The sequence below is a fragment of the Photobacterium sp. R1 genome, from assembly GCF_054600795.1.
This window is the reverse complement of sequence record NZ_BAAHZP010000014.1, coordinates 56,011-112,644: the sequence shown is the minus strand read 5'-3', so window position 1 is coordinate 112,644 and position 56,634 is coordinate 56,011. Positions and strand designations below refer to the sequence as shown.

The window sequence follows — 56,634 nt, the reverse complement described above, 5'->3', positions numbered from 1 at the left end:
CTGGTCCGGATCGCGGCAACAATGTCGATGAAGGTGCAGTGCCTGACGAAGATAAAAGTGTTGCCATCGCTTCGGAAATCGTCGAAGAAGTCGCTCCGAAGAAAGAACTGGAAGGTCAGCGTGACAAGATCATGGCAGACGTTCTGGCGGAAACACAGATCAGTGCCCGTGACCTGGGGATTGAAGTGGTCGACTTCCGGATGAAGAAGATCAACCTGCCGGATGAGATCAGTGAATCGATTTATCGCCGGATGCGTGCCGAGCGTGAATCGGTAGCCCGTAAGCACCGTTCTCAGGGCCGTGAGAAAGCTGAAGTTATTCGAGCTCAGTCTGAGCTGGAAGTGGCGAAGATTATCTCTGAAGCCGAACGAGTTGCCCGTATTCAGCGTGGTAACGCCGATGCTCAGGCTGCTGAAATATACGCAACCGCTTTTAATAAGGACCCGGAATTTTATAGCTTCCTGCGTTCTTTGAAAGCCTATGAAACCAGCTTCAGCTCTAAGCAGGATATTCTGGTTGTGGATCCGAACAGTGAATTCTTCAAGTACATGAAGGAATCGAACAGCCTGAACTAAGTCCGTTGGCGCTGACAAAAAGACAAGGCAATTGCCTTGTCTTTTTTTTGCCTGTCTCCCGGGAGACAGGTGTTTGATGCAAAAGGAGATACAGAATGAGCCAAGTATTCTGGCTGGCCGTCGGATTGGTCTTGATTTTAGAGGGACTAGGGCCGTTGCTGGCACCCAGAGGCTGGCGGGAGATGGTCAGTCAGCTCAGTCGTCAGGATGATCCGACTTTACGCCGGATTGGCGGTTGTCTGGTTGTCGCCGGTGCTGTCATTGCATATATCATGTTCACCCGGCTGTAAATCTCAGCCTGAGCTAATCGTGAAGCCCGCCTTAGGAATTTCTGGCTCATGGTCAAAAAATGACTGCAAGCAATTTTGGAAGGTGCTAGAATCCATTTTTAACAACTGATAGATGAAGAAAGATGGCAAACAATGTAGTCGTTCTCGGCACCCAGTGGGGTGACGAAGGTAAGGGCAAGATCGTTGATCTGCTGACTGAAGATGCACAGTATGTGGTTCGCTACCAGGGTGGTCACAACGCGGGTCATACCCTTGTCATTGACGGTGAGAAAACTGTCCTGCACTTAATCCCTTCAGGCATTCTGCGTGAAAACGTGAAATGCATTATCGGTAACGGTGTCGTCCTTTCTCCTGATGCGCTGCTGAAAGAAATGGAACCCCTGGAAGCCCGTGGTATTCCAGTTCGTGAGCGTTTATTCCTGTCAGAAGCTTGTCCGCTAATTCTTCAGTACCATATTGCTCTGGACCAGGCGCGTGAACTGGCGCGTGGCAAGAAAGCTATCGGTACGACGGGTCGTGGTATCGGTCCTGCCTATGAAGATAAAGTCGCTCGCCGTGGTCTGCGTGTTGGCGATCTGTTCGATAAAGAAGCATTTGCCGAGAAGCTTAAGGAAGTGATGGCTTACCATAACTTCCAGCTGGAGCATTACTACAACGCTGAACCTGTCAGCTATGAAGCTGTGCTGGAAAGTGTGATGGCTCAGGCGGATGTCCTGACTTCTATGGTCATTGACGTGACCCAGGAGCTGGATGATGCGCGTCAGCGTGGCGACAAAATCATGTTCGAAGGTGCGCAGGGCACACTGCTGGACATCGACCATGGTACTTACCCGTATGTAACATCTTCAAATACCACTGCTGGTGGTGTTGCTGCTGGTTCTGGTTTCGGTCCTCGTCACCTGGGTTATATCTTGGGTATCGCGAAAGCGTACTGTACTCGTGTGGGTGCAGGTCCGTTCCCGACTGAACTGGATGACGCTGTAGGCGAACACCTGGGCGTGAAAGGTAATGAGTTTGGTGCAACCACTGGCCGTAAACGCCGTTGTGGCTGGTTTGATGCAGTTGCAATGCGTCGTGCTGTACAAATCAACTCAGTGTCTGGTTTCTGTCTGACCAAGCTGGACGTTCTGGATGGTCTGGAAGAAATTAAGATCTGTACCGGCTACAAAATGCCAGACGGTCAGATCCTGAATGTCTCTCCAATGGCTGCAGATGCGTTTGAAAGTGTCGAGCCAATCTACGAAACAATGCCAGGCTGGACAGAGAGCACCTTCGGTGTGAAATCTCTGGAAGAGCTGCCACAGACTGCGCTGAACTACATTGCGCGTCTGGAAGAGCTGACTGGTGTGCCAATTGATTTGATCTCAACTGGACCGGATCGTAACGAAACTATCATCAAGGTTCACCCTTACGCAGGCTAATTGCCCGGTAAACTGAATCGATGATTAAAAGCCAGCCGTCAGGTTGGCTTTTTGTTTTTCGCTTTCTGAAATTTTGGCTAAAGTCTGAGACATGACTGCCGATAGACTTCATACGCTGTGTTTCCGTCTGAACCCGAATCAGGTGAAACCGGCTTAGTTGTATGAAGTGTCGATCAAAAGAGAGAGCGGAATGGTTCTGCGTGCAACCGTATTTTCAGCCCTGCTGGTGTCTTTGCCAGTGAGCGCCATTACAGATGTTGGTGATGCTGTTCCTCTGTATTCAGAGGCGGAGCTGATCCATCTGTTTGACGACAACCAGCAGTTGCAGCGCGTGAAAGCCGATGACTGCCAGTTGGTGCAGGATATTGAAGCCCGTGCGGAGCGAGTGGAGTCACCTGCTTACCAGTTTCTCTACGGTGATATGCTGGCCTGGGGCGTGTGCGTCAAACGCGACGTTGAGCAGGGGCTGTATTATATGGAATCGGCGGCCCGGCAAGGATTACCATCGGCACTTGAACAGCTTGGCCGTTACTATGCCAAAGGCACTCTGGTGCAGCAGGACAGAGAGCGTGCTGTTCCGTATTTGCGTGAAGCCGCGGCCATGGGAAATCTGGCTGCACGTATCGAGCTGGCCGAGTTACTGATCCAGGATTACGGCAGCCCGCTGGATTATGAAGATGCCTATCGCTGGCTGTATCAGTCTGCAACGGCAGATCGCCATACACATCGTAAGATCACCAAATTACGCTACGACTTAGAACAGCGTATGCCGTCCAATGTGGTTGCCCGCGCCAAACGCCGCGAGAACTTCTGGTAATCCCCTTGATCGCGGCGATTTTTGGGCCGCGGTATCTTTTCAGGCAGTGAGCGCTTAGAATGTGATCTGAGCGGCATCTGTTTTGTCGCGTAGCCAACGTTGCCCAGTGTCAGGCAGCTATACAGAAAAAGCGTGCAAGCGACAGATTTACACGCACTGATAGTTTTCATTGATTGGAGCGGAACTTGACCTGCTCCCCACTAATTTTTGATGGCAGTTATATACTTAGGTTCATTAGCTGCCAATACGGATTATTTTATGTCCAAAGGTACAACTGATTTACCTGTCGATCCTTTCCGCGAGCGGGAAGCTCAAAATTACGAAAATCCCATCCCCAGCCGTGAACTGATTTTAGAAGTCATCCGTGGCTTCAGCACCCCGGTCAACCGTGATCAGCTGTTTACAGCACTGCAGCTGGCAGGCGAAGACCAGTATGAAGGGCTGCGCCGGCGTTTACGGGCGATGGAACGCGATGGCCAGCTGGTGTATACCCGCCGTCAGTGTTATGCCCTGCCGGAGCGGCTGGATCTGATCAAAGGCCATGTGATTGGTCACAAAGACGGCTTTGGTTTCCTGCGTCCGGAAGGCAGCGGTACTGCCCGCCAGGATGATCTGCTGTTGCCGGCCCACCAGATGCGTGGCGTGATCCACGGTGACTATGTGCTGGTTCAGGTTGCCGGAGTTGATAAGCGTGGCCGCCGTGAAGGGCGGATTGTACGCGTGCTGCAGGAATACAGCGGTCAGATCGTCGGCCGCTATTTTATTGAAGACGGCATGGGGTTTGTCGTACCGGATGATTCACGTATCGCACAGGATATCGTGATTCCGCAGGATGCCCGTCTGGGTGCCCGGATGGGGAATGTGGTGGTGGTCGAGATCACCCAGCGTGCCACGCGTCAGTACAACGCTGTGGGTAAGGTGGTCGAAGTGCTGGGCGAAAATATGGCGCCGGGCATGGAAATCGAAATTGCACTGCGCACTTATGACATTCCGCATGTGTGGCCAGCAGAGGTCGAGAAACAGGTCGCTCACCTTTCGGAAGAAGTCCCGGAAGAAGCCAAAAAAGGCCGGGTTGATCTGCGAGAACTGCCATTGGTCACGATTGACGGTGAAGATGCCCGCGACTTTGATGACGCCGTTTACTGTGAGAAGAAAAAGTCCGGCGGCTGGCGCCTGTGGGTTGCCATTGCCGACGTCAGTTATTACGTACGTCCGGATTCAGCGTTAGACAAAGAAGCGATCCAGCGCGGTAACTCGGTTTATTTCCCGTCTCAGGTGATTCCGATGCTGCCCGAAGTACTGTCGAACGGACTGTGCTCGCTGAACCCGCAGGTCGATCGTCTGTGCATGGTCTGTGAAATGACCATCTCTGCAGCGGGTAAGCTGTCGGGCTATAAACACTATGAAGCGGTCATGAATTCTCATGCCCGTCTGACGTACACCAAAGTCAGCAAGATGCTGGAAGGGGATGAGCCCCTGCGAGAGCGTTATGCGCCACTGGTTCCGCACCTGGAAGAGCTGTACCAAATGTACAAGGTGCTGAAGCAGGCCCGGGAAGAGCGGGGTGCCATTGAGTTTGAAACGGTGGAAACCCAGTTCATCTTCAATGCTGACCGGAAGATCGACCGCATTGTGCCCGCAGAGCGCAACGACGCCCATAAGATCATCGAAGAATGTATGATCATGGCGAACGTCGCATCAGCCAAGCTGGTGGAAAAAGCCAAAGAGCCGGCCTTGTACCGGGTGCATGACACCCCGGGTGAAGAGCGTCTGACCGGCTTTCGGGATTTCCTGGGTGAGCTGGGTCTGAACCTGACCGGCGGGCTGGAACCTGCGCCGAGCGACTACGCGCATCTGGCTGCGGCGATCCAGAATCGTCCGGATAAAGAACTGATTCAGACCATGCTGCTGCGTTCCATGAAGCAGGCTGTTTATCAGGCGGATAACATTGGTCACTTTGGTCTGGCCCTGAATTCGTACGCGCATTTTACTTCGCCGATCCGCCGTTATCCGGATCTGGCATTGCACCGCGCACTCAAGTATCTGATTGCGAAAGAAAACGGCACGAATACCGATCGCTGGACACCAACGGGTGGCTACCACTATTCCTTCGACGATATGGATGTGCTGGGTGAGCAGTGTTCGATGACTGAGCGCCGTGCTGATGATGCGACCCGTGATGTGGCGGACTGGCTCAAGTGTGAGTACATGCAGGACCACGTCGGAGATGAGTTTGACGGTGTGATTGCCAATGTCACCGGTTTTGGTTTCTTTGTCCGCCTTAATGAGCTGAACATCGACGGGCTGGTACATATCTCGAATCTGGACAACGACTACTACCAGTATGATCCGATCGGCCAGCGGCTGATTGGCGATGCTTCCGGCAAGATTTATCGACTCGGTGATGCTGTGAAGGTCAAAGTCGCGGCAATCAACCTCAATGATCGCCAGATTGATTTTGAACTGGTCGGTGGCGGCCGTAAGGTACGCAGACCCGGGAAAACAGCCCAGACCCGTGATAAGCAACAGCGGATGCGTAAGGCGGAAGGCTTGCAACGTCAGAGTCTGAAAGTGTTCCGGGTCGAGAACGGGGAAGCCCAGCCAGAGCACAAAGCGGAATCGAAAAAAGAGCGTTCATCCGTGCGTCAGCAACTGAAATCAGGTATGGTGCCGCGGCCGGAAGGTGACGACGGTCAGCCAGGCAAAAAAGCCAAGAAAAAAGATAAAGCGAAAAAGAAATCGGTCAAGGCCCGCAAGCAGCGGGCCGGTAAGAAAGAACGGGCGGCGAAGAAGAAAAAATAATGCGTAATGATATGATTTTCGGCATTCATGCCGTAAGCGCAGTGCTGGGTTCCGACCCGGCACGTTTCATTGAAGTCTTTGTGCTGAAAGGGCGTCAGGACGAGCGTTTGCTGCCGCTGTTGAATGAACTGCAACGGTTGGGTGTGACCATTCAGCAAGCGGGTCGTAAGGCACTGGATGACAAATCCGATGGTGGCAGTCATCAGGGCATTGTGGCGCGGGTCAAACCGGGCAAACAGTACAATGAAAATGATCTGGACGACCTTCTGGCCGGGCAGGAAAACCCATTGTTACTGGTGCTGGATGGCGTGACCGATCCGCACAATCTGGGTGCCTGCCTGCGAAATGCTGATGCAGCGGGCGTGGCGGCGGTAATCGTACCGAAAGATCGCGCAGCGCAGCTGAATGCGACAGCATCGAAAGTGGCTTGCGGCGCCGCAGAAGTCGTGCCGCTCATCCGGGTGACGAACCTGGCCCGTACCCTGCGCGCATTGCAGGACAAAGGCGTCTGGGTTGTCGGGACTGCCGGTGAAGCAACACATGACCTGTATCAGAGCAAACTGACCGGACCGCTGGCCATTGTGATGGGGGCTGAAGGGGAAGGCATGCGACGTCTGACCCGTGAGACCTGTGACGATTTGATTAAAATCCCGATGGCCGGTTCTGTGTCCAGTCTGAACGTCTCGGTAGCGACCGGAATTTGCCTGTTTGAGGCGGTGCGTCAGCGTCAGGGATAACAAATCCGCAGCGCAGCGTTTGCCTGGATTTTGACTGAAACGCCACCCATTCGGGTGGCGTTTTTTATGCGATGGAAAAATATCGCTGATTGAGGGTTTGCCGTCACAGTTTTAGTTGCGCTCGCCGGTGTAATTCTGTACTATCTCGCGCCTAAATTCTCGGTTTTATACCCTTAGTTCCTTGCTTCCCCAGGATGACCGAGCCGAACAGGGAAGCTGAATAATCCGTAAGGAGCAACAAATGCGTCATTACGAAATCGTATTTATGGTGCACCCAGATCAAAGCGAGCAAGTTGCTGGCATGGTCGAGCGTTACACTGGTGCTATCAAAGATTCTGGCGGTCAGATCCACCGTCTGGAAGATTGGGGCCGTCGTCAACTGGCTTACCCAATCAACAAACTGCACAAAGCTCACTACGTTCTGATGAACGTTGAAGCAGAGCAGTCTGTTATCGACGAGCTGGAGTCTAACTTCCGCTTCAACGACGCTGTGATCCGTAACATGATCATGCGCACTAAAGGCGCTATCACTGAGCCATCTCCAATGATGAAGGCTAAAGAAGAGCGTGCCCCACGTCGTGACGAGCGTGCAGAAGCACAATCTGAAGACGAAGCTGCAGCTGAGTAATCATTGAATGACCAATCGTCTGGAGTTGTCTGGCACAGTTGCCAAACACCCCAAACGAAGTCAGTCCCCGGCCGGCGTGCCTCATTGTCACTTTGTGCTTGAGCATCGTTCCAGTCAGGTGGAAGCGGGCTTACCCCGTCAGGTGTATTGCTACATCAACGTGGTAGTCAGCGGCAAAGGTCAGCAAATACTCACTCAAGATTTAGCTGTCGGAAGCAACATTACAGCCGGGGGATTTATCTCGTGGCAAACCGGCCGGAATGGCATTGGTAAGTTAGTGTTGCACGCCGATCACATTGAAAAAATTTAGTTCAGGAGATAAGCCCATGGCACGTTTCTTCCGTCGTCGTAAATTCTGCCGTTTTACTGCAGAAGGCGTACAAGAGATTGACTACAAAGACGTAGCAACTCTGAAAAACTACATCACTGAAGCTGGTAAAATCGTACCAAGCCGTATCACTGGTACTCGTGCGAAGTATCAGCGTCAGCTGGCACGCGCTATCAAGCGTTCACGTTACCTGGCTCTGCTGCCATACACTGACAAACATCAGTAATTGGCCGGTTTCATTAAGTTTAAGAGGACAAGATAATGCAAGTTATTCTACTTGATAAAATCGGTAACCTGGGCAGCCTTGGTGATCAGGTAAGCGTTAAAGCTGGTTATGCTCGTAACTTCCTGATCCCTCAGGGTAAAGCAGTTATGGCTACCAAAGCGAACGTTGAAATGTTCGAAGCACGTCGTGCTGAGCTGGAAGCGAAAGTTGCTGAGCAACTGACTGCTGCTCAAGCGCGCGCTGAGAAAGTTAACGCTCTGGAAGCAGTCGTGATTGCTTCTAAAGCGGGTGACGAAGGTAAACTGTTCGGTTCTATCGGTACTCGTGACATCGCTGATGCAGTAACTGCTGCTGGCGTTGAAGTAGCGAAGAGCGAAGTACGTCTGCCAGAAGGTGCACTGCGCACTACTGGCGAATTCGAGATCAGCCTGCAGCTGCACTCTGACGTATTCGCAACAGTAAACGTGAACGTTGTTGCTGCTGAGTAATCAGTTGCCACGCGTCTGCGAAAAAAACCAGCCTCCGGGCTGGTTTTTTTGTCTCTGAAATCTGCCAGATGAAATAATGCGGTAAGTAATTTAGTACTGGAACAGCAGATTGACGGTCATGGTGCCGTCTCGCTTTTGCAGCCCTTCCGGTACCCAGCTGTTGAACTTCTGGGTATTACTGAGTTTGATGGCAATGTGCTCGGAGACCGCACTGGTCATTGAAACCTGCGTTTCCAGCGTGCTGTTGCTGTTTCCGGCAATGCCGGTCAGTTTGAGGCTCAGCTCGACGTCCTTGGACGGTTTCCAGATGATCCGGGTGCTGCCCCGCAGGATCAGTTCATCGACAGTTTCCGGCACGACGATGTCATCATCGTCGATCTCGTCAACATTGGGCTCCTGATGGCGGTAGCCTGGTCCGGCTTCAACTTCCATCATCAGATTTTCCAGCCGGAATACCCGGTAACCCAGACCCGTCGCCAGGGTGAAATCCTTGAAGTAAGGCCCGTATTTGTCATCAATGTAACTGGTGTTGCCCAGCACATAGGCCCGCTCATTGATGATGTAGTCGCTCTGCAGCTCCATCTGGCCTTTGCGCTTCTTTTCTTTGTTATCTTCCTCGGCCAGCAGATACTTTGCTTCGACCTGCTGCCTGAACTGATCTTTCACATAGGTCAGGCCCAGGCGGGAGTTCAGGGATTTCGTATTCGAGTTGCCGGAGAGCGATTGGTACCCCAGTTCCAGTTCACTGTTCCAGGGCGAGGTGATCGGCGGGAGTTCGGGGACATCCTCAGCACGGGCAGGCGTGCCCAGAATCAGTCCTGCTGTCATTGCACAAAGCAGTATGCATTGATTTGCCAAGTGCCCTCCAACGACCGACACAAGAAACGACAAGGGGCACAAAAAAGTGCAGATGAATACAGACGCAAGTTTTTCTGGGAGGACTTGCGTATGAGCGGCGCAGTGTAGCCGAAAAATGTCAGCTGATCGTCAGAATGTCAGCCAATTCGGCATATATTTTGTGGAAGTGCCGTAAGATTGGGCAGGGTGATTATTTGCGGGGCTTTTTTGTCTCAATGGCTGCCTGCGGGCGGGGATGTTCAGGTATACTAACGGGCCGGATTCAGGTTAATCGTGCAAGTGGTTATGGCAGAAAACAGTAAATCCAATCGAGCAAAAGACAGTCAGATGGACGCCATCAAGATGCCGCCTCATTCTCTGGAAGCAGAGCAGTCGGTACTGGGCGGCCTGTTGCTGGATAATGAGCGCTGGGACAGCGTCGCAGAGAAGGTCGTGTCGCGCGATTTCTACAGTCGTCCGCACCGGATGATTTTTGAGGCGGCCGCCGGGCTACTGGAATCCGGTCAGCCACTCGATTTAATCACCCTGTCAGAACGGCTGGAGCAGTTAGACCAGCTGGATGATGTGGGCGGTTTCGCTTATCTGGCCGAGCTGGCCAAAAACACCCCGTCGGCGGCGAACATTGCCGCGTATACCGATATCGTCCGTGAACGGGCGCTGATCCGTGACATGATCGGGGTTGCGAACGAAATTGCCGATGCCGGTTACGATCCGCAGGGTCGCAGCAGTGAAGATCTGCTGGATATGGCTGAGAGTAAGGTTTTCGCCATTGCCGAGCAGCGCACCAATGAGAACGAAGGTCCGCAGAACGTCGATACCATTCTGGAAAAGACGCTGGAACGGATTGAGCTGCTGTATCAGTCGCCGCAGGATGGTGTGACCGGGGTTTCGACCGGGTTTACTGACCTGAACAAAAAAACTGCCGGCCTGCAGGGCTCAGATCTGATCATCGTCGCTGCCCGTCCGTCGATGGGTAAAACCACTTTTGCCATGAACCTTTGTGAAAATGCGGCGATGGAGCAGGAAAAACCGGTGCTGATCTTCTCGCTGGAGATGCCCGCGGAACAAATCATGATGCGTATGCTGGCCTCGTTGTCCCGGGTCGATCAGACCAAAATCCGGACCGGCCAGCTGGATGACGAAGACTGGGCACGGATTTCGTCAACCATGGGCATTCTGATGGAAAAGAAAAACATGTACATCGACGACAGCTCGGGTCTGACACCGACGGAAGTCCGATCCCGTGCCCGCCGGATTGCCCGTGAACACGGCGGTCTGAGCCTCATCATGGTCGACTACCTTCAGCTGATGCGAGTGCCGGGTCTGCAGGATAACCGGACCCTGGAGATTGCAGAAATCTCCCGCTCCCTGAAAGCACTGGCGAAAGAGCTGAATGTGCCGGTGGTGGCACTGTCACAGCTGAACCGATCGCTGGAGCAGCGTGCCGATAAGCGCCCGGTGAACTCGGACTTGCGTGAATCCGGTGCCATCGAGCAGGATGCGGACTTGATCATGTTTATTTACCGTGATGAGGTATATCACGAAGACAGTGCCCTCAAAGGCATTGCAGAAATCATCATCGGTAAACAACGGAACGGTCCGATTGGTTCCGTACGTCTCACCTTCCAGGGCCAGTTCTCCCGTTTCGATAACTATGCCGGCCCGGCTTTTGATGATGAGTATTGAAATCCCCAGCAGTAGGAAAATGAATGAAAGCCGCGACCGCCTATATTGATCTCCAGGCCCTGCGCCAGAACGTCAGTCTGCTCAGACAGCAGACACCGGGTTGTAAGTTACTTGCGATGGTCAAGGCCAATGGATACGGGCACGGGCTGGAGCAGGTGGCGACCGGGCTGCCGGATGCGGACGGTTACGGGGTTGCCCGGATTGAAGAAGCGCTGTCACTGCGTGCCTGTGGTGTGGTGAAGCCGATTCTGTTGATGGAAGGGTTCTATTCGCCGACCGATTTACCGGTGCTGGTGACCAACAACATTCAGACGGTGGTCCATACGCTTGAACAACTGGAAGCCCTGGAGCAGGCGACACTGGATACACCAGTGAAAGTGTGGCTGAAGATTGACAGCGGTATGCACCGGCTGGGTGTCCGGCCGGAAGAGTTTGAAGCATTTGTCGATCGTCTGCACACCAGTCCGAACGTGGCGCAACCGCTGCGTTATATGAGCCATTTCGCTTGTGCGGACGAACTGGACAGCCCGGAAACGAAAGCACAGATCCAAACTTTTATGTCGCTCACGGAAGGGTGTCGCGGCGAACGTTCGCTGGCAAATTCTGCCGGGATTCTGGCCTGGCCTGAGAGCCATCTGGACTGGATTCGTCCGGGGATCATCATGTACGGCATTTCGCCTTTTGCTGAGAAGAGCCATTCTGCGGCAGCCCTTGGCATGCGCCCTGTGATGACACTGACCTCCAGTGTGATTGCCGTGCGTACGGTGAAAAAGGGTGAAGCCGTCGGGTATGGCGGTACTTGGGTCAGCGAACGGGATACGAAAATTGGTGTGGTTGCCATTGGCTATGGTGATGGTTATCCGCGTACGGCGCCAAACGGCACGCCGGTGCTGATCAATGGTCGTCAGGTTCCGATTGCCGGGCGGGTGTCGATGGACATGCTGACGGTTGATCTCGGTCCGGATGCGACAGATAAAGTCGGGGATGAAGCCGTTTTATGGGGGCAGGGGCTGCCTGCCGAAGTGGTGGCAGATTATGTGGGGACCATTGCGTATGAGCTGGTCACCAAACTGACTTCCCGGGTCGCCATGGCTTACCGGTAATGTGCACCGGCATGATGACGGGAAGCGGTATTGTTTCCTGAGAAATCGAAGCCTGATAGTAAACAAGCCGTGGTTTCCGCCACGGCTTGTTTGTTTTCGGCGGACATAGATACCGTCAAAGACGGGATCCCATGAATCCGGGTCAGAAGCCGCGCAGCTGGATCCGGCGAAGGAATTCAGTCATCACCCGGTCGTAGAGCAAATCGCCGAGAAATGCATCTTCAACTTTATGGTCAATACTCGGGTTATCGTTGATTTCAATCACCACCACCTGACCGTTCACTTCTTTCAGATCGACACCATACAGACCAGAACCGATCTGGTTGGCTGCCTTGAGCGCCACATCAATGACGTTCTTTGGCACCTGTTTCAGATCCAGGGTCTCAAAGCCACCGGAACTGACCCGACCGCTGTTGTGGTGCTGATAAATCTGCCAGTGACCACGACTCATATAATATTTGCAGGCAAACAGTGGCTGACGGTTCAGAACACCAATCCGCCAGTCGAAGTCTGTCGGCAGAAACTCCTGAGCCAGAATCAGGGTACTGCGAGCAAACAGGGTGTCCATCTGTGTCAGTAATTCGTCGCGGTTCTTCACTTTGACCACGCCCACCGAGAAAGCACCGTCCGGCACTTTCAGGACCATCGGATAGCCGATGTCGTTCTCAGCCTGCTCCAGCCAGCCGGGGTCGAAACTTTTCAGGACCGCGCTTTTCGGTGTCGGCACTTTGTGTAAGCGCAGCAGCTCGGTCAGGAAGACCTTGTTGGTGCACTTCATGATGGATTCCGGATCATCCATTACCACCAGTCCCAGTTTCTCGGCCGCTTTGGCGAAACGGTAGGTAAAATTGCCGATATTGGTCGTGGCGCGGATAAACAGGCCGTCAAATTCCCCTAACCGTGACAGATCATCCGGGGTGATGGTTTGCAGGCGCATCCCCAGTCGTTTGGCAGCCTTTTTGAAGTTGCTCAGCGCCGTGCTGTCGGATGGCGGCATTTTCTCGCTCGGATCAATCAGCAACGCCAGATCATAGCGGGCGTTTTTGTTTGGCTTTGGCGATCGCCAGACTTTGTTCGAGAAGCGCTCCAGTGCCTCGGCAAATAAATCTTGTTCCGGATCGGTCAGATCCTGAAAGGGAAACGGCAGGATCTGGTCTACCTGCCAGTGCGCATCCGAACGGCGAATCGTCACCTTGATGACAGGCACCATAAAATGCTCGAACAGGCGGCGGGCAATTTTTTCAAAGCCCGGCACCTTCGACTGACCAAAGTAAATTTTCTCTTCCAGCTGTTCTCCGGGTGACAGCAGCTGGTGGGCAAATGCTTTTTCCAGCTGATCAGACGGCACGGATAACAGGAAGGGCTGGGACAGATCATTGATGGTCATGACCCTCGGGATCACCCGGTGTCCGCGGGCTTCCGCCATCAGCGAGCAATAGTAGCCGCTGCTCATATAGCCGTAGTCGCGGCAGAGGTTGATCACCTGTGTTGCCTTGTTTTCACAAAACGCACCCTGCTGCAAATAGGTATCGACAGTGACGACCCTGTCGGAGGGGAAATACTGCCGCCAGTCACTGTCGTTGTCGGTAATAATGAGGACTTTAGTCATCTTTTCATTCACCTATAGCCTTGCGGCTAATTTTGGGATTAAATCGAACTAGTCCACTCAAGCGTGAATCAGTCCATGATAGTCCGTATTGCACAGCTTTATGATCTAGTTAGTTTAAATACTCTCGAGGCTCGGCTTTTCGACGGAGATCGAATTTCTCCCCGTCAGATGCGGCGGTTTATTAAATCACCTCAGAGTGTGCTGTTAGTCGCGGAAGATGAAGGCCAAATTGCCGGCTACGGGCTGGTGTTGTTTCACCGGGGTACCCAGCTGGCACGATTGTATTCCCTTGCCGTCGATCCCGTTTACCGAGGTAGGCACATTGCCCAGCAGTTACTGTCTGCGTGTGAAGCGGCGGCACTGGAAAACGGTTTCAATACATTAAGGCTGGAAGTGCGGAATGACAATGTCGCCGCGCGAAATCTCTATGAAAAATGTGGATATAAACCATTAAAAGTTTTAATCCATTATTACGATGATCTGGCGGATGGAATCCGGATGCAAAAGCGTCTGAGTCCCATTGAGGCAAAGCAGCTGTTGCCGTTACCGTTATATGTCCAGACGACCCCGTTTACCTGCGGGCCATCCTGTCTGATGATGAGTCTGTCTTATCTCGATCCTGATTATCAGCCCAGTCGGCAGGCAGAGATGCAGCTGTGGCGTGAGGCCACCACCATCTTTATGGCATCGGGCCACGGGGGGTGCAGCGGGCATGGTCTGGCACTGGCGGCACACCGCCGCGGATGCCGGGTTGAACTCTGGACTCAGTCCCTCTCCACGCCTTTTATCGACAGTGTTCGGGATCCGAAAAAGAAAGACATCATTGAACTGGTGCACCAGGACTTCTGCCAGCAACTGGATGAAGCCGGAGTCCCTGTGGTCGACGCCATGCCAGCGGTAGAACAAATTGAGGACTGGCTCAAGCAGGGGTGCTGTCTGCTGATGCTGATCAGCACCTATCGCTTCAACGGCAGCAAAGAGCCGCACTGGATTGTGCTGAGCGGGGTCAGTGATCAGTTCTTCTTCTTTCATGACCCCTATGCGGAAGACAAGACCGATATTGGTCATCGGGCCCATATTCCGCTGAACAAAGCCGGTCTGAGCCAGATCCTCGGCTTTGGCCGCCAGAAGCATACGGCCTGCGTGGTGATCCACCCGAATCAGGCCGTTACTCGCCCTGCAGCGTGATAATCACTTTGCGGCTGCCGCCGTGGTTGCGGTGTTCTCCCAGGTAAATGCCCTGCCAGGTCCCCAGCGCCAGACGACCGCTGGCAATCGGCAGGGTTACACTGCTGCCTAAGGTTGAGGCTTTGATGTGGGCCGGCATGTCATCGTCACCTTCGTCAGTGTGGCGGTAATAAGGAGCCCGCTCCGGCACCGACTGGTTGAAGTGGGCTTCCATATCGCTGCGCACCGTCGGATCGGCATTCTCATTGACGGTCAGGCTGGCGGAGGTGTGCTGGATAAACAGGTGCGCCAGTCCGATCTGAAAATTGCTGAGTTCTGGCAATTGCCGTTCAATTTCATCGGTGATGAGGTGAAATCCGCGGGAACGGGGTTTTAACTGAATCGATTTTTGAAACCACATTGTTTCTGCTCGCTGTAAAAGATGATTGGCTGGTGGCGCTTGATGCCACCCGTCTAGCCTGATGGATGAAGACAGGATACCCAAAACGGACGCCGAACGGGGAGCCCCGCTTGTGATTTCTGTGCCGTCGGGTCCGGTTCTTTGTCGCGACGCTCTTTCGTCATCTGACGGGATTGGGCTAGAATCACCGCATATTTTTCACTGTTTCTTCAAGAATATGTCCCGTAGTCAACGTCTGTTTGATCTTCTTCAGCATTTGCGCTGTCATAAATATCCGGTGTCAGCTGCGACGCTGGCTCGTGAGCTGAGTGTCAGTGTGCGGACGGTGTACCGGGATATAGCCACCTTGCAGGCGCAGGGAGCCGAGATTGAAGGTGAAGCGGGGCTGGGGTATATCCTGAAACCCGGCTTTACGCTGCCGCCCCTGATGTTTTCCGTCGATGAACTGGAAGCGTTGCTGATGGGCGCGGAATGGATTTCCAGTCAGGCCAATGGTGAATTTTCGGTGGCGGCCCAAAACGCAATTGCCAAAATCTCGGCAGTGCTGCCGACCGAACTGAAACTCCAGCTGGCGACGGAAACGATGCGGGTCGCACCGGGGCCAGCGGCGCCTGAGTTACAGGTTGAACTGGCCGACATCAGAAAAGCCATCCGACAGGAGTCTGTGGTTTCCATGGGTTATACCGACTTAAACGGTCAGGTCACTCAGCGTGATGTCTGGCCCGTGGTGATCGGCTTTTTTCAGCAATGCTATCTGCTTGTGGCCTGGTGCGAAGCACGGCAGGCATTCAGGCATTTCCGGGTTGAGCGTATTCAGTCTTTCACTGAATCGGGGCGCAAATATCCCGAACCCCGTTACCAGTTGCTGAGGCGATGGCGGGAAGCAGAAAAAATTAAAGAAAGGGCATCTTCCTACTGACAAGAATTGTCACGCGGTGCGATTAGCCTTGCTGTATCAAATCACAGTAAGGAGCGCCACCATTATGTCAGTCCCTTCAATGAACATCTGGTATGTCAGCCAGATCAGTCAAAGTGAAGCGTTCTACCAGCAATTGCTGGGATCTGCCGCCATTGAATCATCCCCTTCATTTGCAATGTTTCAACTCAATTCATCCGCGATGCTGGGATTATGGTCGGCATCGGGTGTTTTGCCGCCGTTATCTGAATCGCAGGCTACGGTCAGGCAGAGCGGTGAACTGTGCCTGCTTCAGTCTCACCGGGCGACCGTTGATCAGGCTTATCAGCACTGTCTGAATCAGGGACTCGCCATTGCTCAGGTGCCGTCTGAGGCTGAGTTCGGATATTCCTTTGTGGTGCTGGACCCGGACCGCAATCGGATCCGATATCTGATGGCGAGCTGACCATGCCCCGGTTCTGGGTGGCGACCGCGTCAGCCGATCACGTCGACCGCGGGAAAGTGTGGGGCATCATGCAGGTTTGCCACGGCAAAGGTACGCCGCTGAAACGGCTGTCAGCGGGGGATAGGGTGGTGTATTACTCACCGTCGCAAACGTACGGGCAAAGAAGTAAGCTGCAAGCGTTTACCGGGATCTGTTGTGTGCAGGACAAAGCCCCATATCAGGTTGATATGGGGCATGGTTTCAAGCCATTCCGGCGTGATGTCAGCTGGCTGGAGACGACACCGGTACAGATTCACTCTCTGCTGGCGCGTCTTGCTTTTCATCAGGGAAGTCGTCACTGGGGAGCCAGATTCCGATACGGTTTATTTGAGATCTCCGCACACGATTTTCACCTGATTGCCGGGGCAATGCAGTGTTCGCCTCCCGAAGCGGCCCAGTTGTCCCTGTTCCCTGAAGTGATCTGAGTGGCAGTGGTCCGGCGGGCGGCTGATATCTTGATCGGTATCGGATCAGGTGTTGTTCAATTTCATCAGGGAGATAGCTGCATTCGTGCAGAGGATATGGTCGGAGACATCAGGTTTTATGCTGCATGTTGTTGTTATCACGGTATTACCTGTCAGCTGCAGCATGATTTTCTGTATTCTTCCCGTTCACAGCCGCTATGATTGATACGCCGAAAGCGTGACCTGGAGCAAAGCAGGGGGGACGCTGCTGGCGGCATAATTAACATTAAGTTGTAAATTTACCAAAATATCGCCATGCTTACGGCTGTGCTTACACCGTTGAATTGGGAAATCATGGCCGTGGCATTGGTCGCGCTGTCGTGAAAAATAACACATCAGGAACGTCATTATGTTGAAAAACATTAACCCCACGCAAACCCCGGCCTGGCAGGCACTGACTGCCCATTTTGAACAGGCGCAGGATCTGCAGCTCAGTGAGCTGTTTGCGCAGGATCCGTCACGGTTTGAAAAGTTTTCCGCTGCGTTCGGCAACGATATCCTGCTGGATTATTCAAAGAACCTTATCACTGAAGACACGCTGGCGAAGCTGTTTGATCTGGCTGAACAGACTGAACTGAAAACAGCGATTGGCGCCATGTTCAGCGGTGAGAAAATTAACCGTACCGAAGACCGTGCTGTGTTGCATGTTGCGCTACGTAACCGCAGCAACACACCCGTGCTGGTGGACGGCGAAGATGTGATGCCAAACGTCAATGCTGTGCTGGCGAAAATGAAGCAGTTCTCTGACCGCATCATCGGCGGTGAGTGGAAAGGGTATACCGGTAAGGAAATCACTGATGTTGTGAATATCGGCATTGGCGGTTCTGATCTGGGACCTTACATGGTGTCTGAAGCGCTGGCCCCTTACAAAACCCGCCTGAATCTGCACTTTGTCTCGAACGTTGACGGCACGCATATCGCGGAAACCCTGAAAGGGCTGAATCCGGAAACGACTCTGTTCCTGATTGCATCAAAAACTTTCACGACACAGGAAACCATGACCAACGCGCATTCTGCCCGTGACTGGTTCCTGGCTGACGCCAAAGATGAATCTCACGTTGCAAAACACTTTGCAGCACTGTCGACCAATGCTGATGCGGTGTCTGCATTCGGGATTGATACAGCTAACATGTTCGAATTCTGGGACTGGGTTGGCGGCCGTTACTCACTGTGGTCTGCGATCGGTCTGTCGATCTGCCTGTCCGTTGGTTACGATAATTTCGAAGCTTTGCTGGCGGGTGCCCATGCGATGGACAAGCACTTTGCCGAAGCACCGCTGACCGAAAACCTGCCGGTGATCCTGGCGCTGATTGGTCTGTGGTACAACAATTTCTTTGGTGCGGAATCGGAAGCAATTCTGCCGTACGACCAGTACATGCACCGCTTTGCGGCTTACTTCCAGCAGGGCAACATGGAGTCGAACGGCAAGTATGTTGACCGTGGCGGCAATCCGGTCGATTACCAGACGGGCCCAATCATTTGGGGTGAGCCGGGCACCAATGGTCAGCACGCGTTCTATCAGCTGATCCACCAGGGGACCAAACTGATCCCGTGTGACTTCATTGCACCGGCGGTCAGCCATAACCCGCTGAGCGATCACCATCCGAAACTGATGGCAAACTTCTTTGCGCAGACTGAAGCGCTGGCATTCGGGAAAACGCGTGCGCAGGTTGAAGCAGAGTTTATTGCTGCAGGGAAGTCGCTGGCGGACGTAGCTGAGCTGGTACCATTCAAAGTCTTTGAGGGGAATCGCCCGACCAACTCCATCCTGGTGAAACAGATCACCCCGCTGTCGCTGGGTGCACTGATTGCCATGTATGAGCACAAGATCTTCACTCAGGGTGTGATCTGGAATATCTACAGCTTTGATCAGTGGGGTGTTGAGCTGGGTAAACAGCTGGCGAATCAGATTCTGCCAGAGCTGGCGGATAATACGCCGGTGAGCAGCCATGACAGTTCAACGAATGGTCTGATTAATGCCTTTAAACAATGGCGTCAGTAAAAACAGACGGATTGTTCACAGATAAAAAAACGCCGCAGTGTTGCGGCGTTTTTTATGAGTTGCGCATGCCTTTCGGTTAAGACAGGGCGACCACTTCGCTGGCTTGCGGGCCTTTCTGGCCGTCAGTAACGATAAACTCAACGTTTTGGCCTTCTTTCAGGGTACGACGCCCCTGAGCCTGAATTGCGCTGAAATGAACGAAAACGTCCTTGCCGTCGGCGCCAGAGATAAAGCCAAAACCCTTTTCATCGTTGAACCATTTTACGGTTCCTGTCAGTTTACTCATTTGACGATCTTTCCTTTGTAATCTCATTTCCTTGCGTTACCCGAAGGCAGGCAACACGAACACTATTGATAAGCATCTTTTTATATGCATTGATACCTCAACAGCATTTCCAGTCTAGATCGTAACCGAATCAAGGAGCAATCTTTTATGCGTCAAATATGCAAAAAGGTGAGGGAAAACAATGCAGCTCGCATCAATAGGTCAGGCCAGTTTGAACTGGCCCGAGAAAAGATGAAATCGGATGGAAATTAGCGGTCGAAACTGATCTCGATGAAGGCTTTGCCGTATTCGGATTCAAACGGCATGATGATAATTGCCCCTTCACTCTTGTGCGTGATCGTGTGACCCCGGCCGGAGACGACAGCGGGGGTGGCCATTTCAAAATCATAGCCTTTTTCTGACAGAATACGCTTGGCGCCGCCGGTGACCATGTTGGTGATTTCACCGACCATGTCAGTGACTTCATCATTAATACCATTCGGACGCTCGCCCAGCATACGCTGCATAATCTCAAGTGCCAGGCCTTCATCAAAAGTGATAGACATGGAGCCCCGGGTTTGCGGTCCCACCATGCCAATCAGGCCAGAGACATCACCCCGGGCGATTTCATCTTTTTTCAGCAGAGGTTTTTGCGGGGCCAGCTCCATTGACGCCATGGTCTTGAGCACATTCAGCAGAGAGGCCAGAAATGGGTTTACAAATTCTGCTCGCATAGGATCTGGATTGCCTTGTTGTTGTACGGAAACGGACTACTTCTTACGTTGGCATGCTTGGCACACGCCGTGGCTTTCTACAACATGATGAGAAATCTGAAAGCCTTGCTGCTGCGCTTTTAGTTTTAGCATTTTTGCCAGTTCATCATCGTGACATTCCTCCACATGACTGCATTCATCGCAAATCAGCAGTTGGGAACAATGGTCAGCATGATCCGGCAGATGACAGGCAATATAGCTGTTTGTGGACTCGACCTTATGAACAAATCCCTGAGCGAGCAGGAAGTCGAGGGCACGATAAACTGTCGGAGGCTTAGCCTGAGGTTCGGACTCCCGCAGCAAATCCAGCAGCTCGTAAGCACTGATCGAACTGCGATGAGACAGAATCAGTTCCAGTACTTTATGACGTTGTGGCGTCAACCGGACTCCCCGTTGTTCACAGAGCAGTTGAGCCTGGTTCAGCAGTTGCATATGATTTGCCATACTTCCTCAAAAAAGCGACTTGCGTCATAGTCTATCATAGCATTTTGAAAACCTATCTCGGTGAGACCCAATCGATCTCATATGGACAAAATTTTCGTGTAACTGATCACATTCGCATCAGTTTCTGAGCTGTTGAAGGGATGAGAAAGACCCCAATTGGTCCGGTTTCAGGCCCACTGGTGCTGCGATTTGCAGACATTTTGCATGGCGGCGGAGGTAAATGCTTCTCATCCGGCATCATGGCAATTCCCGAGTCGTATCCGGAAACGGAAAAAGGTCATCCCCGGGTGTATGCCTGAGTTTACTTTATGTGTGAGGTTGCTTATCTGGTCGGTGTTGACAGTTACGGGTGTTTCGGTTTGGACCGGAACCGGTTTTCCGGTCCCGAATACGGCTTTATTCCAGGCTCTGGAAAGTATCACAGTCCTTGGGATTGCCGGATGCGAAGCCTTTTTTGAACCAACTGACCCGTTGCGCTGACGTGCCGTGGGTGAATGCATCCGGCTGGACGGCCCGTCCGGCCATTTCCTGCAATCTGTCATCCCCGACAGTACTGGCAGCCTGCAATCCTTCCTCAATATCACCCGGCTCCAGTAACTGCATGTCGTGATGGACATAATAGCCCCAGACCCCGGCATAACAGTCGGCCTGAAGTTCGATCATCACACTGAGGCGGTTGGCCTCGGTTTCACTGGCCTGTTGCTGCTGTTGTGCCACCTGTTTATGGGTACCCAGGACATTCTGGACGTGGTGTCCGACTTCATGCGCGATGACATAGGCAAAGGCAAAATCGCCGGGCGCTCCGAGCTTTTTCAGCTCGTCCATGAAGCTGAGATCCAGATAGACCTTGCTGTCGGCCGGGCAGTAAAAAGGGCCGGACTGAGCCTGGCCCATTCCGCAGCCCGTCTGGGTCATGTTCTCGTACAGGACCAGCTGAGGTTCCGGATACTGATCGTTGAGGAGCTGACGCCCTACGGTTTCCGTGGTGCCCAGAATGGCGGCGACGAACTGGGCATCTTCATCACGGGCGGGCAGCTTGCTGCCTGAAGAGGTTTGTTGCTGCAGCGGTCCGGAGCCCTGCTGAACCCCGACCATCCCCGGGCCGCCGGTGAAGTATTGGTAGGCCAGATAGAGCCCGCCGACCACCAGGATCAGCTTACCGACTTTAGTTTTCAGCAGAAACGGAAGAAATCGCAGTAAAGCTGCCGTGGGGAGGCCGGATTGTGCGGGCCCCTGGCCACGCCGGTCATCAACATTGCTGCTTTGCCGGGTATTACGCCAACGCATGAAGCTCTCCTCAGATCGGTGACGGGGAACTCTCTTAGTCTGAACGACAGCAGGGAATTTTGCCTGTTACACACTGAGACATGAAATGACTTCACGGGCAGGACAAAGTGTTCTGCTGGTAGATGAAATATTGTGCTTTACAAACCCGGGTCTGAATTGATTTTTTTCTGATGTAAATTTGCAAAGACTTCACTTTGTTAAAAATATGTGTGGATTTTATCGTAATACGCTGATATTCAGGATAAATATGTTGGTTTAATTCTCTGTCACTATTTTTTTACATCTGAATTCCTGTCAATTTCACTCTGGCTATTTACAACAGCTGCCAATTAAAACAAGACGTTAAGTGATTTTTGTTGTGTCTCGCAACTTGAATGTAATAACTCTTCTCTCTGTTTCAGTCGGAAAATTCAGTATTTCGCACTTATGCATGAGTAATTGATTGCGTATAGCTTTTATTTGTGCCTGCGGTGGTAAGGCATTTCCTCAAAACGGATAAACAGAGAAAGGGAATCATAATGTATAAGACAATGCTAGGTTGCTGTATCACGTCTGCGCTGGCCCTGGCCAGTGTCTCGGTCTGGGCAGCGGACGCTCAGACGGCTGTCAGTGGTGACTATCAGGCGGCGCTGATTCAGGCTGCGCCAGACAAAGCGGTTGCGAATCAGTATATCGTGGTGCTGAAAGAGCCGGCTTTTATCGGCAATGATCAGGTTGCCCGGGCCGAATTCGTCACGCGCACTGTGGAAAGCATGGCTGCAAGTCATGCGGTGAAAGCGGAGCGGGTGTTCGATGCGGCCCTGAGCGGGTTTGTGGCAGCGCTGACGCCGGACCAGCTGGCGGCGCTGCGTCAGGACGGACAGGTTGATTATATTGAACAGGATCAGGTGATCTCACTGGATCCTGTGTACGCGGAAGCCGTTGATGCTCAGCAAAGTAATGCGACTTGGGGACTGGATCGTGTCGATCAGCGCAACCTGCCTCTGAATGGCAGCTATGTCGCCCAGTACAACGGTACCGGCGTGACCGCTTATGTCATTGATACCGGGGTGACGACCACTCACAGTGAGTTTGGCGGCCGTGCCCGTTCGGGTTACGACTTTGTGGACAATGACTCCAATGCGACAGACTGTAACGGTCATGGTACCCATGTTGCCGGGACGATTGGGGGAACCACCTATGGTATTGCTAAAAACGTCAGTATTGTCGGCGTCCGGGTGCTGAGCTGTAGTGGTTCGGGTACCACCTCTGGCGTCATTGCCGGTGTGGACTGGGTGAAACAGAATGCGAACGGTCCGTCTGTGGCAAACATGAGTTTAGGCGGCGGGATTTCAACCGCTCTGGACAGTGCCATCAACAGCGCGATCAGCTCAGGCGTCAGCTTTATGCTGGCTGCGGGCAATGAGAATCAGGATGCCTGTAATGTTTCTCCGGCCCGTGTTGCCGCAGGTGTCACTGTCGGCTCCACCACCAGCTCAGATCAGCGTTCCAGCTTCTCGAACTGGGGCAGCTGTGTGGATCTCTTTGCACCGGGTTCATCCATTACTTCAGCCTGGTATGACGGCAGCTATAAAACCATCAGCGGTACTTCAATGGCAACGCCGCACGTTGCAGGGATCGGCGCCTTGTATCTGGATGAAAATCCGGGTCTGAGCCCGGCTCAGCTCAGTCAGCTGCTGGTCCTGCGCGGTACGAGCGGCAAAGTGAGCGATACCCGTAATACGGTCAACAAACTGGCGTACAGCGGCACCGACAGCGACGGGGGCGATCCAGGCACCCCGACGGACGGCAAGCTGGAAAACGGCAAAGCAGTAACGGGTCTGAACGGAACCTCCGGCAGCGAGCAGCACTTCTACATTGATGTGACGGCCGGCCGTACGCTGACGGTGAAAACCTCAGGCGGCTCCGGTGACGCAGACTTGTACGTCCGCTTCGGTCAGAAAGCGACAAGAAGCAGCTGGGACTGCCGTCCTTACCGTGCGGGTAATGGTGAAACCTGTACCATTACACCATCCAAGTCCGGCCGCTACTACGTCATGTTGCATGGTTACAGCGCCTATAGCGGTCTGACATTACAGGCCAGTTTCTAAGTCCTATCGGTTCATAATGTGTTTCACTGTTTCGCCCCGGATGTTTATCACCGGGGCGTTTTTTATGCCGGATGTGTCATGGCTCCGCAGACATGTCCGTTGTCAGCAAAGCCAGCTGCTGCCCGAGTGCCTGGCGTTTCAGCAGATGCATCTGCATGACCAGTTGCCGGAACGCCTGTGCCTGTTGTGCCGGGCTCAGCTCGGCATCGGTCAGTTGCGCCGCGAGTGTAGCGAGATCTGAAAAGCCGAGCAGTTCCGCCTGTGTCTGCCATTGCCGCGCCAGCTGAATATTATATGGGGCCGGGGCATTCAGCCCCTGGGCCAGATATCGTTCCGCCCAGAATTGCCAGTCCTGAATGAAAGTGTTGAGGGTCAGTTCAGTCATGCGTGTTCTTTCCGGTTCGCCTGTATCAAGTCGTCATCAATCAGAGAGATGAGCTGGAATGCCGGGATGCCCAGCTCAGTCTGCCAGCGGCCGAACAGGACCATTTCAGCTGTTGAATCCCAGCATTTCTGGATACCCGGGGTCAGCTCACGGGCCGGTATTTCGACGGTAACGGCCTGCCCGCACTGGCTCTGGCATTCTGCCCGCCATATTCCCAGCGACGGGAAAGAGACAAAGGGTTTTCTGCTTGTTGCTGCAACCCAGCCCAGATAATCCCGGTGATCCGGGGCCGTGGGAGCCGCAAGCCGTGTTGCCAGTCTTCGCCACTGGACCTGAATTGAAAGGCCGGGAAGCTCACGCAGCCTCTGCAGCGAAACCGGCCGCAACAGGTTCAGGTGTCGGGTTTGTGAGGCATTGATGCTGCCGTCCTCGCTGGTCGCGCCGGCAAATTCAAATTCCCGGAAGCTCAGGGCGCTGAGCGGGTACCGGCTCAGCTGACAGTCGTGGAATCCCTGATGCGGCGACCACGAAGAGTCAAAACCATGTTTACGACTGGAAGACACGGTGTAGAAATCTGCCGTCTGCGGATCATAGCAATAGTACCGGAAACCCCGTCCGCCATGCCGGTCATCCCAGTACACCGCATTCAGACCCACGAGCGTCATCTGTGCCTGCGGCCGGTAGAGCCGGCGATGCTGACCGGCCAGCGCACTCAGTGGCTGCGGCAATGTGGACTGACTGAGGGCATTTAAATGCAACAGGGTTTCCGCGATTTGTTCAAGCAGCCGGGTGTGTGAGGCTTGCTGATGTTTTTGCTGCATCAGGCTGAGCGTTGCGGTCACACCGCGGAGCAGGGCCGCCGGTCTGGGCAGGTCGGCCTGATTGAGCTCGGTGCAGTATCCGTTGCCCTGTTCGATCTGTGAACCCAGAAATTCCATGGTCCCGGTTTGAATCAGGGCCTGAAGCCAGTCGAGCGCAGTGCTGACCAGTTCAGCCTGTTCGGGATTCAGGGTATCGAATGCGGCATCTGATTCCGCCGAAAAGGTCTTGTGCTTTACGGAAAGAACCAGAATCGCCAGTGAACGGTGCACACAGGGTGTCTCTTTACAGCTGCACAGTACGGATGACCATTCACCGGTGGCGGGCAAGAGCAGTTGAAAGGATTTCTGGCTGTGCAGGCTTAGATTCACGACACAGTGATCCGCCTGCGGCTCAATCGTGACCAGTACTCCTTTCTGGTAAAGCTTGATCGCCTGCGTGGCATTGCCGCGGCCATAAGCCTGATCGAGGGCTTCACGGGAAGCAATGCACCAGCGTTCGGGCCGAAATGGTTCAGCGGGCGGTGCGGTTTCATTCTCGTTCAGTTCGCGCAGTTTCAGCAGAAAAGCAAGCTGGTGGACACAACTGCCCAACGTGCCGCACTGGCAGCTGAAATGCGCCAGATCGGTATCCGATAAAGTGACGTCAAAACTGTCGATCGGCAAAGTCAGGGGCAATGTCGGGTCGGCCGGGACGATATCCGGATGTTTTTCCGCGATTTTCACGGCCCGGCGGAACAGCCCTTTGCTGGTCCAGTTGATCAGGTATTCATCAGTGAGCTGGCGGGTCCAGTCAGATAAACGCATGGTGTCTTTCTCTTCTGTGTGTTGTGCACTGGCTACCGGATGACATCGGCGACCCATTGGCTCAGGTTTTCCGGTGTCATCGACGCGATCGGCATGTCCATCTTCAGTAAGCGATCAATCACGGAATGGTCGTAACTGGCAGCGCCGTTTGAATCCATAGCGGTGAGGCCAAGCAGGGTGACTCCGGCTTCCTGCATTTTGGCGACCTGCTGATACAGATTGACCGGGGAGCCGCCTTCGTAGAAATCACTGATCAGCACGACGATGGTGCGGTGCGGCTGGGTGATTTGCTTCCGGGTATATTGCATCGCCTTGCCGATATCCGTGCCGCCGCCCAACTGAACAGACAGCAGATTTCTGATCGGATCATCAATAAATTCCGACATGTCGACCACCCGGGTATCAAAAAGCACCAGCCGGACATTCAGCACCGATAACCGGCAGAAAATGGCGGCAATCACCGTGGCGTGGATCAGGCTGTTGACCATGGAGCCGCTCTGATCCACCACGAGATGGATGTCCCAGCACACCTGACTGACCTGGCTTTGGAAGAAAAACATCCGCTCCGGCAGGAGCACCTGCTCGTCCGGCTGATAGTGTTTCAGGTTGCGCATCAGACTGCTGCGCCAGTCCGTCAGCGCGACCGGCATTTTCCGGCTGCTGCGAAACGGCGTGCGCTGGCTGGCAAATGGCGCCTGAACCGGCTGTGACAGAACTTCTTCCAGTTCCGCGCAGACCTGAGTCACGATGGCTTCAATTTCTTTTTCCAGCGACGCCGGGATCTGGGAACGAAAGGCCAGAATGGTCTGCAACAGCCCGATATCCGGTTTCATGGTGGCCAGAATGTTTTTATCCAGCAGCAACTCCTGAATGCCGTAGCGTTCAATTCCTTCTTTTTGCAGGATTTCGGCTGCAGGCACCGGAAAGGCTTTCCGGACCTGATTGAGCCAGGTGACCGGTCTCGGCATGCCGGAGGCGGTACCGCCCTGCAGGTCGTTCCCTTGCTGGCTGCCACCCCGGCCATGGTATTCATGGGCATACAGGGTCTCCAGACATTCATCCCGAGCTCTGTCTTCGCCGGTTAACTCATACGGATGGACATTCCCCAGGATCAGCCGCCAGCGCCGGGACAGTGCGTTGTGAGTACTCATGCGTTGATCCCCCAATGAGTCTGGCTGGAGCGCAGCAGCTCACGCAGCTGTTGCGCGGCAAGCAGTGTGTCTTGTGAAACCGCCGGGGTCTGTACCGGCAAACCCGAGCCGGTATCCGTCAGGCTCAGCTGACTGAAATCCGCAACTTCTCTGGGTGTCAGCTGAGAAAAGGCGCGCCGCAGGGCCGGAAGACTGGTGAGAAAGGTCGCTTCATCGAGCTGTGAGAGCTGGTGGTTCAGCACCGGCAGCAGAGGTTCGGGTTGCAGGAGCTGACTTTTGTTGGTGGTCAGCAGGCCGAAAAGGAAATCGCCGACGGCTTCCGGATCACTGTGTTGCCGGGCAAAAGCCTGTTCCAGACAGGTTTCCAGCGGATCGCTGAGCCGGTCATGCCGGATCAGAACCCCGGCACAGGCGCCGGTCAGCAGGGCAGAGGGAGAGCGGTGATAACTGGCTTCGACGGCATCGATGAAATAGGTTGTCGGACAAAGTTCAGGATACTGGCGTGTCATGAAAGACAGAGCGGCAATCCATCCGGCACAGGCTTCCGTCGGGTAGCTGTTATCGAGGCGTGGCAGACGGGTACAGATCCGGATAAAGGTGTGCTGGATTAAACCTGCCAGATCGTCGGTGGAGACGGCACTGAATATCCCGCCGCCGTGACTGCAGGTCAGCAGCATTTGAAGCGACTGATGCAGGGCCGCAAGATCGGTTTCCTGTTCCAGCAGTTGCTGAACCCGGTGAAAAATCGGACGCAGCCATTGCTGGACGCCCATTTGCATCGCCTGAAGCAGCAGAGACACCATTTCAACCGAACCGGGATCTTCCTGCTCGAATGCAACTTGCAGCTTGTGACGGGCGGCATCCACAATGCTGGCACCCAGATGGCTGGATTCGATCAGCGCCGCGTCTGTTTCTGTCTGCCATTGGCACTGCCAGCGCTCCCGGACCAGATGCAGCGATCCCGGATCATTGGCATCCGGCCCGGCAATCAGACAGGCATAAGGGATATTGAGAAAATTCAGCCGGTGCAGAAACTGGGACACCGCTCTGTGTTTCGGTTTACGGTAGATCGACAACTCTTTTTTCACCGCCCCGGCCAGAAAATCTCTGGGCAAACCGAGTTGTGCAGTGAGCATGCGGAAATCCTGAATTAAAGGTGCGACCGGCAGCCCGGCAGGCACCCGGCCAATCGCTGGCGCATCAAAATAATCATCCAGCCACCGGCGGAAAAAGGTGTCCGAAGGCTGGTGGGACTTCAGCAAGGTAGTCGTGAGCGATTCGCGCAATTCGGAGCGTCCGGCAGGAATGCCGCGTAAATTTGCCAGTTGTTCGGTCATGACCAGCGCGTCGGTCAGTTGCGGCAGCGCCACGGGGTAGTTTTTCTGCTGCAGAAAGGCCATGAATCCGGCCGTCAGATCGGTATGGTAGCGACGTGTGAAATCACCGGGCAATTGAGCTGGCTGCCGGGACAGTCGTTGCCAGAGCTGGTGGTAATACCCGCAATCGGTCAGGCCCGCCGGATACCCCTGTTTTTTACTGAAACGGTTTAAAGCATAAGGGATCAGGTGGGAGCCAGACTCCCAGTGTCCGGGCAATGGCTGGCGTGGTGGCACTGAGACCGAATCCGCTCCGTCGGATGCCAGAAAATGCGCAATGCCCAGACAGTGATAGCCGCCGCAGACCACCAGCACCCGCTTGCCTTCAGCCAGAAAAGGCCGGATCTGCTGCGCCATGAACTGTTCGCGCTGCAGGGTTTCCGGGTCGCTGTCGACAGAGAGGTCTCGCATCAGCAGACAAAACTGGTGCATCTGCGTGAAAAATTCATCCGGGGAAGTATGACCCGCAGATTCGAAATGGCGATCCCACCACGGGTCGAAATCGTCGCAATCACTGTCGGCCAGCAGGGCCGTGAGATATTCGCCCTCTTCCAGTTTTCTGTTGTCGTACAGCAACTGATCCCGTTCAGCATCGGCTGCCCCATCAGTTGCCCGAGCGGCATAGGGCAAATCAATAAACTGGCAGGGAACCTGCGCCTGTTTGGCCAGCCGGATGGCCTGCCATTCCGGCGACATCTCCGCAAACGGTATAAAGACCCGGCTGGACTTGAGTCTTGGCGGTGAAGGTTCATCCGTCTCTTTGTCAGGTACCGGCGAAAGGTCGGATAAGGTGTTATCCCGCAGATAGCTGTAAATCGCCAGCGGCAGCTGCGTCTGTTCATCCTGCAGAAAAGGGATCAGGAAACTGGCATCCTGCGGCCCTTCAATCAGTACCACCTCAGGCTGATGTTGTCTGAACAGACGACCAAGCTGCCAGCTGCACATCGGGCTGTGGTGACGGACCGGCGCCCAGATCAGCTGCGGGTTCGCATGCAGGGCCGCCAGGCAGGCCTGTAATCCGGACGATTCAGCCATGGTTCTGACATCCGGCCAGAAACGCCTGCCAGTGGGGTTCGTCTGCCCGTTTGCGCCTGATCACCCGGATATAGTCCTCGAAACAGGCGCGGTCTTTTTCATTGTCCTTGATGATGGTGCCGAGCATAAAAGGGGGCAGATGCTCGGCGGAGACCTGCTGATCGCCGAAATAGTGACTGCTGATGGCCGCGTTATAGGCAACGTTCATCGCTTCGGCCAGCGACAGCAGGGTGGTCGGTGAGGTCACTGCCAGCCCGGAGACATTGCCGTTGCGCAGCTCATCAAAGACGGTGATCAGCAGCTCGGTGGTATCCAGATCAATCTGAACATCCAGGGCGTCCTGCTGAAGACGACGGTTGACCTGAGTCATCACCAGCTCTGTCTTTTGTTTTTTGGTGCTGATGGGTTGCAGGGTTTCAAAGTTGAAGCGGCGTTTCAGTGCCGAAGACATCTGATTCACACCGCGGTCATGCAGGTTGGCCGTCGCAATGATGTTAAAGCCGGGCTGGGACAGCATGTAGGCTGCGTCGCTGTCTTTGAGTTCCGGAATTTGCAGGATGCGGTCAGACATCACCGGGATCAGGTTGTCCTGAACTTCGGTCGGGCAGCGGGTGATTTCCTCAAACCGCATCAGTTGCCCCTGCTGCATGGCGTGAAAGAGCGGGCCGGGCACCATGGCCGCCAGACTCGGACCGTCCTTGAGCAGCGCGGCATAGTTCCAGCTGTAGCGGATATTTTCCTCAAACAGTCCGGCACTGCCCTGAACGGTCAGGGTACTCTGGCCTGAAATCGCGGCGGCAAGCAGCTCTGACAGCAAGGATTTCGCGGTACCCGGTTCGCCGACCAGCATCAGCCCCTGCTGGCTCATTAAAGTCACAATGGCACGTTCGACGACGGCGTCATTGCCGTAAATCTTGCGGCTGATGGTCGTACCCTGAACCGGCTCGTTGTTGCTGCCCAGAATGAAGGTACGGACCATACGCGGGCTGAGCTGCCAGCCTGCCGGTTTCTGGCCCTGATCAGCGTTGCGCAGGGCAGCCAGCTCAGCGGCATACAGGGTTTCTGCAGGGTAACGTTGTGCGTTTTGCATCGTTTTTATCTCGTCGAAAATGGCTTGTGGTGCAGGTGTTGTTCACCAGAGCGCCGTGGTTCACATTCAAACACCGTCAGCAGCTCAGGGCTGACGGTTCGGTTTGGATTACCGGAAAGCGTTTTGAGCTTCCAGCAGCAACTCGCGGGCAATCCGGACCGGCAGATCGTCGACGGCCAGACGCAGGTTGGCGTATGCTTTGTCCTGCAGGTCATCGTAGACGTAACTGCCCCGCGGCAACTGACCGGTACGGTAAAACTCAATGGTTTTGGCGGTGACCCTGGGTTCATCGCTTTCGTAGCCGTCACTGCTGTGCCAGATGTCCTCATCGAAGGTGATTTCAATCCCGACACTGAGGCCGTCCAGCTCTTTGTAGATTTCGTCAAAAGAACCGGCATCCCGTACGGAACCAACCGACCAGCCGTTTTTACGCAGCCGGTTGATCACGGTCGAGGGCGATTTGCGGCCGAAGCCCGGCACTTTGTACTGATTGCTGGTGGCGGGTTCGAGCCGGACAATTTCCCGTGTCAGTTGGTCAAACAGCGGCGTCAGGTTCCAGTCGTCCATATAGCTTTGCCAGGCGGCCAGTTGCGGGTCAGACAGCTCTGTCGGATGGACCAGGCCGATTCTTGCATCGGGCTGAATCGTCACCGGTTCATCCGCCGTATCGACAGGTTCCGGATTCGGCAGGAAAGTGCGGATGAGCTGATCATCTTCATAGACGCCCCAGATCAGCTGACCGGCAATCTTGTGCATCACCGGATTGCCCAGAAAGAGTGCGTGCCAGCGCTCAAAGGACCAGGTCCGCCAGGCGACAAAGGCATCTTCCATGCGCTTCACCTGCAGTCCAACCATGTCTTTCAGCAGCTTTTTCAGGGTGTTGAAGTGTTGTTTGGCTTGCACTGCCTGCGCGGCGTCATCGCCCTGTTTCGGCTTCGGCAGGGTTTTGCTGAGTTTGCCGTCTGGCTTGCGGATGACAAATTTCAGATCGTCATTGAGAACCAGCGACAGCGTCTGACCGCAGTAGTCGAGCGGAATGTGGTCGCCGTCGAAACCCAAATCGTCCACCAGCTGATCGCCGAGTTCATCCGGGCTGATCCCGGCCTGTCTGGCACCGATGGTAAAAGCTGCCCGGGCCGCATCTTTCACGCTTTGCTTTTTGCTGTTGCGGCTGATGCGGTCAATGGCCATGAAGGCGACCTTCTGGCCACTGAGTCCCATGCGTTTCATCGCGTACCCGGCCAGCTGGTGTTTCGAACTTCCGGCAAATTTTTCAAGCTGTGTTGCCAGTGCGGTTATCACACTGGCATCACCATGGATGGCCGGAATCGACAGCAGCCATTTGTTTTTGTTCGTGATTTTGTCGACGTAGGCACTGAGGATACTGTGCGCAAATTGTGCCAGCGAATCCGGAGTGAAAGTGCCGGCAATCGCGTTCGCTTCCTGACTGCTGTGGTCGCCGTCGTGATGCTGATAAATCAGGCACAGTTGCATGGCGGCATCGGCTGACGGCTTACCATCCCTACGTTCCGGCAGCGTCAGCAGGCTGAAATCAACCGGTGATTTTTTCGGTTGGTGATAGTTGTCGGCCAGATAGGCATCCAGATCAAATCCGCTAGCTGCATTGGTGTCCGCAGACTTGGTATAAAGGCTGCAGAGATCAATCTTGCCGTGTTCGATCAAGAGAGCGCGGGAAGCGGCGGTACTGACTTTATCCAGCAACTGACGGGCGGTTGGCGTATTCACGCCAGACGCACAGATGAGTTCAATCGCATGCACTTCCTGCGGGGCACTGAAGGTCGTCAGGTCTTCGATCATCTGATTCATGACGGCAGCCCGGATCGGATGCGGTAACGCCAGAATGCACTCCTTCACCACGGCAATGGCGCCTTTGTGTTTGTCTTTCAGCAGGGAAACCAGCAGCTGCGCTTCTTCAATGGTCGTGATCTGGCCTTTGAAAAACGGCAGCACAGTGGCTCTGAACCGGGCGGGCAGGGTTGACAGCCGTTGAACCACAGCCACGCCATGCTGATGCAGATACTGCAGTTCATTGGCAGCAATATGACGCCGGAATCTGACGTTGCGCCATTCATATTCGTCTGAACGGCGATCGTTGATTTCAGCAAATGTTTCGGCAAAGTCGGCGTAAACCGGGAACGCGATGGCCTGGTATTCAGGTTGCTCCAGCACAATCGCTGAGATCAGCCGCTGCGGGGTCGATGTAAATTTTCGTTCCGCAGCCTTGAAGAAGTCGGCGAAAAGCAGGTCATTTTTTCCGTTCAGCATGACCCGGGTCAGGCGTCGCAACTGCAGATCTTCCAGATAGCAGACTGGCGGGAACTTGCTGTCTTCCGCAAGCTGAAGTGCAAGCGTGCCGATTGCTGCTTCGTGTTCCCCGGTCAGCAGGTATTCAGCGAGCAGCTTGGCATCCTGAGTATTGGCTGTCAGTGCCGGGCTGAACGATTGAGTCCACTGCCGATCGCGTTCGGCTTTCTGAGCCGCCAGCTGATCGTCAGCGGCGAGCCGGTTGAGCGTGTAATAACCCCGAAGTGCGACGGTATTATCGCGCGGTTCGAAACTCTCCCAGATGGTTTGGGCGCCGTAGGTTTCAATCAGAGCTTGCAGAATCTGATCGTGCGGGTTGGGTTTTCGGGCATCGGCCGGTATGCGAGAGAAAGAACAGGCATAGTGTTCGATGCTGTAGCGGACAATGAATGCAATGAGTGGCGCCTGAATGTCCGGATTCGCAGCAACGGCCTGATTGAGTTCTTCAAGAACCTCACGTTTGCTGGACCAGCGGCAATCGGGGAAGCCGCCTAATTTGAGCTGTTTCTTAAACCAGAGCGAAGGTTCCAGCCGAAAGACGAGTTCCTTCAGATGGTTGGCCGCAACAGACTGGTGGACGATGGGATCCTTGCTGTCACTGAGAAAGTGGAATAAATCGGTGAAATCCTCGTCGGCTTCCAGCAGCGTAAATGCGGCCTGCTGATGATAGAAAAGAGGCTTCCGGTGCAGATGCGCCCGGATCAGCGCTGGGGTCTGCTCCCAGTCGCCCCGTCCGCGCAGCAGCTCGGTGAGTCCTGTGATTGCCTCGACCGGCAGTGCAGCCCTGTACTGGCTGATGTCGTTCTTGTCCAGCGCATTGGCATCGGGAAACGAATCACAATTGGCATAATCACTGGTTAAATCCTGCAGATAAGTGATCAGCGCTTCTTCAAAGTGCGCGGCGTCACGCCGCGCCAGCGCCTGTCTGATTTCAGGGAACAGGACTCCCCGGCAGTACAGGTGGTGGGGGCCGTGATAGTGTCCGTTGGTTTTATGGCGCTCATCGGCGAAGAACTGACGCAGGTCATCTTCTCTGAAGATGGCGCGGAGATGGCTGATCCCGGCATCACTGCCGAAATAGTCGGAGAATATCTCCGCCATGAGCGTAAAATCGGCTTTGATGCAGTCCTGAAAAGTCGGCATGACGGCGCGGAGTTTTTTGATTCTGACACTTTTGAGCCATTGCTGATTTTCGGTCGACAGGATCAAGGCGTGCAGAAATCGGGCAATGTGGTCCGGAGTATCGTCCAGCGTCTCCAGGGTCTGGTTGAGAAAGACTTCTAAATCAATGGGCGATAAGCAGGGCGTGACCTGGAATTGGTTCAAACTGGTATCGCTGTATACAAAATCCCGGATCTGGCTGATGACCTGCCCGGCTTCCGGCTCATCGTACAGCGGATTGTCCCGTAGCTGATCGAGTACCGTGCTGATATTCATTCTTTTGTCCTGAGCGTGAGTAAAACGGAGAAACCAGCCAGCCCGTCAGGTGAGGGCTGGCTGGATGAGACGCAGTGTTACAGGAAGGCTTTCTTGGCTTCCAGCAGCAGCTCGCGGGCAACCCGTTCCGGCAGGTCGTCAGCTGTCAGGCGAAGATCGGCGTATTCTTCTTCCTGCAAGTCATCGTAGATATAGCTGCCCCGGTGCAGACGACCGGTGCGGTAGAACTCGACGGTTTTCGCGGTGACTGTCGATTCATCACTTTCGTAGCCGTATCCGCCATGCCAGACACTTTCATCAAGGGTGATTTCAATGCCGACGTTGAGCCCGTCCAGCTCTTTGTAGAGTTCGTCGAATGAACCACCGTCGCGCACGGAACCGACCGCCCAGCCGTTTTTACGCAGCCGGTTAATGACGGTGGATGGCGACTTGCGGCTGAAACACGGCACATGGTACTGATTGCCCGTGGCCGGTTGCAGTTCGACGACATCCCGCGACAGCTGGCCGAACAAAGGTTCCAGATTCCAGTCGTCAAAGTAACTCTGCCAGGCTTCCAGTTGTCCGGAAGACAGTTCGGTTGGATGGACCAGCCCGATGTTGCCGTTGGCCGGGAGGTCGACCGGTTCATCTTCCATGTCGACCGGTTCCGGATTCGGCAGGAAGGTACAGACCAGCTGGTTATTTTCGTACACCCCCCAGACCAGCTGGCTGGCAATTTTGTGCATCACCGGATTCCCCAGAAACAGAGCCTGCCAGCGGTCGAGGGACCACATCCGCCACGCCACAAAAGCATCTTCCATGCGTCTGACCTGCAGGCCGACCATGTCTTTCAGCAGCTTTTTCAGCGCGTTGAAATGCTGTTTGGCCTGCTCCGCCTGCTCGGCATCATCGTCCTGCTTGGGTTTCGGCAGGGTTTTGGTGAGTTTGCCGTCTGGTTTGCGGATGACAAATTTCAGTTCCTCATTGAGGATCAGTGACAGCGTCTGACCACAGTATTCGAGTGGAATCTGGTCTCCGTCAAAGCCCAGATCGTCTACCAGCTGATCGCCGAGTTCGTCTTTGGTGATCCCCGCTTGCTTCGCGCCGATGACAAAGGCTTCGTTGGCGGCATCTTTGACACTTTGCTTTTTGGTATTGCGGCAGATGCGGTCGATTTCCATGTAGGCCTGCGTCAGGCCGCTGAGCCCCATCATTTTCATCAGGTGACCGGCCAGCTGGTGCTTGGAACCGTTGGCGAATTTTTCCGTCAGGGCCGCCAGTGCTTTCATCACGCTGGCATCACCGTGAATTGCAGGGATCGTCATCAGCCATTTATTCTTGGCGGTGATTTTCGGGCCAAATCCGCTCAGCAGGCTGTGTGCAAACTGTGACAGAGATGCCGGCGTAAAGGCGCCTGCAATCGCGTGGGCTTCCTGACTGACGCTGTAGCCTTCGTGGTTCTGATAGATCAGGCACAGCTGCATGACGGCGTCGTCTGCTGGTTTGCCGTCGGTCCGTTCCGGCAGGGGCAGCAGACTGAGATCGAGCGGTGCTTTTTTCGGTGCGGTATAGCTTTCCGCCAGATAGGCATCCAGATCAAACTGACCCCCAGCGCCGGTATATAATTGCGTGAAATCGAGATTGCCTTGTTCAACCAGCAGGGTGCGGGATGCAGTCGACTGAACCCGTTCCAACAGATGACGGGCCATGTCTGAATCAATGCCTTGGTCACACAGCACTTCAACCGCATGGACTTCCTGCAGTGCATTGAAGGTCGCAAGTTCGGTCAGGATTTTCTCACGGACGGTCTGGCGGAGTGCCTCCGGCAGGGCGTTCAGACATGCCTTGGTGGCTGTAATGACCCCTTTCTGTTTTTCTTTCAGGAAATCAACCAGCAACAGGGCTTCTTCGGCGACGGAGAGCCGTCCTTTCAGCATGGGCAGCAGAATCCCTTTATATTTGGCGGACTGTTTGGAGAGCTGGTGCACGCAGGCCATACCATGCTGCATCAGATATTCCAGTTCTGCTGCGGCAATGTGGTCGGTAAACTCGATCCCCTGCCAGCGATAACTGTCATCCCCCAGCTCATTCCGCTCCGCAAAAGATTCGGCGTACTCGGCGTAGGCTTTGAAAGCGATGTCGTGATAGGCCGGTTTTTCAAGCACCACGTCTGAAATCAGACGTAACGGTGCTGACGTGAAGAGCCGGTGAGCACCCATCAGATAGCGCGGGAAGTGTTTGGTGTTTTTGCCGTTCAGCATTACGCGGGTGAGGCGTTGCAGCAGTGGGTCTTCCAGATAACACACCGTCCCGAAAAGACACTCTGGATTGATCACTAATTTGCTGATCTGGCTTTCGTGTTCTCCGGAGAGAAGATAATCAAACAGTAATTGAGCATCTTTGTCGTTTTGGGTGAACCGGGCACTGAGCCCTTCCAGCCACTGGCGATCATAGGCGTTTTTCAGTTCGGCCAGGCTGCCGTCTTCTGCCAGGGAGGCGAGGGTGTAATACCCCAGCCGCTGCTCAATAATGCTTCTGGGCTCGAACGTCTCCCAGAGGTAGCGGGCACCATACTGCGAAATCAACGTGCGGAGCAGCTGATTATGCGGGTTGTTTTCCGGCGTGCCTGCCGGTGTACGTCCGAACGCGCAGTCGTAATGTTCAAAGGTGTAGCGCAGGGTAAAGGCAATGAGCTGATCTTTTTTGTCCGGGGCAGCCTCGATTGCGGCGGTCAGCTCCTCCATCACCTCATCTTCATCAGACCAGCTGCAATAGTGGTAGCAGTCCTGCAGGAAATGCTGCTCAATCCACACGTTCGGGTCCAGCAAAAAGACCAGCTGCTTCAGATTGTTGGCCGCACCGGACTGCAGGATAATTTCGTCTTCACTATTGCAAATCCAGCGGAACAGGGCACAAAAATCCTGATCGGCTTCCAGCAGGGTATAAGCGGTCCGGTCATGTTTATAGATGGGTTCGCGATTCAGGTGGCTGCGGATCAGCTCCGGATCCTGATCCCAGTCTCCCTGTCCCTGCAGAAGCGCGGTCAGTGCCTGAATGGCTTCGGGCGGCAGCGAAGTCCGGTATTGTTTGTTGTCCCCTTTGCGTTTTCTTCTGCGTAAGTTGGGAATGTAGCTGGCATTGGCATAATCGTGTGCCAGCGCCTGCAGGTAAGTGAGCAGCAGTGCTTCGAAACGGGCCGGATCTTTTTCTGCCACCGCCTGTTCGAGCTCAGGAAACCACACATAGCGGCAGTACAGATGATGTTCATCGTTGTAGTGCCCGTCTGTTTTGAGGTGGTCACTTTGGAGAAATTCGCGGACTTCGGTTTCTGAGAATTCCTTCCTGAGTCGTTCGATCCCATCTTCTGCATCATACTCATCGGCGAAAAGGCGCTGCATCAGTTGAGACGGAGACATGATGTAGTCATGGAAGGTCGGCATCCACTGTCTTAGTTTCCGGATGTTGACGCTGGTGACCCATGACTTGTCTTCCATCGACAGGGCCAGCGCGTGTAAATACCGGGCGATCTGTTCCGGGGTATCTTCCAGGTCTTTCAGATTTTCCTTGAAGAACTTGGACATGAAAAATCCGGGCAGGGTCGGATTCGGTTGAAAATCGGTGTAGTCCATGTCGCCGTAGACAAAGTTGCGAATGTTGATCGCACTTTGCTCGGGAACTAAGCGCTGGTAGTAGCCGCTCTCTCGCAGTGCGTCAATCACCTGACTGATATTCATTGTTTGTCCCTTAGAATGCTTCATTTGCCGTGTTTTTCAGGCTAACGGGTGTGTTCTGCTGTATTGGATACAGCTATTCATCATTGTCTTCTGTATTAGTAAAACGTCAGAATCTATAAAACCTTGTGCACGGTGCCGTGATGAAGTGCCTTTTTTTGAATAGAGCTCGCAAAAAACTCAGATAACCGATTGTCTTTATTTATCTTTTCAATATTGGTCGCCGCTCGTAACTGTTTTCATTTATTCCGATTCCGAAGGATGTCGGGATCTCAGAGGATGGTTTACGATGCGGCAGGCCGGCATACATCACATCGAGTCGAATTCGCAACACGCACAAACGCAGGGGCCCCAACGCGCACAGTCACAAGGCAATAAGGTGAGTCTGTCCCGGCTGTTTCAGCTGATCATCGGCGGTGGCCTGCTGGTGATGGGCGCTTATGTTCTGATGCTGCTGGCGCTGAACCTGAACGACTATATTCAGGAGTTTCCGGGCAGCCCGGTGCATCAGTACCTGATTGATACGCAGGAACAGGGGTTCTTTCTGGCTTTTGGCAGCCATGAAATCAGAGTCTCGCAGTCATTCATGAATATCATCGCTTTGTTCTTCGGTTTTTATATTCTGAAAATCTGGATCAGTGTCGGAAAGATCCTGGTGCAGTCCGGGAAATTCCTGCTGGAAGAGAAAAAGGATCAGGCTTGATCTGATGAGATCGGGTGCGTGAAGAAAGGATCGAGGTATGAACAGACTGCGGCAATATCGACGGGTGATTTACATTCAGGTCGCTCAGGATCAGGTGACGGTCACGGATGCCAGAACCGGAAAAAGTGCCACGGAAATCTCGCAGGCCCCTTTTTCCAGCCGACGTTTGGCTGTCGGTCACTTTTACCTGGCGGCTGATACGCTGAAGCGTGCTTACCGGCAGGTGTACCCGCGCTCTTTCTCTTTTCTGGAACCTATCATTGTGCTGCATCAGCAGTATTTATGTGAAGACGGCTTATCCTTGGTGGAAGAAAGGGTTCTGCTTGAACTCTCGGGTTTGATCAAAAGCCGTCACCGTTATGTCTGGCAGGGAGACCCATTGTCTCCCGCGCAGTTACTGGCAGGGGAATATCAATCATGATGCAACAGCGCTTTACTGACAGGCACCGCAGGTTCGCGGTGGTTGAACCGCTGAAGTTTTGCACTGCGAGTTGATGAATATGAAATGGTCTGCGTCGTATTGCCTGAATGCCATGGTCCCTGTTTTCCTGATAAGTCTGCTCATCCCTTTCGATGATCTTGTGATGTTATTGGACCCGCAGGCGCTTTGTTATGTCGTTGCTGTTTCTGTTGCCGGTTATGCGGCTTCACAGGGGAAGTCATTTCAGGAAAAACTGGCCTGTGCGGAGAAAATGGCCTGGGTCAGTGGCTTTTTTGCGGCTCTGATTGGGCTGGTCCGGACCTTCACGTCCTATGATATTGTGACAGGCGCGATGACTGATGCGTCGGCAATTCTGGTGGGGATAGCGGTATCCGTGCTGCCTCTGATTTATGCAGCCGGGATTGCCATGTGCCTGACACCACTGAAACACACCGATCAATCTGAATTCGGGAGACACCGATGATTGCGACCACGACCATGACATTTTTCGCCCGTTTTGAAGCCGATATTCTGTCGGGCCGGAAAACCATCACCATCCGGGATGTTTCTGAAAGCCATTATGTGCCGGGAAGTGTTGTGCAGGTCTCAACGCTGGAAGAGGGCCGGGACTTTTGTCGGCTTGAGATTCTTTCCGTCGAACCCATTTTATTTCAGGACTTGTCTGAATTTCATGCCCGGCAGGAAAATATGACGCTGGCTGAGCTGAAAACCGTGATTCGGGAGATTTATCCGGATGATGATCAGCTGTATGTCATTACTTACCGGCTGGTGCCGTGATTCTTTCTTGAGTAGGCAGGTGGGGCAGGACATCAGAAGCCGTGCTTCAGAAAAGCCCGTCTGACAGACGGGCAATTCCGAGGGGGTTATTCCAGCGGCAGCCCTTTCACTGGCAGGCCTTTCACTGAACTGACGGCCGCATCGGATTCCGTCAGAGCGACATGGACTTTCTGACCTGTGTTGGCGGCCAGGTAAGGTGCCGATGCAGCCACCAAAACCGGGAATACCCGACGGAGATCGTCACTGGCATCTGAACTGGTCGCTGTGGTTTTCCACAACGGAACCGGTGTTTCTGAGCGGCTGTTTTTGTCGAAAGCAACGCCTTCGATCTGGACATATTTCAGGTAAGTGGTTTCGGAAGCTGTGTAAGTCTGATATCCCGTGATTCCGTAGGACGGGGTGTTCATTGTCGTCCCGGTCTGCGATGTCATACTGCCGAATGTGTTGGTGGTCTTGTAGCTGTTAGCAAAGGCGACGCCGGTTTGTCCCCATGTCGGCAGCTGATACGAATAGTGCTGGGTTTGGGGTTCACCAATGCCGTAAGACAAAAAGATCGCCTGTTCCGCGGATTCAGGGGTGGTTGCGGCGACGTAGCCTTTGGCTTGCAGCACCCGCACCAGATAAGTCGAGTATTCCCTGAACTGAAGGTCATTCACCGAAACCCCCGCATTTCCGGGCAGCAGTACATAGGTTTTTTGATGCTGCGCTGTACCGGATGTCAAAGAATCAACCACTACGTTGAATGTCGGCTGTCCAAGGGTCGAGCACCCTGAAAGTCCCAGAAACAGGACCAAAGTCAGTAAATGTCGCATGTTTTTCTTAGGTTTCTACACGTCAGTAAAATTTGAGGAAAGCATATTAATCAAAAGCATGGGCTGAAAACACGAAGAATACAGGGAACGAAAGTGCTTGATTTTAGAGATGTGATTCAAGAAGGATAACACTCGACAACTGGTACCCGGAACGGAAACGGTATTCGCTAACCCGGTTGCTCCAAAGCAGAGAAATGTGGCGGAGGGAGCAGGATTTGAACCTACGGAGCGCATGGTAACACTCAATATCCTGTTGAAGAAGATACTCCCTTTAGACCACTCAGGCACCCCTCCGCGATGGGTGTATTTATATCAATTCAATTTCATACCATCCAGCGGAAATATCCTGAATAAACTCACTGGTCACAAATATTACTGATTGAATGATGAAAGGTGAAATTACCTATCATAGTCGGTTGTAATTGCTTATTTGACTTAATATTGATCAATTGGTGGGTTTTATTGCTATTTATTTTTCTTGGATGGATGCGGCGGAAGCCATCGGTTGCATTTCACCGAACTCTTGGTCGGGCAGAAAGCTTTTTACAAGAGTTTTTCAGCTTTCAGGATCGAGACACTGGCGGGAAAAAGGTATCTGAGTGGAAGTTGCCGGGAGAGAAAAATAAGAAAAGGCCACTGTTGTGACCTTTATGCTCGTGACATTACTTTATTATGCAGATGCTTTTGTCTTCGTTAAGCGCATGAGCCTCCAAAGAACACGAAATACCCAGGCATATCAAAGTGATCATACGTTTTGCAGGCAACCCGGTATCCGTTCAGTACGTTGTTCATGGAGCAGCGTGGATAGATTCCGATCCGGGACGTGTAGTGATCGAACTGTTTGTTTGGCGTGATGTGATAGCGGGTGGCTCGTTCCGTGGCTGCGTTGCCTGCAACGCAGTTGGGTTTGTTATTTTCAATGACAGGAATGAACTGATCTTCAATTCTCATGTACCAGTTCGCCCCGGAATCCGAACTAACGAAAAGCTCAGAGTCTTTCTTTTTATTTTTGATGTGCCGGTTAAACCGGTCAGCCATACCTTTTTCACTGCAATAAAACGGTTGAATGCTCCGGCCACTCTGACGTGCGTGGGCTTTGAACATTTCCTCAGCTTGTGTCGGCAGAATATATTCGGACACGGCATCCTGACGATATTTATTATCCGCCTGATCTGAGGTCGTTGACGGGTCATGTTCCATGAAAAAATCGTTCAGCGGGATCATGAAATCGGCCTCAATACCGATCTGCTGGTTGATTTTATCGATGGCCTTCAGGCTGAAATCAAGCGAGACGATGGGCTCTTTTCCGATCTCAAGCCGGTCTTTCAGGTTAACCACAGTGTGCGCTCCGGCAACCAGCAGTTTATCTGTAATGACAGGCTCATTGGCAATGAGCTGAACAAAGGCATCGACGCAAGTGTCGTCGAAAGACGCCTCGTGGAAGATTTTGTCGACCTGGCCGTTCAGGGTCCGATACACAAGAAAGGGATTCACGCCATCATTGATGCCTTTCAGGCAAGAGAACTGGTACCCGGGGTGTATCTCCCGCTTGATGTCAGGAAACTCATCCCGGAAATGACATGCTTTGAACTGGCTGGATACTTTAGACATAAGACCTCACATCAATGTTGCGACACAGACTGGTGAGGGTCGAAGTGGCGGAGGGAGCAGGATTTGAACCTACGGAGCGCGAGAATGCACTCAATACTCCCTGAAAGAAGATATTCCCTTTAGACCACTCAGGCACCCCTCCGCAATGGAGGGATTTATATCAATCTAGATGTATATATTCCACACTCTTTATGTGGAATATATGTAGTTGTCACAAATATTAAACTCAATCATTCATTTGGTTGAATTGACTGATATTGTCGTCTAATTTAATGCTTTTTGTTTCATATTGGTTATTGAGTGAAATGTTTGTCTTCCATGATTGATGGCGGTTTGATGTTTTTTTGTATCAAACACTAGGGCATCGGTTGAATGAGAAGACGATTCAGGAGGCATGAAACGTGAGTTTGTCTGCAGTGAGTCACCCCGCCACCCGCAATAGGGTCAATTCCCGTTGGGTCGCAACACATTTCGCAACTGCAATGGGTATTGGGGTGCTGTTTGTGCCGCAAGCGCTGGGACCAGGTACCATCGGTATTTCAGCCTTTTTGGTCATGGTTGTTTTATGCATTCCGCTGTCTTATCTGAATCATAAAACACTTTCCGGATTAATTATTTCCGGCGGAACTGGCGGGGGCTCCGTGGCGACCATTAAATCCATGGCCGGGCAAAAGGCCTCGCTTCTTTACGCCGCTTTGTTGTTTATTTCCAGTTTTTCTATCTGCATGATTAACTTCATCGCACTGGTGGCTGCCATCTCCCAGAGTGTACCGCCGGAATACACCGACATTGCACGCATTGCTGCTGCGATTGGCATCGGTCTTGTTATTTATCTGTTTTCGGCGCAAGGACACGGGCGGATCGTGTCGCTGACGAAATACATTGCTGTGCCTTTATCTCTGGTACTTCTGTTTCTGTCCTGCTTGTTAATTCCCAAATGGGACTGGCAGCTTGTGTCTGCTCCTTCCGAACTTCATCTGAAAGAGATCATCACGTTCATTCCGATCATCATCTTTGCCATGAATTTCTCTCCTTGCGTCTCCGGGTACATTGAATCCAGTATGCGAGACAGCAATAACAATAAAACTGTGTGTGAGCAATCTGCGTCCCGGACTCTGCTTGCCAGCTGTTTCGCAATTGCAGTGACGGTGATGTTCTTTTCGTTCTCTGTTTCGATGTCTCTGAACAGTGCATTGCTCGACAGCGCGGATAAAAATGCCAACTCAATTTCACTGGTCGCACAGCTGATGGGAGGCGGCTGGTTCAACGTTGTTGGTTTCTTTATCGTGGCTGCCGCGTCTTTTGGTGCGCTCATGGGCACGGTCATTGGTGTTAAGGACGGATTAAAGGATTCCCCTCTTAGCAAAAAAGTCGACGAAAAAGGCCTGATGGTTCTGGTGACGGTTGCGCTCGTCGGCATCGGGATCCTGAATCCGAATATCATTGACCTGATTAAAATGATCAGCGGTCCGGCAGTCATCGCCGTGGGGATGCTGTTCCCGGCGATTGTCATGATTAAAAACCGGCACTATCAGCTGATTTACTTTGTGGCTATCGGGATCAGCCTGCTCACATTTGCCGTCGGCTTGTTGATGTAAGCGGAGATAAGGAGGCGTACATGATCATTCATGTCCTGGCTGATAATCAAAAGATTGCCAACAGAACAGATTTGAAGGCGGAGAAAGGTCTGTCTTATCACGTCAGCACCGGGGCGTGTGCCATCCTTTTTGATGTCGGCGGCGGACAGACTTTCTTGCAGAATGCCCGGCAGCTGGATTTAGATATTGCACGTGTCGATGTCGCTGTTCTTTCTCACCGGCACCATGATCATGGCAACGGCTTACCAGTTTTTCTGCGCGAGAATCAGCACGCCAGGGTCTGTTTACGTGCGTGTCCGACCGAGTCTTACTTTTTTAAATACCCGATATTCAAATACACTGCACTTCAGTTTGAGGTCGGCCTGGATGTCACGCCGCTGGAAGTCTTTAAAGACAGGCTCTGGCTGATTCGTCAGACCACGGAGATCTGTCCCAATGTGTTCTGTGTCGTGAACATCAGTGAAAAGTATCCGCGGCCTGCCGGCAACCGGTACTTGTTCGCAGGGGAAAAACATAGTCTGAGGCCCGATCCTTTTGAGCATGAACTCTTTATGATCATACAGGAGCCGGACGGGCTAGTGATTTTCACCGGCTGTGCTCATTCCGGCGTGTTAAATATGATTGAGACGGCGGTGGAGATGTTTCCGGGTGTCCGGATCAAAGCCGTTGTCGGCGGGTTTCATCTGGTGGGGTTGCCGCTTTTCAATACCCTGGGTGGCAGTGAGGCTGATATCCGGAAAATCGGGGAGCAACTCAGCGCTTACCCCATTGTTCGCCTCTACACCGGCCATTGCACCGGCATGAAAGCATTTCGAATCCTGAAACAGGTGCTCGGCGATCGCATCGAGCATATCCCGACCGGCAGTTGTCTCCGCATTTGAGTCCGTCCGTCTGAATGGATCAGCCGACGATCAGCTACCAATCAGCCGCCAATCAGCACGGTCGGCATCCCCATCACGATGGTCCCGCCGTGTGAGGTCTGGTCGCCCATCCGGGCGGCTGGCTTATTGTTGATCAGCACGGTGGCACTGCCTTTGATCACACTGTCCGGCGGGCCGACACAAACGCACATTTGCCCCAGAGTGGCGGCGGGCAGGTTGCCAATCAGGACCGTGGTCGGCAACGGCAGCAGCGGACCGCCGACGTGCGGAATAGGGACCGGCGCCGGGGTTTGCATGGGACACATGTGCATATCGGTAGCTCGGGCTGCAGGTAACATCGGAACTCCTAATTCTCGCCGTTGCCGCCAGCGGCAATATTCAGACCCATGTCGATAAAATCACGGTATCGTTGTTTGGCATCTTCACCATCCGGAAGGACGGCGCTTAAGTTGATGCTGCCTGCCACGGCTTGTGCATACAGGTAGGGTGGCGGCGGTACGACCGGATCTTTGGGGCTGGTCATGCTGCCACCGCTCCAGAAAGCCGACTGAGCCGCCCATCCGGCGCCTGATTCGAGTCCGGCCAGTTCGGCCATCTGTTCCGCGTAACGACGGCTGGTTTCGTCCGGGGTATGAACCCAGGCTTTTGCGGCGCGCACTGCATTGGCTTCGTGTTCATTCCAGTCACTGCGCGTCGCGGCGCAGCAGGCGGCCCACCAGATGCACTCGCGCACAGGCAGGGCGTGAGCGAGAAATGTGACAGCATCAGCAAACATTTCCTGCGTCATGGCCGCTTCAATCAGGTCCCCGGGAGCATGGCCTTCTGCCGCCAGTTGGCTGAACGGATCACTGGGTGAGTACAACCCGATGATGTCGCTGGCGTTTTGGTATGGAATTTTGCGTAAAGTCATTAGTTTACCTTGGCTATCGCACCCTGAATCTGCACCATGGCGCCGGCTTTCACCTGGGTCATGGCGCTGCCGTTTACGGTCACAATTGCGGCTTTGACATCGGCTTTTCCCTGTCCTTCGACCGTGACCATGGCCGCTTTCATTTCGGCTTTTGCTTTGCCGGTGATCGCGACCTGCGGCGCATCGATCTTGATGCCGCTGGCGCTGATTTCAATTTTGCTGGCACCGACTTTCAGTTCAATCTTGCTTTTTCCGCTGAGCGAGATGGTGCTGCCGTCAATGGTGACTGATGATTTGGCGGACAGGTCCATACTGGCGCCCGCCTTCAGGTTGAGATCTTTTCCGCTGTCGCCCGTCCAGTCTTCCTTGCTTTTGGTGGTGATGGTTTTGTCGCCTTCAACCAGAATCGCATCTTTAGCACTCAGCGTAACCGTCTTCTCAACCTGTGTGTTTTTCGTGCCTTTGATGGTCGTCAGATGATCGTTGTTGGCCTCAACCTGCAGGTCTTTTTCCGCATGCAGGAAGATGTGCTCTTTGTCTTTCTGATCGTCAAAGCGCAGTTCATTGCCCTGTTTACTGTTCCCTTTGGGGGTCGAGCGGGTTTTCAGGCCACTTTGGGTGGCTGCGCTGTATGGCGCGGCGTTTTTCGTGTTGTAGAGAGAGCCGGTGACGACCGGACGGTCCGGATCGCCGTCAATATACTGCACCAGGACTTCATCTCCGACGCGGGGTGTAAACTGTGCGCCAAAGCCTTTGCTGGCCAGACCTTGCGACACCGGCAACCAACATGAACTGTTCTCATCACTTTTCCCGTTTCTGTCCCAGTGGAACTGGACTTTGATGCGCCCGGCTTTGTCGCGGTAAATTTCCTCGCCGCTGGGCCCGGTCACCGACGCGGTGTGCACGCTGTGGACTTTCGGTTTTTCCTGAACCAGCGGGCGGTACACCGAAGACGCCGGAATACAGCTGAACTGATTGCGATAGACTGGCACCGACCCCGATTCTTCCGTTGAGATATGATGGGTGAGTCGCGTGACGATGTATTCCTGATTCATCGCGCTGAGCGGGTGTTTATTCAGGCGGAACTTATACCCGCAGGCGACGGCCGCAATACTGGAACTGGCTTTGGAGACTGACTTTGCTGCGTCCAGAGCCTCCATCTGGCGTTTGGCCGCATCGCGGGCTTCGTTCTTATTGTCCTGACCCAAACCGAACCAGGCTTGCTCAAGACCAGCCGGTGCGCTGTCAAACGCACTTTTCCGTTCTCCGCTTTCAAAGACCTCGGCCAGTGCCTGGGTGTGATCAGCCAGAGAAACTTTGGCGCTGCCCATGTGTGTGGCGTGGCTCCAGTGACTGAGTGCGCGGTGCGATGCCTGACTGCCGTCCTGATAATACAGCGTCGGTTCTGGCATGGACTCAAAACGCTGGTTTGAATCTGCAATCACGACGGAAGGTTTGCCGGACTCATGACGGATATGAAAATGCCAGCCTTCGCTGGCGAGCAGGCGGCGGATAAACTGCTGATCGGTTTCGTCTAGCTGGACGCAGTATTCATGCTGTTTTCCGCTGCCTGAGACGGCATAGGTAAAATAGTTTTTAAAGTCGGCGTCGCCGAGCAGAGTATCCAGAATTTGCCGGGTGGTCATGTTCTGAAAAATCTGACGGTTCCGGCGGTAAGTCAGCAAGGACATCGGATCGGCCGCTTCGATCTGATAGAAGTAAAGCTGTCTTTCCTGACTGAACCCGGTGAATTCGACCGAAGTGCACAACCCGGAGAAGCAGCGGGTTTCTAAAGACTGCTCCAGAGAGACGGAGACGTTTTTACCGAGGTTACTCTCTTTGATCTCTGCGCTTGAAGCAACAGACAAGGAAAAACGGCAACCTTCAGAAATTGCTTCTTCACCCATGAAATGGGTGACAACATAATTTTTATTGTCCGCGAGTTTTACGGTCAGCGGACGACTTTTTGAGAGCAATTCACTGCTGGTCATATTTCCTCATTTCCTGTAAGCGAAAAGTGGTTTTTTGCTTAAATAAAAATCGAATCAACATCAAATAAAGTGCGTTGATAAACACCTGGGTGAATAAGTGTTGGAAGAGAGTGAAGGTAAAATAGTAAAGAGCAATAGGGATTTAATTTATTGTTTGTGTCTTTGGAATTCAAGTCATAAAGCGTCTTTTGTTTTTTACCTGTTGCTATTTTATGGGGTGAGGTTCAAATGTAATCGATTTATGAACAAATCGAGTAAATGCACTAAATTAACTTCATTAACAATAAATACGCTATATGGATTACCTTTAAACAATCTTTATATGAAATTTCATCCATTAGATATTCGTTCCTTCGCTTATGCTGCGGGAAGGATGTATAAAATGGACATGCGTGATTGTGTGTTTTTTGTATTTTAAATCAGCTGCTTATGTGTTTATTTTTCATGTTTTCTGTCCGTTTTAATTGTTTTGTATGGCCTAAATGCCACCTAAATGTGGCGTGAATGTGTCTTTTTAATGTGCCATCTCTGGATATAATTGACTTTAAATGGCGAACCAAAATTTGCCTGAATTAAAAAATTAAAAACTGATGAAATAAAAAATGATTTGTCTGGTCTGATTTGTTTTGACCGAAAAGTATGATTTCGAACTTGATTAATATATCCATCACCGGCGTACGAAAATCTCGATAAATTAGAATTTGCTTATATTGATTTTAGTATTGGCTTGTCCTGATTGATGACGAGATATGGGGTGTTGCGGGAGTGATATCGATTCGTCTTTCGATGTGCTGATTTTTATATTATTTGTATATTCGTTTATTCGATAAACCAAAAGTACGGTGCGTGCCGATCGGCAAGCTGTGATTTCAGTCATCACTGCTTGAGGGGTCCTTTTGCTCAAATGCTGACTGGGACTTGTCTTGCAATTTCACAACGCCAATTCACAACAAGAGTACGCAGGTAAAGCATGCCGTTTTCAAAACAACAGATTGAACAGCTTTCGGCCCCGATCTCATCAGAATCCATTTGCGGAAGCTACCTGAAGCTGGATAAAAGCGCTTTTCGTCCGCTGAGAAATGAATTCAATGTGGCACAGACTGCATTGCGTCAGCTGAGCCAGAATCCAAGCGAAGATGAAGTGGAAGCGCTGCAAAAGGCGTGTCTGGCCAGCTGGGAGACCCTGTCTGCGAGCCTGCTGAATCAATTTCAGACCACGACTCGTGATATTGAGCTGATCGCCTGGTTCATTGCTGCTCAGGTATTGCTGGATGCTTCGCTGGACAGTGCGGCGAACGCGCTGGCCTGGCTGGCGGATCTGGCTGAGCAGCACTGGGATCACCTGAACCCCGTCCTGCCTCAGGAAAAACTGAAATCCCAAGCGGCGGACCAACAGCAGCGTGAGCAGGCTGAAGCCAAAGTGAAAGCCTTTTTTCAGCTGATTGGCGACAGTGAAGAAAGCTCGATTCTGTATGCGCCACTGTTGCAACAGACGCTGGCCGGCAGCATTTCGTTTTACGACTACCAGAGTGCGGAACGCAAAGGCGAACTGAGCCAGCTCAAAGCACAGGTTGCCGGTGTGGTGGCGCAGCAACGGGCGGACATTCAGCAACGTATGGAGAACACCGTTCGTTGTTGTGAGCAGGTAGACCGCTTAAGCGCTGCCGTACAAAAGCACACGCAAAGCGCCGGTGTAGCCGCGGCCAATTTTGGCTTCGTCAAAGCCCTGTTTACCCGGTTCGAGCAGGCCCTGCATCAGCTGACCGGGATGAAACCGTCCCACAAAGCCGAGCCGGTTGCGGCGGTGACTGCAGCGTCAAGCGCGGTAACAACTTCCCAGGCGGAAAACATGGCCGTGACAAACGCTGTGCATGATTCCACGCTATCTCAGGCCGCGCAGTCTTCTGCCGTGTCTGGCGCGCCGCTGAATCTGAGTGCCGGTAATCTTGCGCAGGTCGCATCGGCAAACAATATGAACCGCGATTTGGCGTTTCACCAGCTGCGTGAAATTTCAGACTATTTCCGCCAGAGCGAGCCGCACAGCCCGGTGTCATTTTTGCTGGAAAAAGCTATCCGCTGGGGCTATCTGCCGTTGCCGGAATTGCTGCAGGAAATGATGGCCGAGCAGAGCGGAGACACCTTAAGCAAAATTTTTCATGCCGCCGGACTGAATCATCTTGATCAGGTACGGCTGCCCGATGTTGAACTGCCGAAGGCAGGCATTGAAAACATTTCGGTACCCGAAAAGACTCCTCCCGTGACTGAGTCAATGAGTATTGAAAAGCATGTATCACAGACTTCCGCTGCTGATACCCAACCTCAACAAAAAAGTGAAAGTCACGAACAACCGGGCTCAACTGCCCTGCGTTGGTAAGTGCATATCCTGAAAAGAAGGAAGAACGAATATGGCAAGTATTTACATGCGTATTGATGGCGTTGATGTCAAAGGCGGCGCAACGGTTGAAGGTCTGGAAGGTAACGGCTGGTTCGCTATCTCTTCCTATTCCTGGGGCGGCGTTCGTAACGTCGCGATGGACATCGGCAACGGTAACAACGCGGACTCAGGCATGGTGGCCATGAGCGAAGTGAACCTGTCCAAACAGGTTGACGGTGCTTCAGAAGACCTGCTGTCTTTCCTGTTTAACCCGGGTAAAGAAGGGAAAACCGTTGAGATCGCATTCACCAAGCCAGAATCAGACGGCTCAGGTGCAAAACTGTACTTCCAGGTGAAACTGACGAATGCACGTCTGGTGTCTTACAACGTCAGCGGCAGCGATGGTTCTCAGCCATACGAGAGCATTTCTCTGTCTTACGTTGAGATTTCTCAGAAGCACAACTACGAGCTGGAAGGCGGTGAAGTCAAAGATGGCGGCATCGTGACTTACAACCTGCCACAGGGCAAGTTGCTGTCAGGCTCTAAATAATATTCGCCGGAAGCTCCATCTGAGATGGAGCTTCTTCTCTCGATGCAAATTCTGAACTAGGGACACCGTTATGGCATTGAACTCACAACATAAACGCGTCAGCAAAAACCGCGTCAGCATTACCTATGATGTTGAAACGAATGGCTCTGTTGAGACCAAAGAGCTGCCGTTCGTGGTCGGCGTGATCGGTGACTTCTCCGGCCACAAACCAGAATCTGAAAAAGTGGATCTTGAAGAGCGTGAGTTTACCGGTATCGATAAAGATAACTTCGATACGGTGATGGGCACCATCCATCCGCGTCTTTCGTACAAAGTCGACAATAAACTGGCCAACGATGACAGCCAGTTTGAAGTGAATTTGAGCTTCCGCTCGATGAAAGATTTCCACCCGGAGAATCTGGTTGAACAGATTGATCCGCTGAAACAACTGGTTGAAACCCGAAATCAACTGAAAGTACTGCTGAGCAAAGCGGATCGCTCGCGCGATCTGGAGCGTTTGCTGAAGGAAGTGCTGCAAAGTGCGGATGCCATTCAAGGGCTTGCGCAGGAACTGGGTCTGGATAAAGAGGGAGCGGAATAATGTCTGTCGAACAACAAACCGCAACGCAGGGCGCTGCTGAAGCTGAAGCGTCGCTGAGTTTTCTTGATCGTGCCATCACCGCGACCGCACAAACACCGGTGGATACCACCAAAGAATTGCTGAGCATTCTGACGTCGCAGGCACTGGAAGGCACGGTCACCTGGGACAAAAACCTGACGCTGACGATTGAGAAAGCCATCAGCGCACTGGATGCGAAAATTTCTGAGCAGCTGTCTTCGGTCATGAAGAACAATGACTTCCAGAAACTGGAAGGCACCTGGCTGGGCTTGCAAAAGCTGGTTAAAAACAGCGAACTGGGTCCGGACCTGAAAATCAAGCTGGCCGACTACACCAAAGATGAGCTGCTTGAGCAGTTTGAAGACGCGCCGGCGATCGATCGCAGCCGCTTCTTCACCATGGTTTATCAGGAAGAGTTCGGCACCGCGGGCGGTCAGCCTTACGGCGTCCTGCTGGGTGATTACGAATTCGGTTACGGCGACGAAGACGTCGCATTGCTGCGTTATATGGGCGAAGTGGCTTCCGCATCTCATGCACCCTTCATCGCCGCCGCCAACGCCAGCATGTTTGATTTCAACTCGTTTGCCACGTTTGCAGACGGGAAACCGGTCGCCGCTGGGTTTGACTCACCGGCTTACGCCAACTGGAACGCATTCCGCGCCAGCGATGACTCTCGCTATGTTGCGCTGACGCTGCCGAAAACTATGGCGCGCCTGCCGTATGGCTCCGCGACCATCCCGGTGAAATCATTCGATTTTGAAGAGCTGAAGACCCGCGACAACGGCCAGCAAATCGTTTCTTCAGACAAAGATTTCGTCTGGAGTAACGCGGCATACGAATTTGGTCTGCTGCTGACGCAGGCATACACCCAGTACGGCTGGTGTACGGCCATTCGCGGAACGGAAAATGGCGGTAAAGTCGAAAACCTGCCGAACTTCACTTACCACTCGGATGCCGGAGATCTGCTCCAGCAGTGTCCGACGCAGGTGAACCTGACCGACGAGCGTGAAAAAGAGCTCAGCGATCTGGGCTTCCTGCCGCTGGTTCACTACAAAAACACCAACTACGCGGTGTTTATGGGTGCACAGACCACGCACAAGCCGAAAACCTATACCGACGCGGATGCGACTGCCAACGCCGCGATTTCGGCACGTCTGCCGTACACCATGGCCAGCAGCCGTATCGCTCAGTACCTGAAGGTGATGGGTCGTGACCGGATTGGTTCGAACCTGGATCCGAATGATGTTGAGAAAGATCTCAACACCTGGATTCACCAGTACGTGAACCCGAACGCTATCGGCAACGAAGCCAAAGCGCGTCACCCGCTGGTGGAAGCGAAAGTCACCGTTGAAGAGCAGGCCGGTCGTCCGGGTGCCTATTCTGCGGTTGCCTATCTTCGCCCGTGGTTACAGATGGAAGAACTGACGACTTCGCTTCGTATGGTCGCCAATATTCCGGGTTAATCCGATTCGGAGGCAGACCGCCTCCGAATGTTTTGAATTGAGCAGTCGATGAAAACACACCCTCAGCACACAGCGATGCCCCCGATGCTTGCGAACCTGGCCTGGCAGGAGCTGTTGGTATGCGCCAGGAACCAGTCGACGGCTCAATTCAAAGCACAACTGATCCGGCTGATTGCCGAGCTGGATCAAGCCGTGAGTGAACAGCTGTCGGCCGTCATTCAGCATGAACATTTTAAGCAGCTGGAAGCGTCCTGGCTCGGACTGGCTTCACTGACGGCACTGCCGGTCTCTCAACGCCGGGTCAAAATCAAACTGCTCGATCTGAGCTGGCACATGGTTTCGAGCGACCTCAATTACTCGTTCGATCTCAAACAGAGTGCGCTGTACAAAAAACTCTATGCCAAAGAGTTTGATACCGCAGGCGGGACGCCGTTTGGCATGGTGATGGTGGATCACAAAGTCACTTCCGATTACGGGGACGAGCTGGGTTACGACGATCTCTATACCCTGCAGTTGCTCTCCGAACTCGGCGAGCTGGCACTGTGTCCTGTGGTGATGGGCGTGGATGAACACTTTTTTGGTGACGATCAGAGCCGTCAGCTGCATGACAGTGCGAGAGCGGAGCGGATCGTCAACAGCCGTGATTTTGCCTCCTGGCAACTGCTGCGTGACAAACCATCTGCGCGCTTTCTGCATCTGGTGATGCCGGAATATCTGCAGCGTCCGCCTTATCAACAGTACCCCGCGGGCTTTCTGTTCAGTGAAATGCAGGGCCGCGATCAGGCGCTGTGGGGCAACAGTGCCTATCTGCTGACCAGCAATGTCATCCGGGAATTTGACCGCATCAGCTGGTTTGGTTTCCTGCGTTCATACGATGAGTTCGCCTCATTCGGCGCGATTGTGGCGTCGTCGGAGTCGGTTCAGGCCAAAGTCGATCTGTACAGCGAAGATGACGGCTTCTGGGCGCAACAGGGATTTATCCCGCTGACCAGTTTATACCTGAGCGGACACAAAGGCTTTTTCAGTAATCAGTCGGTCTGGCGTGCGCCGAATGAAGCGACGCGTCAGCTGGGCATGCTGCAGACGAATTTGATGGCGTGCCGGTTCGGTCACTACATCAAAGCGCAGATCCGGGATCAGATCGGCCGTTATGACAGCGCGGAAGACTGTAAGCGCAGCCTGGAGCGCTGGCTGCAGAATTACATCAGTGAAGTGGATTACGGCGAAGACTCGATCATGGCGCGTTATCCGCTCAAGTCCTGTCAGGTCCGGATAGAGGAATCGCCTCAGGACCGGACCCGTTATCTGTGTGAAATCATGCTCCAGCCGCAGTATCAGTACGAAATGATGGATGCCCAGGTGGTGCTGACTACCTCCGTATCTGGCCAGGATATCGGAGCGCGCCCATGAGCCTGATTGCCAAGCTGACGCAGCGCTGGAACGACGACATCGACAGTGTGCGTGATGCCATTGTCGACAACGTCTGCACGCTGATCTCCAGCCGCGCCCCTATCTGGCCGGCCGCTTACAGCAGCGGGGAGGGCACCATCACCAACCTGGGGATGCGTAATCTGGCCCGCTCGCAGAGTAAGTCGAACAGTGATGTGATCGCGGCAGAGATTGCCAGTCTGATCCGCCTGTATGAACCCCGTCTGAGTCAGGTTGAAATCGAGGTTCAGGAGAATAAATCGGTCCAGAACCAGCTGTGTTTTCGTCTCTCAGCGGTGGTGCATTCTGAGCTGGGTGAAGAAGCGATTGTGCTGGACTCCTTTTTGGATCTCAGCAGCAACAAACTAGATGTAAGGAAATCGAATCTTGTCTGATTCTCTGCTCTCGTATTTTGAACAGGAACTGCGTTTCATCCGGGATGAAGCCACTGAGTTTTCGGCGCGTCATCCGGGCGCGGCGCGTGCGCTCGGCATTCGCAAAGACAGCATCGATGATCCGCAAATCGCCCGTTTGGTGGAGAGCGTCGCGTTGCTGAACGGTCGTCTTCAGCAGCGACTGGATGATTCCTTTCCGGAGCTGACGGAAAGTCTGGTCCGTTTGTTGTTTCCCCATTATCTGCGCCCGGTGCCTTCCTATACCGTGCTGGATTTCGAGATTTCACCGGAAGCGAATGCTGTGCACCGGATTCCGGCAGGCACCGAGTTTGAGCTGGCGGATGAACAGGGCGAAAGTGCCATTTTTCGTTCCACCCAAACCGTCGCGCTGTTGCCGGTCACCATCCGCAGTGCAGAGGTGACCTTTGCGCCGTTTGAAATGGCTAAACCGGCAGGGGCAGAGCATGCCAAAGCGATGATCGAGCTGACCATCGCTGCGACGGATGAGGGCTGTGATCTGTCGGCGCTGGACATCGGTGAACTGAGGCTGCACCTCAAAGGGGACAGCCATTTTACCCTGCGTCTGTATGACCTGCTGTCTCAGGGCACGTCGCAAGTGCGGATCTGCAGTGCGGCGACCCGAACGGACACCCGGGTTGATCTGGGGCCGACGGCATTGCGTCCGGTGGGTTTTGATGCCGAAGATACCGTTCTGCCGTATCAGGCTGCCAGCTTTGGCGGCTTTAAGCTCCTGACCGAGTTTTTTATGTTTCCCGAGCGTTTTCACGGGTTCAGCATTGATGTGCGGGACGCATTGCAGCAGATCACGGGCAGTGAGTTCCGGGTGCAGATTTTTGTCGAAGAGCTGAGTGTCGAGCTGGCCCGGACCTTGAATGCCCAGCATTTTTCTCTGTTCTCGACGCCGCTGGTCAACCTGCACCAGCAAGCGTCGGAACCCTTGCAGATCGACTTTTTCCATAAACAGTACCCTGTCCATCTGGATGCCAGTCAGGGCAAAGTCCTGGAAGTGTTTTCCGTGGACGAAGTGCTCGATGTCACCGCGGGTGATCCGGTCAGCGTGCCGCAGATTTACAGCGAAAAATTTGACCGTGCGGAAACGGGGCTGCGTTGGCAGCTGGTGCAGAACTTTCATGAACGGGGCGTGCTCGACAGCAGCCTGAAAGTGGCAGATCCGGAACACTATCATGCGACGGGATCGCCACGCGTGTGGCAGGTCAGTGCCACGGCCACCGACGGCGTCCGGGCCGGTTCGCTGCCGGTCAACAGCCGCGTCACCTGCCGGGAGTCGCTGACGATTCCGGCGCGCATGCAGTTGCTGCGTCGTCCTGCACTGCCGGTCAGAAGCCGGGATGCGAATCAGAATGTGTGGGCGCTGCTGTGCCACCTGCATTTTAACTACCACGCCATTCTGGGGACGGAGAATCCGGCTGCGACGCTGAAAAACGTGTTCGATCTCTATAACCACAATCAGAGTGCACAAAATTATCTGTACATCGAGTCGGTGCAGAAAATAGAGCAGGAACAGGTCGTGGCCCCGATCCGGGTTTCAGGGAAAACCTGTTTTGCGTACGGCACCAAGATTACCGTGACCCTGGCACCGGGCAATGTGAACGGCGGGATCGCCTTGTTCAGCCGTCTGCTGGACCACTTTTTTGCTTACTTTGCCGGGTTCAACAGCTTCACGCAGGTCGATATTTGTCTGGAAGGCCAGGACGGGGTGTTTATGGCGTTTCCGAGGAGAACCGGATGCAAGAGTCTGCTGTAAACCGCCTGCTGAGCGGTCAGTTCAGCGTTGCACTGGAGAAGGCCTGGCAGGTGTTTAAGCATCAGGCGGCGCTGTCCGGCCGTCGTCCGGAGGTCCGTTTCAGTGCTGAGCTGTTACCGGCTTACTACCCCAGTGAAGTGACCGGAGTGGCCGTGAATGCGGTCTCGGATTACACCCTGAAGACGTCACTGCCGGCCTTGTCCGGCAGCCAGAGCACCATGCCCCGCGCCATGTTTAAAGAGGCGCTCAGCGCGAATTTTGATCTGGGGGAGCAGGCACCACTCGATTTTTTCGACGCCT

52 protein-coding genes and 2 tRNA genes (2 of these 54 cut by a window edge) are annotated in these 56,634 nt (G+C 53.5%); 33 read left to right on the top strand and 21 right to left on the bottom strand.

All coding sequences use genetic code 11. The annotated features are described in order from the left end of the window. From hflC to rplI, 10 genes are all read left to right on the top strand, one after another. A protein-coding gene (gene hflC, locus ACYP03_RS19730; protein ID WP_330961609.1) for a protease modulator HflC crosses the window boundary here: on the top strand, positions 1–575 show its 3' portion. Its footprint begins 424 nt before the window's first position; 575 of the gene's 999 nt are visible here — the last part of the coding sequence; its start codon lies beyond the left edge, outside the window; the stop codon is at positions 573–575. 95 nt (positions 576–670) lie between these two features. Next, a complete protein-coding gene (locus ACYP03_RS19725; protein WP_248144293.1) occupies positions 671–865 on the top strand; it encodes a DUF2065 domain-containing protein in 195 nt (64 codons plus the stop codon). Positions 866–987: 122 nt separating this feature from the next. Continuing rightward, positions 988–2,286, top strand: coding sequence for an adenylosuccinate synthase (locus ACYP03_RS19720; RefSeq protein WP_330961603.1), 1,299 nt, complete (start codon positions 988–990; stop codon positions 2,284–2,286). A 190-nt stretch (positions 2,287–2,476) separates the two neighbouring features. Beyond that, positions 2,477–3,103, top strand: coding sequence for a flagellar protein MotX (gene motX / locus ACYP03_RS19715; protein ID WP_330961602.1), 627 nt, complete (start codon positions 2,477–2,479; stop codon positions 3,101–3,103). Positions 3,104–3,361: 258 nt separating this feature from the next. Further along, positions 3,362–5,905, top strand: coding sequence for a ribonuclease R (gene rnr, locus ACYP03_RS19710; protein ID WP_248144290.1), 2,544 nt, complete (start codon positions 3,362–3,364; stop codon positions 5,903–5,905). Further along, entirely contained in the window at positions 5,905–6,642 is a 738-nt protein-coding gene (gene rlmB, locus ACYP03_RS19705) for a 23S rRNA (guanosine(2251)-2'-O)-methyltransferase RlmB (RefSeq protein ID WP_248144289.1), read from the top strand. The genes rnr and rlmB overlap by 1 nt, the downstream gene beginning before the upstream one ends. Before the next feature lie 241 nt (positions 6,643–6,883). Beyond that, complete coding sequence (gene rpsF, locus ACYP03_RS19700) at positions 6,884–7,270, top strand: 30S ribosomal protein S6 (protein ID WP_248144288.1); 387 nt, start codon at positions 6,884–6,886, stop codon at positions 7,268–7,270. A gap of 7 nt (positions 7,271–7,277) precedes the next feature. Continuing rightward, positions 7,278–7,580, top strand: a complete 303-nt coding sequence (gene priB, locus ACYP03_RS19695; RefSeq protein WP_248144287.1) for a primosomal replication protein N — start codon at positions 7,278–7,280, stop codon at positions 7,578–7,580. Between the two features lie 16 nt (positions 7,581–7,596). After that, positions 7,597–7,824, top strand: a complete 228-nt coding sequence (gene rpsR, locus ACYP03_RS19690; RefSeq protein WP_002539422.1) for a 30S ribosomal protein S18 — start codon at positions 7,597–7,599, stop codon at positions 7,822–7,824. A gap of 35 nt (positions 7,825–7,859) precedes the next feature. After that, positions 7,860–8,312, top strand: a complete 453-nt coding sequence (gene rplI, locus ACYP03_RS19685) for a 50S ribosomal protein L9 (protein WP_036755427.1) — start codon at positions 7,860–7,862, stop codon at positions 8,310–8,312. Positions 8,313–8,402: 90 nt separating this feature from the next. On the opposite strand, the gene ACYP03_RS19680 is transcribed toward rplI, so the two are convergent. Continuing rightward, positions 8,403–9,140 (bottom strand): DUF481 domain-containing protein, encoded by a 738-nt coding sequence (locus tag ACYP03_RS19680; RefSeq protein ID WP_459781837.1) that lies wholly within the window; start codon positions 9,138–9,140, stop codon positions 8,403–8,405. Between the two features lie 315 nt (positions 9,141–9,455). On the opposite strand from ACYP03_RS19680, the gene ACYP03_RS19675 reads away from it, so the two are divergent. Both ACYP03_RS19675 and alr read left to right on the top strand, forming a co-directional pair. Then, a complete protein-coding gene (locus tag ACYP03_RS19675) occupies positions 9,456–10,856 on the top strand; it encodes a replicative DNA helicase (RefSeq protein ID WP_248144285.1) in 1,401 nt (466 codons plus the stop codon). Positions 10,857–10,879: 23 nt separating this feature from the next. Then, the gene (gene alr, locus ACYP03_RS19670) at positions 10,880–11,959 is read left to right on the top strand and encodes an alanine racemase (protein WP_459781834.1); all 1,080 of its coding nucleotides are present in this window, start codon (positions 10,880–10,882) and stop codon (positions 11,957–11,959) included. Between the two features lie 142 nt (positions 11,960–12,101). On the opposite strand, the gene ACYP03_RS19665 is transcribed toward alr, so the two are convergent. Then, positions 12,102–13,568 carry a RimK family protein gene (locus tag ACYP03_RS19665; protein ID WP_459781832.1) on the bottom strand — a complete coding sequence of 489 codons (1,467 nt, stop codon included), beginning with the start codon at positions 13,566–13,568 and terminating at the stop codon, positions 12,102–12,104. Between the two features lie 75 nt (positions 13,569–13,643). Here ACYP03_RS19665 and ACYP03_RS19660 point away from each other — a divergent pair, with 75 nt between their 5' ends. After that, positions 13,644–14,756, top strand: coding sequence for a peptidase C39 family protein (locus ACYP03_RS19660; protein ID WP_459781830.1), 1,113 nt, complete (start codon positions 13,644–13,646; stop codon positions 14,754–14,756). Here the strand turns inward: ACYP03_RS19660 and ACYP03_RS19655 are convergent. Next, on the bottom strand, positions 14,737–15,156 hold the full coding sequence (locus ACYP03_RS19655; protein ID WP_330961596.1) for a secondary thiamine-phosphate synthase enzyme YjbQ: 420 nt from the start codon (positions 15,154–15,156) through the stop codon (positions 14,737–14,739). The two genes, ACYP03_RS19660 and ACYP03_RS19655, sit on opposite strands and share 20 nt — an antisense overlap. Positions 15,157–15,373: 217 nt before the next feature. On the opposite strand from ACYP03_RS19655, the gene ACYP03_RS19650 reads away from it, so the two are divergent. The 4 genes from ACYP03_RS19650 (at position 15,374) to pgi (ending at position 19,022) form a co-directional block, all read left to right on the top strand. Further along, the gene (locus ACYP03_RS19650) at positions 15,374–16,075 is read left to right on the top strand and encodes a helix-turn-helix transcriptional regulator (protein WP_459781828.1); all 702 of its coding nucleotides are present in this window, start codon (positions 15,374–15,376) and stop codon (positions 16,073–16,075) included. 64 nt (positions 16,076–16,139) lie between these two features. Continuing rightward, positions 16,140–16,517: a VOC family protein gene (locus ACYP03_RS19645; protein WP_459781826.1), complete on the top strand. Its 378-nt coding sequence runs from the start codon at positions 16,140–16,142 to the stop codon at positions 16,515–16,517. A 2-nt stretch (positions 16,518–16,519) separates the two neighbouring features. Beyond that, positions 16,520–16,981: an EVE domain-containing protein gene (locus ACYP03_RS19640; RefSeq protein ID WP_459781824.1), complete on the top strand. Its 462-nt coding sequence runs from the start codon at positions 16,520–16,522 to the stop codon at positions 16,979–16,981. 388 nt (positions 16,982–17,369) lie between these two features. Continuing rightward, the gene (gene pgi / locus ACYP03_RS19635) at positions 17,370–19,022 is read left to right on the top strand and encodes a glucose-6-phosphate isomerase (protein WP_459781823.1); all 1,653 of its coding nucleotides are present in this window, start codon (positions 17,370–17,372) and stop codon (positions 19,020–19,022) included. A 76-nt stretch (positions 19,023–19,098) separates the two neighbouring features. On the opposite strand, the gene ACYP03_RS19630 is transcribed toward pgi, so the two are convergent. From ACYP03_RS19630 to zur, 3 genes are all read right to left on the bottom strand, one after another. After that, positions 19,099–19,308, bottom strand: a complete 210-nt coding sequence (locus tag ACYP03_RS19630) for a cold-shock protein (protein WP_036755448.1) — start codon at positions 19,306–19,308, stop codon at positions 19,099–19,101. Positions 19,309–19,556: 248 nt separating this feature from the next. Next, a complete protein-coding gene (locus tag ACYP03_RS19625) occupies positions 19,557–20,021 on the bottom strand; it encodes a chemotaxis protein CheX (protein ID WP_036755449.1) in 465 nt (154 codons plus the stop codon). A 36-nt stretch (positions 20,022–20,057) separates the two neighbouring features. After that, complete coding sequence (zur, locus tag ACYP03_RS19620; RefSeq protein ID WP_248144275.1) at positions 20,058–20,504, bottom strand: zinc uptake transcriptional repressor Zur; 447 nt, start codon at positions 20,502–20,504, stop codon at positions 20,058–20,060. Between the two features lie 140 nt (positions 20,505–20,644). On the opposite strand from zur, the gene ACYP03_RS19615 reads away from it, so the two are divergent. Further along, entirely contained in the window at positions 20,645–20,803 is a 159-nt protein-coding gene (locus tag ACYP03_RS19615; RefSeq protein WP_459781820.1) for a hypothetical protein, read from the top strand. A gap of 97 nt (positions 20,804–20,900) precedes the next feature. Here the strand turns inward: ACYP03_RS19615 and ypfJ are convergent, their stop codons facing one another. Continuing rightward, positions 20,901–21,791, bottom strand: a complete 891-nt coding sequence (gene ypfJ, locus ACYP03_RS19610) for a KPN_02809 family neutral zinc metallopeptidase (RefSeq protein ID WP_459781818.1) — start codon at positions 21,789–21,791, stop codon at positions 20,901–20,903. A gap of 518 nt (positions 21,792–22,309) precedes the next feature. On the opposite strand from ypfJ, the gene ACYP03_RS19605 reads away from it, so the two are divergent. Beyond that, positions 22,310–23,881, top strand: coding sequence for a S8 family peptidase (locus tag ACYP03_RS19605; RefSeq protein WP_459781816.1), 1,572 nt, complete (start codon positions 22,310–22,312; stop codon positions 23,879–23,881). 76 nt (positions 23,882–23,957) lie between these two features. Here ACYP03_RS19605 and ACYP03_RS19600 read toward each other — a convergent pair whose 3' ends face one another. The 7 genes from ACYP03_RS19600 to ACYP03_RS19570 form a co-directional block, all read right to left on the bottom strand. Beyond that, a complete protein-coding gene (locus ACYP03_RS19600; RefSeq protein WP_330961589.1) occupies positions 23,958–24,266 on the bottom strand; it encodes a hypothetical protein in 309 nt (102 codons plus the stop codon). Further along, complete coding sequence (locus ACYP03_RS19595; RefSeq protein ID WP_459781814.1) at positions 24,263–25,948, bottom strand: hypothetical protein; 1,686 nt, start codon at positions 25,946–25,948, stop codon at positions 24,263–24,265. The genes ACYP03_RS19600 and ACYP03_RS19595 overlap by 4 nt, the downstream gene beginning before the upstream one ends. Then, positions 25,924–27,042, bottom strand: a complete 1,119-nt coding sequence (locus ACYP03_RS19590) for a VWA domain-containing protein (RefSeq protein WP_459781812.1) — start codon at positions 27,040–27,042, stop codon at positions 25,924–25,926. The genes ACYP03_RS19595 and ACYP03_RS19590 overlap by 25 nt, the downstream gene beginning before the upstream one ends. Continuing rightward, positions 27,039–29,453: a DUF5682 family protein gene (locus ACYP03_RS19585; protein ID WP_459781809.1), complete on the bottom strand. Its 2,415-nt coding sequence runs from the start codon at positions 29,451–29,453 to the stop codon at positions 27,039–27,041. The genes ACYP03_RS19590 and ACYP03_RS19585 overlap by 4 nt, the downstream gene beginning before the upstream one ends. Further along, entirely contained in the window at positions 29,446–30,543 is a 1,098-nt protein-coding gene (locus ACYP03_RS19580; protein WP_248144267.1) for an ATP-binding protein, read from the bottom strand. The genes ACYP03_RS19585 and ACYP03_RS19580 overlap by 8 nt, the downstream gene beginning before the upstream one ends. 108 nt (positions 30,544–30,651) lie before the next feature. Beyond that, a complete protein-coding gene (locus ACYP03_RS19575) occupies positions 30,652–34,305 on the bottom strand; it encodes a DUF4132 domain-containing protein (RefSeq protein ID WP_459781807.1) in 3,654 nt (1,217 codons plus the stop codon). A 77-nt stretch (positions 34,306–34,382) separates the two neighbouring features. Further along, a complete protein-coding gene (locus tag ACYP03_RS19570; protein ID WP_459781805.1) occupies positions 34,383–38,018 on the bottom strand; it encodes a DUF4132 domain-containing protein in 3,636 nt (1,211 codons plus the stop codon). 286 nt (positions 38,019–38,304) lie between these two features. Between ACYP03_RS19570 and ACYP03_RS19565 the strand changes: the two genes are divergently transcribed. The 4 genes from ACYP03_RS19565 (at position 38,305) to yqfB (ending at position 39,937) form a co-directional block, all read left to right on the top strand. Beyond that, positions 38,305–38,718 (top strand): hypothetical protein, encoded by a 414-nt coding sequence (locus ACYP03_RS19565; RefSeq protein WP_459781803.1) that lies wholly within the window; start codon positions 38,305–38,307, stop codon positions 38,716–38,718. A gap of 37 nt (positions 38,719–38,755) precedes the next feature. Beyond that, positions 38,756–39,139: a hypothetical protein gene (locus ACYP03_RS19560; RefSeq protein WP_330961581.1), complete on the top strand. Its 384-nt coding sequence runs from the start codon at positions 38,756–38,758 to the stop codon at positions 39,137–39,139. Between the two features lie 73 nt (positions 39,140–39,212). Next, positions 39,213–39,623 carry a hypothetical protein gene (locus ACYP03_RS19555; protein ID WP_330961580.1) on the top strand — a complete coding sequence of 137 codons (411 nt, stop codon included), beginning with the start codon at positions 39,213–39,215 and terminating at the stop codon, positions 39,621–39,623. Continuing rightward, positions 39,620–39,937, top strand: a complete 318-nt coding sequence (gene yqfB / locus ACYP03_RS19550; RefSeq protein WP_330961579.1) for a N(4)-acetylcytidine aminohydrolase — start codon at positions 39,620–39,622, stop codon at positions 39,935–39,937. Before ACYP03_RS19555 ends, yqfB begins: the two co-directional genes overlap by 4 nt. Positions 39,938–40,023: 86 nt before the next feature. Here the strand turns inward: yqfB and ACYP03_RS19545 are convergent, their stop codons facing one another. The 4 genes from ACYP03_RS19545 to ACYP03_RS19530 all read right to left on the bottom strand — a co-directional run bounded on the left by ACYP03_RS19545 (position 40,024) and on the right by ACYP03_RS19530 (position 42,502). Then, positions 40,024–40,749: a hypothetical protein gene (locus ACYP03_RS19545; protein ID WP_459781801.1), complete on the bottom strand. Its 726-nt coding sequence runs from the start codon at positions 40,747–40,749 to the stop codon at positions 40,024–40,026. Positions 40,750–40,946: 197 nt separating this feature from the next. Further along, positions 40,947–41,043, bottom strand: a tRNA-OTHER gene (locus ACYP03_RS19540). Between the two features lie 399 nt (positions 41,044–41,442). Further along, positions 41,443–42,360 (bottom strand): hypothetical protein, encoded by a 918-nt coding sequence (locus tag ACYP03_RS19535; protein WP_459781799.1) that lies wholly within the window; start codon positions 42,358–42,360, stop codon positions 41,443–41,445. Between the two features lie 45 nt (positions 42,361–42,405). Then, positions 42,406–42,502 (bottom strand) — tRNA-Leu (locus ACYP03_RS19530). Between the two features lie 259 nt (positions 42,503–42,761). On the opposite strand from ACYP03_RS19530, the gene ACYP03_RS19525 reads away from it, so the two are divergent. Together ACYP03_RS19525 and ACYP03_RS19520 are read left to right on the top strand one after the other, a co-directional pair. After that, a complete protein-coding gene (locus ACYP03_RS19525) occupies positions 42,762–43,958 on the top strand; it encodes an amino acid permease (RefSeq protein WP_459781797.1) in 1,197 nt (398 codons plus the stop codon). A 20-nt stretch (positions 43,959–43,978) separates the two neighbouring features. Next, entirely contained in the window at positions 43,979–44,839 is an 861-nt protein-coding gene (locus ACYP03_RS19520; protein WP_459781795.1) for an MBL fold metallo-hydrolase, read from the top strand. A gap of 41 nt (positions 44,840–44,880) precedes the next feature. On the opposite strand, the gene ACYP03_RS19515 is transcribed toward ACYP03_RS19520, so the two are convergent. Genes ACYP03_RS19515 through ACYP03_RS19505 form a run of 3 tightly spaced genes read right to left on the bottom strand, consistent with a single transcriptional unit; the run spans position 44,881 to position 47,740 of the window. After that, positions 44,881–45,177, bottom strand: a complete 297-nt coding sequence (locus ACYP03_RS19515) for a PAAR domain-containing protein (RefSeq protein WP_459781793.1) — start codon at positions 45,175–45,177, stop codon at positions 44,881–44,883. A gap of 8 nt (positions 45,178–45,185) precedes the next feature. Continuing rightward, the gene (locus tag ACYP03_RS19510) at positions 45,186–45,749 is read right to left on the bottom strand and encodes a DUF6931 family protein (RefSeq protein WP_459781791.1); all 564 of its coding nucleotides are present in this window, start codon (positions 45,747–45,749) and stop codon (positions 45,186–45,188) included. Further along, complete coding sequence (locus tag ACYP03_RS19505) at positions 45,749–47,740, bottom strand: type VI secretion system Vgr family protein (protein ID WP_459781789.1); 1,992 nt, start codon at positions 47,738–47,740, stop codon at positions 45,749–45,751. The genes ACYP03_RS19510 and ACYP03_RS19505 overlap by 1 nt, the downstream gene beginning before the upstream one ends. Before the next feature lie 970 nt (positions 47,741–48,710). Here ACYP03_RS19505 and ACYP03_RS19500 point away from each other — a divergent pair. The 8 genes from ACYP03_RS19500 to ACYP03_RS19465 all read left to right on the top strand — a co-directional run. Next, positions 48,711–50,114, top strand: a complete 1,404-nt coding sequence (locus ACYP03_RS19500; protein WP_459781787.1) for a type VI secretion system protein TssA — start codon at positions 48,711–48,713, stop codon at positions 50,112–50,114. A gap of 31 nt (positions 50,115–50,145) precedes the next feature. Then, on the top strand, positions 50,146–50,664 hold the full coding sequence (locus ACYP03_RS19495) for an Hcp family type VI secretion system effector (RefSeq protein ID WP_248144252.1): 519 nt from the start codon (positions 50,146–50,148) through the stop codon (positions 50,662–50,664). 70 nt (positions 50,665–50,734) lie between these two features. Beyond that, on the top strand, positions 50,735–51,244 hold the full coding sequence (gene tssB, locus ACYP03_RS19490) for a type VI secretion system contractile sheath small subunit (RefSeq protein ID WP_036755496.1): 510 nt from the start codon (positions 50,735–50,737) through the stop codon (positions 51,242–51,244). After that, positions 51,244–52,725, top strand: coding sequence for a type VI secretion system contractile sheath large subunit (gene tssC / locus ACYP03_RS19485; RefSeq protein WP_459781784.1), 1,482 nt, complete (start codon positions 51,244–51,246; stop codon positions 52,723–52,725). Before tssB ends, tssC begins: the two co-directional genes overlap by 1 nt. Before the next feature lie 48 nt (positions 52,726–52,773). After that, on the top strand, positions 52,774–54,135 hold the full coding sequence (locus ACYP03_RS19480; protein ID WP_248144250.1) for a type VI secretion system contractile sheath domain-containing protein: 1,362 nt from the start codon (positions 52,774–52,776) through the stop codon (positions 54,133–54,135). Further along, positions 54,132–54,548, top strand: coding sequence for a type VI secretion system baseplate subunit TssE (tssE, locus tag ACYP03_RS19475; RefSeq protein ID WP_459781782.1), 417 nt, complete (start codon positions 54,132–54,134; stop codon positions 54,546–54,548). The genes ACYP03_RS19480 and tssE overlap by 4 nt, the downstream gene beginning before the upstream one ends. Continuing rightward, positions 54,541–56,334 (top strand): type VI secretion system baseplate subunit TssF, encoded by a 1,794-nt coding sequence (tssF, locus tag ACYP03_RS19470; RefSeq protein ID WP_459781780.1) that lies wholly within the window; start codon positions 54,541–54,543, stop codon positions 56,332–56,334. Before tssE ends, tssF begins: the two co-directional genes overlap by 8 nt. Beyond that, positions 56,316–56,634, top strand: partial view of a type VI secretion system baseplate subunit TssG gene (locus ACYP03_RS19465; protein WP_459781778.1) — the start only. The gene runs 665 nt beyond the window's last position; the window shows 319 of its 984 coding nt (coding positions 1–319); its start codon is at positions 56,316–56,318; the stop codon falls past the right edge of the window. Before tssF ends, ACYP03_RS19465 begins: the two co-directional genes overlap by 19 nt.

Excerpts from the sequence above, each read along its gene's own strand:
- priB (WP_248144287.1), top strand. The coding sequence starts at position 7,278 with ATGACCAATCGTCTGGAGTTGTCTGGCACAGTTGCCAAACACCCCAAA.
- ACYP03_RS19630 (WP_036755448.1), bottom strand. The coding sequence starts at position 19,308 with ATGAGTAAACTGACAGGAACCGTAAAATGGTTCAACGATGAAAAGGGT.
- ACYP03_RS19645 (WP_459781826.1), top strand. The coding sequence starts at position 16,140 with ATGTCAGTCCCTTCAATGAACATCTGGTATGTCAGCCAGATCAGTCAA.
- ACYP03_RS19655 (WP_330961596.1), bottom strand. The coding sequence starts at position 15,156 with ATGTGGTTTCAAAAATCGATTCAGTTAAAACCCCGTTCCCGCGGATTT.
- ACYP03_RS19480 (WP_248144250.1), top strand. The coding sequence starts at position 52,774 with ATGAAAACACACCCTCAGCACACAGCGATGCCCCCGATGCTTGCGAAC.
- ACYP03_RS19665 (WP_459781832.1), bottom strand. The coding sequence starts at position 13,568 with ATGACTAAAGTCCTCATTATTACCGACAACGACAGTGACTGGCGGCAG.
- ACYP03_RS19515 (WP_459781793.1), bottom strand. The coding sequence starts at position 45,177 with ATGTTACCTGCAGCCCGAGCTACCGATATGCACATGTGTCCCATGCAA.
- ACYP03_RS19495 (WP_248144252.1), top strand. The coding sequence starts at position 50,146 with ATGGCAAGTATTTACATGCGTATTGATGGCGTTGATGTCAAAGGCGGC.
- rlmB (WP_248144289.1), top strand. The coding sequence starts at position 5,905 with ATGCGTAATGATATGATTTTCGGCATTCATGCCGTAAGCGCAGTGCTG.
- ACYP03_RS19625 (WP_036755449.1), bottom strand. The coding sequence starts at position 20,021 with ATGCGAGCAGAATTTGTAAACCCATTTCTGGCCTCTCTGCTGAATGTG.
- rpsF (WP_248144288.1), top strand. The coding sequence starts at position 6,884 with ATGCGTCATTACGAAATCGTATTTATGGTGCACCCAGATCAAAGCGAG.
- tssE (WP_459781782.1), top strand. The coding sequence starts at position 54,132 with ATGAGCCTGATTGCCAAGCTGACGCAGCGCTGGAACGACGACATCGAC.
- ACYP03_RS19725 (WP_248144293.1), top strand. The coding sequence starts at position 671 with ATGAGCCAAGTATTCTGGCTGGCCGTCGGATTGGTCTTGATTTTAGAG.
- ACYP03_RS19535 (WP_459781799.1), bottom strand. The coding sequence starts at position 42,360 with ATGTCTAAAGTATCCAGCCAGTTCAAAGCATGTCATTTCCGGGATGAG.
- yqfB (WP_330961579.1), top strand. The coding sequence starts at position 39,620 with ATGATTGCGACCACGACCATGACATTTTTCGCCCGTTTTGAAGCCGAT.
- ACYP03_RS19605 (WP_459781816.1), top strand. The coding sequence starts at position 22,310 with ATGTATAAGACAATGCTAGGTTGCTGTATCACGTCTGCGCTGGCCCTG.
- ACYP03_RS19650 (WP_459781828.1), top strand. The coding sequence starts at position 15,374 with ATGTCCCGTAGTCAACGTCTGTTTGATCTTCTTCAGCATTTGCGCTGT.
- rnr (WP_248144290.1), top strand. The coding sequence starts at position 3,362 with ATGTCCAAAGGTACAACTGATTTACCTGTCGATCCTTTCCGCGAGCGG.
- ACYP03_RS19555 (WP_330961580.1), top strand. The coding sequence starts at position 39,213 with ATGAATATGAAATGGTCTGCGTCGTATTGCCTGAATGCCATGGTCCCT.
- ACYP03_RS19565 (WP_459781803.1), top strand. The coding sequence starts at position 38,305 with ATGCGGCAGGCCGGCATACATCACATCGAGTCGAATTCGCAACACGCA.
- ACYP03_RS19590 (WP_459781812.1), bottom strand. The coding sequence starts at position 27,042 with ATGAGTACTCACAACGCACTGTCCCGGCGCTGGCGGCTGATCCTGGGG.
- ACYP03_RS19560 (WP_330961581.1), top strand. The coding sequence starts at position 38,756 with ATGAACAGACTGCGGCAATATCGACGGGTGATTTACATTCAGGTCGCT.
- ACYP03_RS19660 (WP_459781830.1), top strand. The coding sequence starts at position 13,644 with ATGATAGTCCGTATTGCACAGCTTTATGATCTAGTTAGTTTAAATACT.
- ACYP03_RS19680 (WP_459781837.1), bottom strand. The coding sequence starts at position 9,140 with ATGACAGCAGGACTGATTCTGGGCACGCCTGCCCGTGCTGAGGATGTC.
- pgi (WP_459781823.1), top strand. The coding sequence starts at position 17,370 with ATGTTGAAAAACATTAACCCCACGCAAACCCCGGCCTGGCAGGCACTG.
- ACYP03_RS19505 (WP_459781789.1), bottom strand. The coding sequence starts at position 47,740 with ATGACCAGCAGTGAATTGCTCTCAAAAAGTCGTCCGCTGACCGTAAAA.
- ACYP03_RS19580 (WP_248144267.1), bottom strand. The coding sequence starts at position 30,543 with ATGCAAAACGCACAACGTTACCCTGCAGAAACCCTGTATGCCGCTGAG.
- motX (WP_330961602.1), top strand. The coding sequence starts at position 2,477 with ATGGTTCTGCGTGCAACCGTATTTTCAGCCCTGCTGGTGTCTTTGCCA.
- ACYP03_RS19675 (WP_248144285.1), top strand. The coding sequence starts at position 9,456 with ATGGCAGAAAACAGTAAATCCAATCGAGCAAAAGACAGTCAGATGGAC.
- tssB (WP_036755496.1), top strand. The coding sequence starts at position 50,735 with ATGGCATTGAACTCACAACATAAACGCGTCAGCAAAAACCGCGTCAGC.
- ACYP03_RS19570 (WP_459781805.1), bottom strand. The coding sequence starts at position 38,018 with ATGAATATCAGTCAGGTGATTGACGCACTGCGAGAGAGCGGCTACTAC.
- ACYP03_RS19520 (WP_459781795.1), top strand. The coding sequence starts at position 43,979 with ATGATCATTCATGTCCTGGCTGATAATCAAAAGATTGCCAACAGAACA.
- ACYP03_RS19500 (WP_459781787.1), top strand. The coding sequence starts at position 48,711 with ATGCCGTTTTCAAAACAACAGATTGAACAGCTTTCGGCCCCGATCTCA.
- tssC (WP_459781784.1), top strand. The coding sequence starts at position 51,244 with ATGTCTGTCGAACAACAAACCGCAACGCAGGGCGCTGCTGAAGCTGAA.
- ACYP03_RS19545 (WP_459781801.1), bottom strand. The coding sequence starts at position 40,749 with ATGCGACATTTACTGACTTTGGTCCTGTTTCTGGGACTTTCAGGGTGC.
- ACYP03_RS19595 (WP_459781814.1), bottom strand. The coding sequence starts at position 25,948 with ATGGGTCGCCGATGTCATCCGGTAGCCAGTGCACAACACACAGAAGAG.
- rplI (WP_036755427.1), top strand. The coding sequence starts at position 7,860 with ATGCAAGTTATTCTACTTGATAAAATCGGTAACCTGGGCAGCCTTGGT.
- ACYP03_RS19600 (WP_330961589.1), bottom strand. The coding sequence starts at position 24,266 with ATGACTGAACTGACCCTCAACACTTTCATTCAGGACTGGCAATTCTGG.
- ACYP03_RS19615 (WP_459781820.1), top strand. The coding sequence starts at position 20,645 with ATGAGAAAGACCCCAATTGGTCCGGTTTCAGGCCCACTGGTGCTGCGA.
- rpsR (WP_002539422.1), top strand. The coding sequence starts at position 7,597 with ATGGCACGTTTCTTCCGTCGTCGTAAATTCTGCCGTTTTACTGCAGAA.
- ACYP03_RS19575 (WP_459781807.1), bottom strand. The coding sequence starts at position 34,305 with ATGAATATCAGCACGGTACTCGATCAGCTACGGGACAATCCGCTGTAC.
- ACYP03_RS19585 (WP_459781809.1), bottom strand. The coding sequence starts at position 29,453 with ATGGCTGAATCGTCCGGATTACAGGCCTGCCTGGCGGCCCTGCATGCG.
- ACYP03_RS19510 (WP_459781791.1), bottom strand. The coding sequence starts at position 45,749 with ATGACTTTACGCAAAATTCCATACCAAAACGCCAGCGACATCATCGGG.
- alr (WP_459781834.1), top strand. The coding sequence starts at position 10,880 with ATGAAAGCCGCGACCGCCTATATTGATCTCCAGGCCCTGCGCCAGAAC.
- ypfJ (WP_459781818.1), bottom strand. The coding sequence starts at position 21,791 with ATGCGTTGGCGTAATACCCGGCAAAGCAGCAATGTTGATGACCGGCGT.
- ACYP03_RS19720 (WP_330961603.1), top strand. The coding sequence starts at position 988 with ATGGCAAACAATGTAGTCGTTCTCGGCACCCAGTGGGGTGACGAAGGT.
- zur (WP_248144275.1), bottom strand. The coding sequence starts at position 20,504 with ATGGCAAATCATATGCAACTGCTGAACCAGGCTCAACTGCTCTGTGAA.
- ACYP03_RS19640 (WP_459781824.1), top strand. The coding sequence starts at position 16,520 with ATGCCCCGGTTCTGGGTGGCGACCGCGTCAGCCGATCACGTCGACCGC.